The organism is Paenibacillus sp. JMULE4, assembly GCF_013337105.1.
GTDB lineage: Bacteria > Bacillota > Bacilli > Paenibacillales > NBRC-103111 > Paenibacillus_G > Paenibacillus_G naphthalenovorans.
The window spans coordinates 115,343-173,013 of record NZ_SGWF01000011.1 but is presented as its reverse complement, the minus strand read 5'-3'; the positions used below and the strand labels follow the sequence as shown (position 1 = coordinate 173,013).

Annotated in this window: 55 protein-coding genes and 2 pseudogenes (2 of these 57 running past the window's edge); 10 read left to right on the top strand and 47 right to left on the bottom strand. The window is 49.7% G+C overall.

Annotation, left to right across the window (positions count from 1 at the left end; all coding sequences use genetic code 11):
- On the bottom strand, window positions 1–1,099 hold the start of the coding sequence (gene lon, locus EXW96_RS06090; RefSeq protein WP_074727133.1) for an endopeptidase La. The gene continues 1,232 nt to the left of window position 1, outside the view; the window shows 1,099 of its 2,331 coding nt (coding positions 1–1,099); the start codon lies at window positions 1,097–1,099; its stop codon lies beyond the left edge, outside the window.
- 106 nt (window positions 1,100–1,205) lie between these two features.
- Window positions 1,206–2,909, bottom strand: coding sequence for an ATP-dependent protease LonB (lonB, locus tag EXW96_RS06085; RefSeq protein ID WP_074727132.1), 1,704 nt, complete (start codon window positions 2,907–2,909; stop codon window positions 1,206–1,208).
- A gap of 195 nt (window positions 2,910–3,104) precedes the next feature.
- Here lonB and EXW96_RS06080 point away from each other — a divergent pair, with 195 nt between their 5' ends.
- The gene (locus EXW96_RS06080; protein WP_062409270.1) at window positions 3,105–3,863 is read left to right on the top strand and encodes an N-acetylmuramoyl-L-alanine amidase family protein; all 759 of its coding nucleotides are present in this window, start codon (window positions 3,105–3,107) and stop codon (window positions 3,861–3,863) included.
- 127 nt (window positions 3,864–3,990) lie between these two features.
- Here the strand turns inward: EXW96_RS06080 and ispG are convergent, their stop codons facing one another.
- From ispG to clpP, 3 genes are all read right to left on the bottom strand, one after another.
- Window positions 3,991–5,100: a flavodoxin-dependent (E)-4-hydroxy-3-methylbut-2-enyl-diphosphate synthase gene (ispG, locus tag EXW96_RS06075; RefSeq protein WP_054819244.1), complete on the bottom strand. Its 1,110-nt coding sequence runs from the start codon at window positions 5,098–5,100 to the stop codon at window positions 3,991–3,993.
- Between the two features lie 131 nt (window positions 5,101–5,231).
- Entirely contained in the window at window positions 5,232–6,497 is a 1,266-nt protein-coding gene (clpX, locus tag EXW96_RS06070) for an ATP-dependent protease ATP-binding subunit ClpX (protein WP_062409271.1), read from the bottom strand.
- Between the two features lie 15 nt (window positions 6,498–6,512).
- Window positions 6,513–7,103, bottom strand: coding sequence for an ATP-dependent Clp endopeptidase proteolytic subunit ClpP (gene clpP / locus EXW96_RS06065; RefSeq protein WP_054819243.1), 591 nt, complete (start codon window positions 7,101–7,103; stop codon window positions 6,513–6,515).
- Between the two features lie 65 nt (window positions 7,104–7,168).
- Between clpP and EXW96_RS28035 the strand changes: the two genes are divergently transcribed.
- Complete coding sequence (locus EXW96_RS28035) at window positions 7,169–7,291, top strand: hypothetical protein (protein WP_302621108.1); 123 nt, start codon at window positions 7,169–7,171, stop codon at window positions 7,289–7,291.
- 251 nt (window positions 7,292–7,542) lie between these two features.
- Here the strand turns inward: EXW96_RS28035 and tig are convergent, their stop codons facing one another.
- The 3 genes from tig to EXW96_RS06050 all read right to left on the bottom strand — a co-directional run bounded on the left by tig (window position 7,543) and on the right by EXW96_RS06050 (window position 10,415).
- Window positions 7,543–8,832, bottom strand: a complete 1,290-nt coding sequence (tig, locus tag EXW96_RS06060) for a trigger factor (protein ID WP_062409272.1) — start codon at window positions 8,830–8,832, stop codon at window positions 7,543–7,545.
- Between the two features lie 151 nt (window positions 8,833–8,983).
- Entirely contained in the window at window positions 8,984–9,892 is a 909-nt protein-coding gene (locus EXW96_RS06055; RefSeq protein ID WP_174350146.1) for a hypothetical protein, read from the bottom strand.
- 181 nt (window positions 9,893–10,073) lie between these two features.
- The gene (locus EXW96_RS06050; protein WP_054819242.1) at window positions 10,074–10,415 is read right to left on the bottom strand and encodes a hypothetical protein; all 342 of its coding nucleotides are present in this window, start codon (window positions 10,413–10,415) and stop codon (window positions 10,074–10,076) included.
- A gap of 308 nt (window positions 10,416–10,723) precedes the next feature.
- On the opposite strand from EXW96_RS06050, the gene asnB reads away from it, so the two are divergent.
- Window positions 10,724–12,568 (top strand): asparagine synthase (glutamine-hydrolyzing), encoded by a 1,845-nt coding sequence (asnB, locus tag EXW96_RS06045; protein WP_174350145.1) that lies wholly within the window; start codon window positions 10,724–10,726, stop codon window positions 12,566–12,568.
- An 80-nt stretch (window positions 12,569–12,648) separates the two neighbouring features.
- Here asnB and EXW96_RS06040 read toward each other — a convergent pair whose 3' ends face one another.
- From EXW96_RS06040 to EXW96_RS06030, 3 genes are all read right to left on the bottom strand, one after another.
- On the bottom strand, window positions 12,649–13,287 hold the full coding sequence (locus tag EXW96_RS06040) for an XTP/dITP diphosphatase (RefSeq protein ID WP_062409276.1): 639 nt from the start codon (window positions 13,285–13,287) through the stop codon (window positions 12,649–12,651).
- Window positions 13,268–14,029: a ribonuclease PH gene (rph, locus tag EXW96_RS06035; protein WP_174350417.1), complete on the bottom strand. Its 762-nt coding sequence runs from the start codon at window positions 14,027–14,029 to the stop codon at window positions 13,268–13,270. Before rph ends, EXW96_RS06040 begins: the two co-directional genes overlap by 20 nt.
- A gap of 175 nt (window positions 14,030–14,204) precedes the next feature.
- Window positions 14,205–15,239, bottom strand: coding sequence for a GerMN domain-containing protein (locus EXW96_RS06030; RefSeq protein ID WP_174350144.1), 1,035 nt, complete (start codon window positions 15,237–15,239; stop codon window positions 14,205–14,207).
- Between the two features lie 225 nt (window positions 15,240–15,464).
- On the opposite strand from EXW96_RS06030, the gene EXW96_RS06025 reads away from it, so the two are divergent.
- Window positions 15,465–15,980 (top strand): phosphatidylglycerophosphatase A family protein, encoded by a 516-nt coding sequence (locus EXW96_RS06025; protein WP_054818994.1) that lies wholly within the window; start codon window positions 15,465–15,467, stop codon window positions 15,978–15,980.
- 76 nt (window positions 15,981–16,056) lie between these two features.
- On the opposite strand, the gene EXW96_RS06020 is transcribed toward EXW96_RS06025, so the two are convergent.
- From EXW96_RS06020 to EXW96_RS06005, 4 genes are all read right to left on the bottom strand, one after another.
- The gene (locus EXW96_RS06020) at window positions 16,057–16,608 is read right to left on the bottom strand and encodes a hypothetical protein (protein ID WP_174350143.1); all 552 of its coding nucleotides are present in this window, start codon (window positions 16,606–16,608) and stop codon (window positions 16,057–16,059) included.
- Window positions 16,609–16,611: 3 nt separating this feature from the next.
- Complete coding sequence (locus tag EXW96_RS06015; protein ID WP_174350142.1) at window positions 16,612–17,694, bottom strand: Ger(x)C family spore germination C-terminal domain-containing protein; 1,083 nt, start codon at window positions 17,692–17,694, stop codon at window positions 16,612–16,614.
- A 137-nt stretch (window positions 17,695–17,831) separates the two neighbouring features.
- On the bottom strand, window positions 17,832–18,824 hold the full coding sequence (locus EXW96_RS06010; protein WP_137670552.1) for an MBL fold metallo-hydrolase: 993 nt from the start codon (window positions 18,822–18,824) through the stop codon (window positions 17,832–17,834).
- Between the two features lies 1 nt (window position 18,825).
- On the bottom strand, window positions 18,826–19,563 hold the full coding sequence (locus tag EXW96_RS06005) for a class I SAM-dependent methyltransferase (protein WP_054818991.1): 738 nt from the start codon (window positions 19,561–19,563) through the stop codon (window positions 18,826–18,828).
- Window positions 19,564–19,731: 168 nt separating this feature from the next.
- On the opposite strand from EXW96_RS06005, the gene EXW96_RS06000 reads away from it, so the two are divergent.
- On the top strand, window positions 19,732–20,943 hold the full coding sequence (locus EXW96_RS06000) for an ROK family protein (protein ID WP_174350141.1): 1,212 nt from the start codon (window positions 19,732–19,734) through the stop codon (window positions 20,941–20,943).
- 74 nt (window positions 20,944–21,017) lie between these two features.
- Here EXW96_RS06000 and EXW96_RS05995 read toward each other — a convergent pair whose 3' ends face one another.
- From EXW96_RS05995 to EXW96_RS05970, 6 genes are all read right to left on the bottom strand, one after another.
- On the bottom strand, window positions 21,018–22,190 hold the full coding sequence (locus EXW96_RS05995; RefSeq protein WP_074727120.1) for a DNA sulfur modification protein DndB: 1,173 nt from the start codon (window positions 22,188–22,190) through the stop codon (window positions 21,018–21,020).
- Complete coding sequence (locus tag EXW96_RS05990; RefSeq protein ID WP_174350140.1) at window positions 22,190–23,365, bottom strand: DNA sulfur modification protein DndB; 1,176 nt, start codon at window positions 23,363–23,365, stop codon at window positions 22,190–22,192. The genes EXW96_RS05995 and EXW96_RS05990 overlap by 1 nt, the downstream gene beginning before the upstream one ends.
- A 370-nt stretch (window positions 23,366–23,735) precedes the next feature.
- Entirely contained in the window at window positions 23,736–24,605 is an 870-nt protein-coding gene (locus tag EXW96_RS05985; protein WP_174350139.1) for a YitT family protein, read from the bottom strand.
- Window positions 24,602–25,837 (bottom strand): cation:proton antiporter, encoded by a 1,236-nt coding sequence (locus EXW96_RS05980; RefSeq protein WP_062409283.1) that lies wholly within the window; start codon window positions 25,835–25,837, stop codon window positions 24,602–24,604. Before EXW96_RS05980 ends, EXW96_RS05985 begins: the two co-directional genes overlap by 4 nt.
- Before the next feature lie 2 nt (window positions 25,838–25,839).
- Window positions 25,840–26,337 (bottom strand): cation:proton antiporter regulatory subunit, encoded by a 498-nt coding sequence (locus EXW96_RS05975; RefSeq protein ID WP_062409284.1) that lies wholly within the window; start codon window positions 26,335–26,337, stop codon window positions 25,840–25,842.
- A 74-nt stretch (window positions 26,338–26,411) separates the two neighbouring features.
- Entirely contained in the window at window positions 26,412–26,750 is a 339-nt protein-coding gene (locus tag EXW96_RS05970) for a hypothetical protein (RefSeq protein WP_174350138.1), read from the bottom strand.
- 191 nt (window positions 26,751–26,941) lie between these two features.
- Here EXW96_RS05970 and EXW96_RS05965 point away from each other — a divergent pair, with 191 nt between their 5' ends.
- Window positions 26,942–27,571: a C40 family peptidase gene (locus tag EXW96_RS05965; RefSeq protein WP_174350137.1), complete on the top strand. Its 630-nt coding sequence runs from the start codon at window positions 26,942–26,944 to the stop codon at window positions 27,569–27,571.
- A gap of 33 nt (window positions 27,572–27,604) precedes the next feature.
- Here EXW96_RS05965 and EXW96_RS05960 read toward each other — a convergent pair whose 3' ends face one another.
- The 10 genes and pseudogenes from EXW96_RS05960 to EXW96_RS05920 form a co-directional block, all read right to left on the bottom strand.
- Window positions 27,605–28,372, bottom strand: coding sequence for a divergent polysaccharide deacetylase family protein (locus EXW96_RS05960; protein ID WP_235594135.1), 768 nt, complete (start codon window positions 28,370–28,372; stop codon window positions 27,605–27,607).
- 172 nt (window positions 28,373–28,544) lie between these two features.
- Complete coding sequence (locus EXW96_RS05955) at window positions 28,545–30,230, bottom strand: methyl-accepting chemotaxis protein (RefSeq protein ID WP_174350136.1); 1,686 nt, start codon at window positions 30,228–30,230, stop codon at window positions 28,545–28,547.
- 309 nt (window positions 30,231–30,539) lie between these two features.
- Window positions 30,540–30,632, bottom strand: a pseudogene (locus EXW96_RS27325) (LuxR C-terminal-related transcriptional regulator); the annotation flags it as partial.
- Between the two features lie 16 nt (window positions 30,633–30,648).
- Window positions 30,649–32,307: a recombinase family protein gene (locus tag EXW96_RS05950; protein ID WP_054818983.1), complete on the bottom strand. Its 1,659-nt coding sequence runs from the start codon at window positions 32,305–32,307 to the stop codon at window positions 30,649–30,651.
- A gap of 85 nt (window positions 32,308–32,392) precedes the next feature.
- Complete coding sequence (locus EXW96_RS05945; protein ID WP_160327386.1) at window positions 32,393–32,560, bottom strand: hypothetical protein; 168 nt, start codon at window positions 32,558–32,560, stop codon at window positions 32,393–32,395.
- A gap of 168 nt (window positions 32,561–32,728) precedes the next feature.
- Window positions 32,729–33,091 (bottom strand): DUF779 domain-containing protein, encoded by a 363-nt coding sequence (locus tag EXW96_RS05940; protein WP_054818982.1) that lies wholly within the window; start codon window positions 33,089–33,091, stop codon window positions 32,729–32,731.
- Between the two features lie 13 nt (window positions 33,092–33,104).
- A pseudogene (adh, locus tag EXW96_RS05935) lies at window positions 33,105–34,624 on the bottom strand (aldehyde dehydrogenase).
- A gap of 183 nt (window positions 34,625–34,807) precedes the next feature.
- Window positions 34,808–36,238 carry a sigma-54-dependent transcriptional regulator gene (locus EXW96_RS05930; RefSeq protein WP_174350135.1) on the bottom strand — a complete coding sequence of 477 codons (1,431 nt, stop codon included), beginning with the start codon at window positions 36,236–36,238 and terminating at the stop codon, window positions 34,808–34,810.
- Window positions 36,231–37,523 (bottom strand): sensor histidine kinase, encoded by a 1,293-nt coding sequence (locus EXW96_RS05925; protein ID WP_062409290.1) that lies wholly within the window; start codon window positions 37,521–37,523, stop codon window positions 36,231–36,233. Before EXW96_RS05925 ends, EXW96_RS05930 begins: the two co-directional genes overlap by 8 nt.
- Window positions 37,523–38,683, bottom strand: coding sequence for an iron-containing alcohol dehydrogenase (locus EXW96_RS05920; protein ID WP_062409291.1), 1,161 nt, complete (start codon window positions 38,681–38,683; stop codon window positions 37,523–37,525). The genes EXW96_RS05925 and EXW96_RS05920 overlap by 1 nt, the downstream gene beginning before the upstream one ends.
- A 233-nt stretch (window positions 38,684–38,916) precedes the next feature.
- Here EXW96_RS05920 and adhP point away from each other — a divergent pair, with 233 nt between their 5' ends.
- The 3 genes from adhP to EXW96_RS27315 all read left to right on the top strand — a co-directional run bounded on the left by adhP (window position 38,917) and on the right by EXW96_RS27315 (window position 41,957).
- Entirely contained in the window at window positions 38,917–39,930 is a 1,014-nt protein-coding gene (adhP, locus tag EXW96_RS05915; RefSeq protein WP_062409292.1) for an alcohol dehydrogenase AdhP, read from the top strand.
- Between the two features lie 252 nt (window positions 39,931–40,182).
- Window positions 40,183–40,995 (top strand): sigma-54-dependent Fis family transcriptional regulator, encoded by an 813-nt coding sequence (locus EXW96_RS27320; RefSeq protein ID WP_254611262.1) that lies wholly within the window; start codon window positions 40,183–40,185, stop codon window positions 40,993–40,995.
- Window positions 40,996–41,009: 14 nt separating this feature from the next.
- Window positions 41,010–41,957: a sigma-54 interaction domain-containing protein gene (locus EXW96_RS27315; RefSeq protein ID WP_254611261.1), complete on the top strand. Its 948-nt coding sequence runs from the start codon at window positions 41,010–41,012 to the stop codon at window positions 41,955–41,957.
- On the opposite strand, the gene EXW96_RS27310 is transcribed toward EXW96_RS27315, so the two are convergent.
- The 16 genes from EXW96_RS27310 to EXW96_RS05830 form a co-directional block, all read right to left on the bottom strand.
- Window positions 41,932–42,249 (bottom strand): helix-turn-helix domain-containing protein, encoded by a 318-nt coding sequence (locus tag EXW96_RS27310; RefSeq protein WP_235594349.1) that lies wholly within the window; start codon window positions 42,247–42,249, stop codon window positions 41,932–41,934. The genes EXW96_RS27315 and EXW96_RS27310 overlap by 26 nt on opposite strands.
- A gap of 162 nt (window positions 42,250–42,411) precedes the next feature.
- Window positions 42,412–43,260: a sugar phosphate isomerase/epimerase family protein gene (locus EXW96_RS05900; RefSeq protein WP_054818981.1), complete on the bottom strand. Its 849-nt coding sequence runs from the start codon at window positions 43,258–43,260 to the stop codon at window positions 42,412–42,414.
- Between the two features lie 36 nt (window positions 43,261–43,296).
- A complete protein-coding gene (locus EXW96_RS05895) occupies window positions 43,297–44,523 on the bottom strand; it encodes an ROK family transcriptional regulator (protein ID WP_174350134.1) in 1,227 nt (408 codons plus the stop codon).
- Between the two features lie 94 nt (window positions 44,524–44,617).
- The gene (locus tag EXW96_RS05890) at window positions 44,618–45,760 is read right to left on the bottom strand and encodes a Gfo/Idh/MocA family protein (protein ID WP_074727109.1); all 1,143 of its coding nucleotides are present in this window, start codon (window positions 45,758–45,760) and stop codon (window positions 44,618–44,620) included.
- A 49-nt stretch (window positions 45,761–45,809) separates the two neighbouring features.
- Window positions 45,810–46,640, bottom strand: coding sequence for a carbohydrate ABC transporter permease (locus EXW96_RS05885; RefSeq protein ID WP_074727108.1), 831 nt, complete (start codon window positions 46,638–46,640; stop codon window positions 45,810–45,812).
- Window positions 46,637–47,521 carry a carbohydrate ABC transporter permease gene (locus EXW96_RS05880; protein WP_054818997.1) on the bottom strand — a complete coding sequence of 295 codons (885 nt, stop codon included), beginning with the start codon at window positions 47,519–47,521 and terminating at the stop codon, window positions 46,637–46,639. Before EXW96_RS05880 ends, EXW96_RS05885 begins: the two co-directional genes overlap by 4 nt.
- 63 nt (window positions 47,522–47,584) lie before the next feature.
- A complete protein-coding gene (locus EXW96_RS05875; RefSeq protein ID WP_062409296.1) occupies window positions 47,585–48,973 on the bottom strand; it encodes an ABC transporter substrate-binding protein in 1,389 nt (462 codons plus the stop codon).
- 31 nt (window positions 48,974–49,004) lie between these two features.
- A complete protein-coding gene (locus EXW96_RS05870) occupies window positions 49,005–50,042 on the bottom strand; it encodes a zinc-dependent alcohol dehydrogenase family protein (RefSeq protein WP_062409297.1) in 1,038 nt (345 codons plus the stop codon).
- 14 nt (window positions 50,043–50,056) lie between these two features.
- Window positions 50,057–50,887 carry a sugar phosphate isomerase/epimerase family protein gene (locus tag EXW96_RS05865; RefSeq protein WP_062409298.1) on the bottom strand — a complete coding sequence of 277 codons (831 nt, stop codon included), beginning with the start codon at window positions 50,885–50,887 and terminating at the stop codon, window positions 50,057–50,059.
- A 333-nt stretch (window positions 50,888–51,220) separates the two neighbouring features.
- The gene (locus tag EXW96_RS05860) at window positions 51,221–51,847 is read right to left on the bottom strand and encodes a DedA family protein (protein ID WP_074727107.1); all 627 of its coding nucleotides are present in this window, start codon (window positions 51,845–51,847) and stop codon (window positions 51,221–51,223) included.
- Window positions 51,844–52,428 (bottom strand): class I SAM-dependent methyltransferase, encoded by a 585-nt coding sequence (locus tag EXW96_RS05855; protein WP_054818971.1) that lies wholly within the window; start codon window positions 52,426–52,428, stop codon window positions 51,844–51,846. Before EXW96_RS05855 ends, EXW96_RS05860 begins: the two co-directional genes overlap by 4 nt.
- 139 nt (window positions 52,429–52,567) lie before the next feature.
- The gene (gene mscL / locus EXW96_RS05850; protein ID WP_074727211.1) at window positions 52,568–53,035 is read right to left on the bottom strand and encodes a large conductance mechanosensitive channel protein MscL; all 468 of its coding nucleotides are present in this window, start codon (window positions 53,033–53,035) and stop codon (window positions 52,568–52,570) included.
- Between the two features lie 210 nt (window positions 53,036–53,245).
- Window positions 53,246–54,007 (bottom strand): CAP domain-containing protein, encoded by a 762-nt coding sequence (locus tag EXW96_RS05845; RefSeq protein WP_054818970.1) that lies wholly within the window; start codon window positions 54,005–54,007, stop codon window positions 53,246–53,248.
- Between the two features lie 174 nt (window positions 54,008–54,181).
- On the bottom strand, window positions 54,182–54,853 hold the full coding sequence (locus EXW96_RS05840; RefSeq protein WP_074727210.1) for a YcnI family copper-binding membrane protein: 672 nt from the start codon (window positions 54,851–54,853) through the stop codon (window positions 54,182–54,184).
- 86 nt (window positions 54,854–54,939) lie between these two features.
- Window positions 54,940–55,608, bottom strand: coding sequence for a response regulator (locus EXW96_RS05835; RefSeq protein WP_062409301.1), 669 nt, complete (start codon window positions 55,606–55,608; stop codon window positions 54,940–54,942).
- Window positions 55,605–56,432, bottom strand: coding sequence for a sensor histidine kinase (locus EXW96_RS05830; protein ID WP_062410995.1), 828 nt, complete (start codon window positions 56,430–56,432; stop codon window positions 55,605–55,607). The genes EXW96_RS05835 and EXW96_RS05830 overlap by 4 nt, the downstream gene beginning before the upstream one ends.
- Before the next feature lie 306 nt (window positions 56,433–56,738).
- Between EXW96_RS05830 and EXW96_RS05825 the strand changes: the two genes are divergently transcribed.
- Window positions 56,739–57,671: the 5' portion of a ketoacyl-ACP synthase III gene (locus tag EXW96_RS05825; protein ID WP_074727105.1), read on the top strand. 72 nt of this gene lie beyond the right edge of the window; 933 of the gene's 1,005 nt are visible here — the first part of the coding sequence; its start codon is at window positions 56,739–56,741; its stop codon lies off the right edge, out of view.

Genomic DNA, 57,671 nt, shown 5'->3' with positions numbered 1-57,671 from the left:
GGGCAATCGACGTTTTCCCGACGCCCGGAGGCCCTACGAGACACAGAATCGGACCTTTCATTTTTTTGACCAGCTTCTGTACGGCCAAATATTCAAGAACGCGTTCCTTGGGCTTCTCCAAGCCATAATGGTCCTGATTAAGGATTTCCTCCGCTTTGCGGATATCCAGATCGTCTTCTGTCGAATGCGACCAGGGAAGGGCAAGCAGCCAATCGATGTAATTGCGGATCACCGAGCCTTCCGCCGATGTAGCCGGCATTTTCTCAAGCCGATCGATTTCTTTTTCGATCTTCTCTTTTACTTTCTCCGGCACTTCGCTTTGCGCCAGCTGGCTGCGCAGCTCCTCCGCTTCACCAGCACGGCCTTCCTTGTCCCCCAGCTCCTTCTGGATAGCCTTCATCTGTTCGCGCAAGTAATATTCCTTCTGCGTCTTCTCCATTTGTTTTTTGACGCGTTGGCTGATTTTGCGCTCGAGCTCCAGCACTTCCCGTTCGTTGTTCAGAATGTTCAACAGCTTTTCCAGCCGCAAACGCACATCCACGGTTTCCAGGATTTCTTGTTTATCTTTAATTTTTAAAGATAGATGACTGCAAATGACGTCCGCCAGTCTTCCCGCCTCATCAATATCGGAGACGGCGGCCAGCGTCTCCGGGGTCACTTTCTTTGAAAGATTAATATAATGCTCGAATTGATTTAATACGGTACGCATCAATGCATCGATTTCCGGATCGGACACTTCCTGTTCGGGCAGTTCCTTGACGTGAACCTCATAATATTCGTCATTGACCAGAAACTCGGTGATTTCCGCGCGCACGACGCCTTCCACAAGAACCCTGATCGTACCGTTGGGTAGCTTGAGCATTTGACGTACTTTGGCAATGGTACCGATCCGGTAAATGTCTTCGTTCTTCGGTTCTTCAATATTTACTTCGGATTGCGAGCACAGCAGGATCATGCTGTCCTCGACCATCGCTTTCTCGAGCGCACGCACCGACTTCTCTCTGCCTACGTCCAAATGTAGAACCATGCTCGGATAGACGAGCAATCCCCGCAGCGGAAGCAGCGGCAAACGACGCACCTTCTGTTTGCTCGGTCCCATTGGCGAGCACCTCCAGACTTAACATACATGCTGTGATTTACATTTTATCAAAATTGTTTTCAAAACACCAATCAGCGCCTTTATCCAAAAAGAGACGCCAATCGCCCTATTCGAGCGCATCGGCGTGCAGTATTGTTACAGAAGCGGGAGAGGCGGGCTCCTGAACCAAATCCAGAGATTCGGATGAAACGTGGAGTTCCATGCCCAATGCATGATACAGCGCCTCTTCAATGCAATCGACGGGGATGACCTCCAGACCGTTTAAACCTGCAAAAATTTCCTGCCAGTTCTCCTTGGGAATGATGACCCTGTTTGCTCCTGCCTGGAAAGCGGCTTCCACCTTGGCAATAACCCCTCCCACAGGCTTTATTTTCCCGTGAATGCTGATTTCGCCAGTCATGGCGATATGGTTGTCCACCGGAATTTGTTTAATGGCCGATGTGATGGCAACAGCCATCGAAATTCCCGCAGAGGGTCCGTCAATCGGAATGCCTCCCGGAAAATTGATGTGCAGATCGAAATCATGCGGCCTGATGTTGAGTCTTCGAAGAACGGTTAGCACATTCTCTACGGAGCCGCGAGCCATACTCTTGCGCCGCAGCGTCCGCGCGCCCCCTCCCATCTCTTCCTCATCCACGACACCCGTAATCGTAAATTGTCCGCCGCCCGGCTGTGCCGCGGGGATTGCCGTTACCTCGATGTCCATTAGCGTTCCCATATTGGGGCCATAGACGGCCAATCCGTTCACCAAACCGATTTCAGGCTGCGAATGAATTTTTTTCTCCGGACGCGGAGAAAGCTGAGAACTGTTGACCACCCATTCAATATCGGCCGCCGACACTTCGCGGCGCTGTTCCGTCAATGCCATGCCCGCCGCCAACTGAATCACATTAACGGCTTCCCGTCCGTTGGTCGCATACTTTTTCACCACATCGATCGCTGCGCTGTTCTCGGGAAACCCGATTTTTTTGAGCGCTTTGGCGGCAATCATGCCAATCTCATCGGGCAGCAGCGGGCGAAAATAAATTTCCATGCAGCGGGAACGGATGGCGGGAGGAAGCTCCTGCGGATTGCGCGTCGTAGCACCGACAAGCCGAAAATCGGCCGGCAGCCCGTTCTGAAACACGTCATGAATGTAGCTCGGCACATTCGTGTCTTCCGAATTATAATATGCGCTCTCAAGAAATACTTTACGATCTTCAAGTACCTTTAATAATTTATTCATCTGATGTGGATGCAATTCCCCGATTTCATCTATGAACAATATTCCTCCGTGCGCCTTGGTCACCGCACCCGGCTTGGGCTGGGGAATACCGGCAACCCCCATGGCTCCGGCTCCCTGATAAATCGGATCATGAACGGAACCGATCAAAGGATCGGCAATGCCGCGTTCGTCAAATCTTGCCGTGGTCGCATCGATTTCCGTAAATTTGGCGTCGGGACGAAACGGGGATTCCGGATTCTTCTTCGCTTCTTCCAGCACTACACGGGCAGCTGCCGTCTTTCCTACTCCCGGCGGCCCGTAAATGATGACATGCTGCGGGTTAGCCCCGCATAAAGCGGCCTTCAGCGCGCGCAGACCTTCTTTTTGTCCAACGATATCTTCCATCGACGACGGGCGTGTTTTCTCTACAAGGGGCTTATTGAGCGAGATGGAACGAAGCTTGCGCAGCTTCTCCAGTTCCTTCTTGGATTCTTTGTCTACGGCCGTACGGTTCGTTTGCTGATTGCGCAGCAAATTCCAAAAGTACATCCCGATTACAATGGCAAAAAACAACTGGATCACCATTAAAACTACACTGATGTTCATAGCGTTTTGACCTCCATATGATTTCAGCTGACCGGGCTTTGTTTGCGGATATTTCCGGGGTCAGTTGCAGTTTCATTGATAACATATATGGTATTATTGCCCAGTCGTGGTAGCATTAATCGCTAAAGCTCGAGAAACTTTTTGGGGGATGCTAAAGAAGGCAGCACATTTCATTGGACGACAGGGGTGAGTTTTATGGCCACACGAATCATCATTAAACGTATGGCATCACTCGGATTAGCGCTATCGATCTTACTTATGCCCAAGTTGCCAGGACTTTTGGTGCAGGTGCAGCAGGTGCAGGCATCAGCTCCCGATTCCATTTTGCAGCCTAATGCAATAAGCGAACATCCGGCTATATCGAATGTGGATGTCATTATCGATGCAGGCCATGGAGGAATCGACGGCGGAACTTCGTATGGTGAGCTGTTGGAGAAGGACATTAATTTGGCCATTGCCGAAAAAACCTACGAGGCTTTACGGAAAAAAGGCTATATTGTTCTTCTCAACCGTTCGGGAGACTATGCGCTCAGCGGCGAAAATCTGTGGTTGAGAAGCAGATCGAGACATTTGAAGGATTTGGCGCAGCGGAGTCATTTGGCCAATGAAATCAAACCTAAGGCGATGATCAGCTTACACGTCAATTCGGCCAGAAATTCGTCCAAAAGAGGAGCCATTCTTCTTCATCAAAAAAATGAGCAGAGCAAACAGCTGGCCCGGCATCTTCAGCATTCGCTGAATCATTTGTACGGCATTCACGAAAAACCCTTTTATGGAAAGACTTACTATCTGCTTAAGCACTGCCGGATACCTACCGTTATTGTGGAGATGGGTTTTATTACGAATCATCAAGACCGCGAAATGCTGGTCCGGCCGGATTGGCAGCAAGCCATTGCCGATCATATTGCCATAGGGCTGGAACAATATTTAAAGACGTCATCCAATCCCTCCTAGACTTTGGTTTATTTTGTTATTGGTCTTTATCCCCGTTTTTATACGTTTTATGTAAGCAGGGTGCAAAAAAAGCCTCGTATCCGTCTCGCAAAAGACAGATCCAAGGCATTCTCGTTTAAAGCCGTTGTTATGCATTGGCATGATGCTTTCTGCCGGGAATTTCACCGGTTTTATTAAAATGATCGACAATATGATCGATTTCCTTCTTCAGTTCGGAAAGGAGTTCGGCTTCAGGGACTTTACGTATCATTTCGCCGTAGCGGAACAGCAAGCCTTCTCCACGGGCTCCGGCAATTCCGATATCGGCTTCCCGAGCTTCGCCGGGGCCATTGACGGCGCAACCCAGTACGGAAACTTTAATCGGTACCTTCAGTTTGGAAATATATTCTTCAACTTCATTGGCAATGGAGAAAAGATCAATGTCAAGACGTCCGCAAGTCGGACAAGAAACAAGCGTGGCCGCATTCGTGATCAAACCGAATGATTTGAGAAGCTCGCGGCATACTTTGACTTCTTCCACCGGATCCGCGCTAAGCGAGATACGGATGGTGGAACCGATCCCCATACTGAGCAGCGCCCCTAGACCCGCGGCACTTTTTACCGTTCCGGAGAATAATGTTCCTGCTTCCGTGATACCCAGATGCAGCGGGTAGCGGAATGCAGCCGCCGCTTTCGTGTAAGCGGCTATGGCCATAGGTACATCGGAGGCTTTAAGAGATACGATGATATCATGGAAATCAAGCTCTTCCAAAATTTGAATATGGTACAAGGCACTCTCAACCATGGCTTCAGGAGTCGGGTAGCCATATTTTTCTAAAAGATGATTCTCCAGGGATCCGGCATTCACACCGATGCGAATCGGAATTCCCCGCTCCTTGCAAGCCCTGACCACGGCTTCCACTTTCTCGCGGCGGCCAATGTTCCCCGGGTTGATTCTCACCTTATCAATACCGTTTTCAATCGCCAGGAGCGCCAGACGATAGTCGAAATGGATATCGGCTACAAGCGGAATAGAGATTTGCTTTTTGATCTCTTTAATGGCTTCCGCCGCTTCTTTATTGTTTACTGTCACGCGCACGATCTGGCAGCCGGCTTCCTCGAGCCGATGAATCTCCGCTACCGTCGCCTTCACATCCGCCGTCTTGGTCGTGCACATGCTTTGGATGATCACGTCGTTGCTGCCGCCAATGGTCAGATTTCCAACTTTGACCGGAATTGTTTCCGTTCTATGAAACATCTGTTTTCTTCTCTCCCATGATACCAAACATCCTCCGCTCCGAAGCGCGTGTTCCTTGGCCCCTGAACGGGTGAAACAAGGAATTTTCGGCAGCGGATTGGAGGTGTTTGATTTTATTGTATATCCTGCGCTTACGCGCTTTCTTCTTTTTTCTTCACCGTTTGGCCGTCGAGGGCTGTAATCTGCGGAGCGATCTTGGCTTGGACCACTTCCTTCGTTACAACGCATTTGGACGATTCGGTACGGGAAGGCGCTTCATACATCACGTCGAGCATAATGCCTTCAATGATGGCTCTTAAGCCCCGTGCCCCGGTGTTGCGCTTGATCGCCTCTTTGGCAATCTCTTCCAACGCCTCGTCCTCGAACTCGAGCGTAACATTATCCATCTCAAGCAGCTTTTGATATTGTTTGACGAGCGCATTCTTCGGTTCAGTCAAGATCCGGATCAACGCCGCTTCATCGAGCGGCTCCAGTGTGGAGATAACCGGAATACGGCCTACAAATTCTGGAATTAAACCGAACTTCAGCAAATCCTCAGGCAGCACAAGCGACAAATACTCGCCCGGCTTCAGATCGACTTTGTGTCCATCCGTACCAAACCCGATGACTTTTTTGCCGATCCGGCGTTTAATAATCTGTTCCAAACCATCAAACGCTCCTCCGCAAATGAACAGGATATTCGTTGTGTCGATTTGGATGAATTCCTGATGCGGATGCTTGCGCCCGCCCTGCGGCGGAACGGAAGCGACCGTACCCTCAAGAATTTTGAGGAGCGCCTGCTGCACACCCTCGCCCGATACATCGCGTGTGATGGACGGGTTTTCGGATTTGCGCGCCACTTTGTCGATCTCGTCGATATAGATAATGCCGCGTTCGGCTTTTTCGACGTCGTAATCCGCAGCCTGGATCAGCTTCAAAAGAATGTTTTCCACATCTTCCCCTACATACCCGGCTTCGGTGAGTGAAGTGGCATCTGCAATCGCAAACGGCACATTCAATATTTTGGCCAGCGTTTGCGCCAGCAGCGTTTTTCCGCTCCCGGTCGGACCCACTAGCGCAATATTGGATTTTTGCAGCTCCACATCATCCAGCTTGCCCTGCTGCGTATTGATCCGTTTGTAATGGTTGTAAACCGCAACGGAGAGCGATTTTTTGGCCTGCTCCTGTCCGATAACATAGGAATCCAAAATAGCCCGGATTTCCATCGGCTTGGGTACATCCTTCAGATCGAGCTCTTCTTCATGGCCCAATTCTTCCTCAACGATTTCCGTACAAAGCTCAATACATTCATCGCATATATAAACGCCCGGTCCGGCAACCAGCTTGCGCACCTGCTCTTGCGATTTGCCGCAAAAGGAGCATTTCAGCTGGCCTTTTTCGTCGTTAAATTTAAACATGGGATCACTCCTTTTCTATGTCAAATCACTGCGAGTGATAACCGCATCAATGAGCCCGTATGCTTTAGCTTCCTCCGCACTCATGAAATTATCACGGTCTGTGTCGCGTTCGATTTTTTCGTATGGCTGTCCTGTACGTTCCACATAGATTTGATTCAGCTTCTGCTTGGTCTTGATAATCCAGTCGGCATGAATTTTAATGTCCGATGCCTGACCGCGAACTCCTCCAAGCGGTTGATGAATCATAACCTCGCTGTTCGGCAAAGCAAAGCGTTTGCCCGGCGCCCCGGCGGTTAACAATAACGAGCCCATACTTGCAGCCATCCCGACGCAAATGGTCGAAACGTCCGGCTTGATATATTGCATTGTATCATATATACCCATTCCTGCGGTAACGGAACCGCCAGGGGAGTTAATGTACAAGTGGATATCCTTCTCGGAATCCGTTGCAGCCAAAAATAACAATTGGGCTATAACCAGGTTGGCGACATCGTCATCGATCGCACTGCCCAAGAAAATAATGCGATCCTTTAACAAACGCGAGTAAATATCGTAAGAGCGTTCGCCGCGGCCTTCCTGTTCTACAACCATAGGTACCAGAGTCATCGTCTCAACCCCTCTACTTCGTTAATGCAATTCAAAGAACTTACAAAATCATTGTAGCACGTTTAATGGCTAAAGTCATTCTCATGCAAATGACCCGCCCTGATCTCACGCCTGCAACCATCACGGCCGCTTCCATCGCCATGCTGAACGACGGCAACCGCCTACTGCTCATTATGCGCTCTCCGTGAGCTTACTATGTACTAAAAGCAAAGCCGTTCTTTTGTCGGTTTAAACGTTTGCGGCTTAATACCGCTATGTACGCAACTACGCAACGTTCATATGTACGGCGTAGGCAAAGCTATGTACTTCTTATTGTACTGCTATGTCATTCTTATGTGCATTCATCAGCCGGCAGAAACGCAATTTTTGGGTAAAACAAAGGCACGCATGGAAGTACACGTGCCTTTGAATGTATGTGACGCGGTATGAGCGTTACTCGTTACGCCGTTTTGCTGTTGTCGAGCAGGAATTTAACCGTTTTACGGTTCACAATGTCCTGAACCAGGGAAGGCATGTTTCCGTTGGACGTGAAGATGCTGCGGATCTCGTCTGCGGAACGGCCGTACAATTTGGACAAATTCTCCAGCTCGGCATTGATTTCCTCTTCTGTTGCTTCCAGGTTCTCAGCCTTGGCAATGGCTTCGAGCACCAGGTTATTCCGTACGCGCTTCTCGGCGTCGGCGCGCATTTGACCTTTCAGGTCCTCGACGCTTTGTCCGGTAAACTGGTAGTACATCTCGATGTTCATGCCTTGCGTACGCAGACGGGCTTCAAATTCTTTAACCATTTGCTCGGCCTCGTCATTGATCATGACTTCAGGAATTTCAACTTCAGCCGCTGCAGCAGCTTTCTCCACCACTTGAGCTTCTCTCTTTGCGTTGATCTCGTTTTGCTTGCGCTCTTTCAGCTTACTTTCTAGATCAGCCTTGAACTCTTCAAGCGTTTCGAACTCGCTGACGTCTTTAGCGAATTCGTCGTCAAGCTCCGGCAGGTTTTTGCGCTTGATGTCGTGCAGCTTGATTTTGAATACGGCTTCTTTGCCCTGCAGCTCTTCCGCCTGGTAGTTTTCGGGGAAGGTAACCGTAATGTCCTTCTCGCCGCCTTTCTCCAAACCGACCAGCTGCTCTTCAAAACCAGGAATAAAGCTGTTCGATCCGAGCTCCAGGGAATATCTTTCGGCTTTGCCGCCTTCAAATGCAGCGCCGTCTACAAAGCCCTCGAAATCGATCACGACAATGTCGCCGTTTTGCGCAGCGCCTTCTTCCACCGGAATCAGCTCCGCATGACGCTTTTGCAGTCTTTCCAGCTCTTCGTTGACTTCTTCCGCCGTTACGGAAGCTTCTTCCGCTTCGAGCTCGATGCCCTTGTATTCGCCAAGCTCCACTTCCGGCTTTACGGCAACCTTGGCTTTGAACTTCAAACTTTGTCCTTTGCCGAACTGCTCGACGTCTACTTCAGGACGGTCTATGGGCTCGATGCCTGTTTCTTGCACGGCTGCAACATAGGCGTCCGGCAAAATAATATCAAGCGCGTCCTGGTACAAGCTCTCCACACCGAATTTGGATTCAAAAATGGCGCGGGGCACTTTGCCCTTGCGGAAACCCGGGACATTCACCTTTTGTACGACTTTCTTGAATGCCTTGTCCAGGGCGGCGGCCACCTGTTCCGCTTCGACTTCAATATCAAGAACGGCTACGTTCTTCTCTATTTTTTCCCAGCTTGCTTTCATTTTATGCTTTCCCCTTCCAAAAATGTTCCATCCATGATTTGTTACCGCAACGAACTGAGGACAAGCCTCTCGATATAACCATTATATTATAACTAGAATGAGTGACGTTTTCAAGGTATAAATGAATGTTGCAAAACGATAGAGACGCCGATCAAACCCTTCGGGTAAATACATTCGAGGCAAACTGCTGCATCAACCGGTACGCCTGCTCCCATTGAAACGCCAAATCGGACGTAATGCCGTACTGCTCCAGAATTTCCGCTTTGTCTCCGCCCTCAAACAGATGCTCCAACAGCGTCAAGTGCAGCGCTGCGGCCCAAACATCCACGCAATCGGTTTCCTGCTTCAGCATTTGGTCATAAAACGAGGTGCCGTAAATAAACGCGAGGAATTCGTTCCAGGTTTCTCCTGCAAAATAGGATAAAGCCGGGTGCTGCGTTTCGCTGATTTCCTGCACCCGATGGATAATATCTTGAATTTGCGAAGGGAACTGGTCGAAACCCGCAGGCGTATCCTCGATATCGACCTCCGCCGTTTCCCCGTTCTTATGGAGCGCCACAACACCGGTGACACCGCGCTTTTTTAACGTTTGGAGCGTTTTGAATTGAACAATGGGATGAAGCGGCATCTGCGTAAGCCAATCGAGCAGGGCTTGATCAATATCCGGATGATCCAAAAAAGCGAGCTGATCCAGCGCCAGCATCAGCTTGTCCACGTCCTTGTGTTCCTTCAGGCTTTCCAGCAGCTTTTGGGCATACTCCATGCTCTGTTCACCTTTTGCGCTCAGATGCTGGCGCAGCAAATCCGTCTCGTTCAGATCCTGCTCCAAGTCGCTTTCGGGTTTGAATATGAGATCGGGAAACATCATATACAGCCAATCCAGAAGCGATTGCCATTCTTCCCTCGCCCTTGCGTCGCCGGACTGGCAGGCAAGGAGGAAACGCAGCAGCCTGATCGCTTCGCCGTATTGTTCCGACTCCAGAAGACGGGTCAGTTCATATTGATAGTACTCGACGGTTTTGGGAAATAGAATTACATTATCGTTCGATTGTCCGTTCATGTGACACCGCCTTTCCTTAAGCGACTTTCTTATGAATGCCAGTGTACCCGAAAAAGAAGCCGAAAGCAAAATTTGCCTGCTGCGGCTGCTGATCACAAAAAAGCCCCTGATGGCATCCATCCGGGCTGCATGTAATTTCAACTGGTACGTTGGTATGGGGTTTGACATTCGTCCGCAGATCTTAGTCCATTTTCATGGCGGCTTGGATCAATTGAGCCTTGATGTGCGGATTTTTGTCGATGAAGGCGTACATTCTGTCGACAGCTTCCTTGTTTTGCAAGTAGTCGCGTTCATTTTGAATCATCTGGTGAGACCAGTTCAAAAGCGCAGCTTCCGCCGCTCCGAGACGGTTCAGGGCCGTGTGCAATCCGGTATCTTCAACAAGCCGCTCCATGACTTCCTGGTTTACGGTACCCAGCTTCTTCGTGGTAGCCAGCTTTTGCTCGAACTCTTTGTTGACTTTCTCAAAATGCTCCTTGGCTTCTTTATATTCCTTTTGCTGCTCCGATAAAGTCTTTTTCATACTTATGACCACCTTTCATGTTGATTCTCTGCCTTCCTGTCCTGCGCCGTGATGAAAAAAGGGAACCAAAACTCCGCTTTTTTGTTTCATAGGCCGCGCAAGGCAGAACTTACCCAATGGTTTTATACGCTTTAGTGTAACTTTTATTCGATCGTTTGTCCAATTGTTCGTCAAGTTTATGAGCCGTCCGCCCGCTACGGACAGACATGAATCGCGTTTTTCCCGCATAACCTTTAACATCTTGCTGTCGCTCCTTGGATAAGCTTGTTAGCCTGGAGGAATTCCAGAGATCAGAAAGGATGAAGACTATGTGTGGAATTACGGGATGGATTGATTGGCACAAAGACTTGACGCAGTATCCGTCCATTATTGAAAATATGACGGATACGCTGGCCCCCCGCGGTCCGGACGCTTCCGGCACCTGGATCACGCCCCGCTGCGCCCTCGGCCACCGCCGTCTGAGCGTCATGGACCCGGAGAACGGCGTACAGCCGATGACGCGGAGAGCAGGCGACAATACGTACAGCCTTGTATACAACGGTGAGCTGTATAATGCCCCCGAGCTGAAAAAGGAACTGGAGCTGTGCGGTCACCGTTTTCTAACCGCATGCGACACCGAGGTGCTCCTCGTGGCGTTTATCGAATGGGGCCGGGCCTGCGTGGATCGGTTTAACGGCATTTTTGCTTTCGCCGTTTGGGATGATGAAGAGCAAACTCTGTTCGCGGCCCGCGACCGGCTCGGCGTCAAGCCGTTTTTTTATTCCTACACGGACGGACGGCTTCTGTTCGGTTCGGAGCCTAAAGCCATTCTCGCACATCCCGATTTTCCCGCCCAAATCAGCGGGGAGGGGCTGGCCGAGATCTTCGCTTTAGGACCGGCGCGTACCCCCGGGCACGGCGTATACAAAAATATGCACGAGCTGAAGCCCGGCCACTGCATGGTCCTGGATACGAACGGCATTCGCATCCGCGCTTACTGGAAGCTGGAAAGCAAGCCTCACGAGGATACCGTCGAAGCCACTGCCGGGAAGGTGCGTGAGCTTCTGGAGGATACGGTTCAACGCCAGCTTGCTTCCGACGTGCCGGTCTGCACACTGCTCTCGGGCGGACTGGATTCCAGCGCGCTTACGTCTTTTGCTTCCCGTCATTATCATGCGCAAGGGCTCGGCACACTGCATACCTACTCGATCGATTACGTGGATAATGACAAGCATTTCAAAACGAGCGCCTTCCAGCCGAACGCCGATGCGCCCTGGATCCAACGGATGACGGATTACTTGGGCACCGTTCATCACGCGCTGGAATTTGATACGCCGGAGCTTGTAGACTCCCTGAAAAATGTAGTGTACGCCCGTGATTTGCCGGGGATGGCCGATGTCGACGGCTCGCTGTACTTGTTCTGCCGGGAAATCAAAAAGGGCGCTACGGTGGCGATTTCCGGCGAGGCCGCGGATGAAATATTCGGCGGCTATCCCTGGTTTCATCGTGACGATGCCCTGAACGCGCAAACCTTCCCCTGGTCGCTCGCCACTCCGGAGCGCATCGCTTTGCTGTCGCCTGATTTTGTCGATTGGGTGAAGCCGGAGCAGTATGTTCAGGAACGGTACCGCCAGGCGTTATCCGAAGTTCCGCGGCTTGCCGGCGAGAACCGGCAGCAAAACCGGATGCGCGAGATGTCGTATCTCAATATCACCCGGTTCATGCCGACCCTGCTCGACCGGAAGGACCGGATGAGCATGGCGGTGGGACTTGAGGTTCGCGTACCTTTTTGCGATCACCGGCTCGTTGAATACGTCTGGAACATTCCCTGGGAAGTCAAGACAGCGGGCGACCGTGAAAAAGGCATTTTGCGGAAAGCGCTCAAGGGCTCCTTGCCCGACGACGTGCTGACCCGTAAAAAAAGCCCGTATCCGAAAACACACAATCCAAATTACTTGTCGGCCGTCCGTTCCTGGGTTCTGGACATTTTACACGATTCCTCCTCGCCGCTGCTGCAATTTATCGATGTTGCCAAAATCCGCGCGTTAGCCGAGGACGACGGCAGCCGGTTCGACCTTCCCTGGTTCGGACAGCTGATGACAGGACCCCAGCTCTTGGCCTACCTTGCCCAAGTGGACACCTGGCTTCGCGCCTACAAAGTGGGCATTCGCTGACGGCGTACGGAAATCGGCCTCTAAATAAAATGACGGGACGAACTGCCGGAATGTTTCACCGTGCAGGCTTGTCCCGTCATTTATTTGCGGTCAAGCATGTCCCACAGCTTTCGCAGCGCACGGCCGCGGTGGCTCAAGGCGTTTTTCTCCTCCATCGTAAGCTCGGCAAGCGTACGGCCAAGCTCCGGCACATAGAAGAGGGGGTCGTATCCGAAGCCCCGTTCTCCCCTCGGCGAATCGATGATGACTCCTTCGCATTCCCCTTCAACCTCGGCTACAGGCTCGCCATGCTTGTCCACAAGCGCTATGGCGCACACGAACCGGGCCGGGCTGAGATATACAGGCCCGCCCGGCGCGGGGCCTTGAGCAGGCGCTGCGCGCTTACCCAGTTCATCCAGCAGCTTGCGGTTGTTCGCCGCATCATCCGGCGGCTCTCCGGCGTAACGCGCGGAATACACTCCGGGAGCGCCGTCCAGCCGATCTACGCATAATCCGGAATCGTCGGCAGCGACCGCGACTCCGAACCGCAGGGCGATCGCCCTCGCTTTAATCAGCGCGTTGGCCGCGAAAGTTTCCCCATCCTCCGGGATGTCCGGAATGTCCGGGTAATCCCGCAGGCTGCGAACCGTCAAGCCTTTGTCCCGAAAGAGGGATTCGAACTCTTTTACCTTTCCCGCGTTCTTCGTTGCAATAAGGATTTCAGACCCGGGAAGCAGCATGGGCAGCCCCCCTGATCCGTTCAGAGATCACTCCGAGCACTTTTTCCTGTTCACTGATCATGGATTGGATGCCAAGCTCAGCTAACAACAGCAGCTCATCGAGCTCTTTGCGGGAGAACGGCGATTCCTCTCCTGTCCCTTGAACCTCTACAAATTTGCCGCTGCCGGTCATTACCACATTCATATCCACCTTGGCCTTGGAATCTTCGTCGTAATTCAAATCAAGAAGCGCTTGTTCCTGGATAACGCCCACACTGACCGAGCCAAGAAAATCAATGATCGGAAAACGGCTTAATTTTTTGTCGGTTGCCAGTTTATCGATCGCAATGGCCATCGCTACGAACGCCCCCGTGATCGACGTCGTACGGGTTCCGCCATCCGCTTGAATCACGTCGCAGTCGAGTGTGACGGACCGTTCTCCAAGCGCATCCAGTTGAACGACAGAACGCAGCGCACGGCCAATCAACCGCTGAATTTCCATGGTTCGGCCGCCCAGCTTGCCTCTGGCCGATTCCCTCTGGTTTCGGACCGAGGTCGCGCGGGGCAGCATCGAATATTCCGCCGTTACCCAGCCCTTGCCCTGCCCTTTCATAAACGGGGGCACCCGCTCTTCTATCGTAGCGGTACAGATCACCTTGGTATCGCCCACTTCGATGAGCACGGAGCCTTCCGCATGTTTATTATAATTCGCCGTGATTTTTACCGGCCTGATTTCATCGGCTCTTCGGCCGTCGCTTCTCATCAAGTGCTTCTTCCTCCTTTTGCTCTGACGCTCCTTATTGTACCAGAGCAAATCCGGAAAACCAACCGGCACCGATTTCCGTTAAGGACGCCCTTGTTCATCAATAGAATTGGTTAAAATTCCCCCTTTATCGGACACCGCCGCATAAAGGGGGAAATATTCGTGAGTATAAGACTTACAATTTGATCTGATTGACCGCCTGCGGTCTGGACACCGGCTTCGCGTAGCTTTGGTTGTCCGTCGTGCTCACACCCGCTTTCCCGTTGACCAAAATTTGCACTTTGGTGGCCGCTCCCGCATTCTCCGTCAAGGAAAGCACAACGGCTCTCAACGCTTCGGCCGGAGCTTTATGATCCGGTCCGAGCATCTTGTCGGAGAAATTGACCGTGATGATATCCTCCGCTTTGCTAACCTTGAGCAGCTCCGCGCCGGGCGTCATCACGGCGCTCAAGCCTGTCTTCTCATTCGGACCGGCTATAAGCTGCTGCACAACCGCTTCAGCGACCTCGTCGGTCCGCTTGATCAATCGGGTCACCGGCACATAGTAGCTGTATTCTTCCTGATTTTGATTCAGGAAATAAAGGGTCACAGGAGTCGTCTGCCCGTATTCCACGTGTTCCGATTTCTCCAGGTTGATGCCCATCTCCCGAGTCAGCGCTTCGTCCAACGGCGTTTCGCCGACGGGCATTTCTTTCAGCGCCTTACCCTCTACGCGAATTTGCACTTTGTCCACGGTCGGAAAGCTCGTAAGCGTCCAAGTAATGCCCTCCAATATTTTCCTTTCGTCCTGCAGGTTATAATCTGTGAAGGAATTGGAGAAATCTACGATAGCGAGCTTATCTTTAATATTGATGCCTTTAATTTCGGTTCCTTTGGGCAGCAGACTCGTGAATCCCGCCGGAAGCCGGCCTTGTGACGGCCCGCCTTCCACCATATATTCCAGAGCTCTCTTGGCTGTGCCTTCTGTCTTCTCGACCTGTAAGGCAATAGGTGCGACAAAACCTTTCTCATCCTTTGCATATACCGTAATCTGCATCGGATTGGCAATGGCAGCCAAGACGGCTTTGGCCCCCGCGGCCCCGGCATCCGTCCCGGTCTGTGGAGGATCGATCGGCTGGGATTGTTCCTTTGTCGCTTCCGAGCAGCCGGAAGCCAGCAGCACCACAATGCCGGTAACGGCGGCCCACCGTGTCCATTTGTACTGTTTCATTGCTTTTCCTCCTTGATTGTCGGGGTGTTGTCCTTTTTTTACTCTATGTATACGAGACAGAGACAAGTTTATGACAATAATTTATCTGCCTCATTCGGATCTGCCTTTCTAGCTCTTAGAGCGGAAGAATCCTTGATTTTCCTGTCCTTGGAAGCCTATAATAAAAAATGTGTTTCCCCCAAAAAAAGCGAATCGCCAGATCGAAAATACGAAGGAGGCGTCCTCATGAAATACACTTTGAACAGCAAGGAAGTGGCTGAAGCCTCCCGTGAATGGCTTATGAAACGCGGGGTCCGGACTGAGGATATTGCAGAACTGACGTATTTTCTGCAAAAAGATTATTATGATAACCTGACGATGGAAGAATGCCTGTCCAGCGTGGAACAGGTGTTGTCCAAGCGGGAAGTGCAAAATGCCATTCTGACAGGCATTCAGCTGGATATCTTGTCGGAGCAGGGCAAACTGATGTCCCCTCTGCAGGAAATGATCGAGAACGATGAAGGGCTTTACGGCTGCGATGAAATCCTGGCGCTCTCCATCGTTAACGTATACGGCAGCATCGGTCTGACGAATTTCGGCTATATCGACAAGCTCAAACCGGGTATTGTAAAAGAACTTAACGATAAAAACGGCGAGCGCAAGCATACGTTTTTGGACGATATCGTCGGAGCCATCGCCGCATCGGCCAGCAGTCGGATTGCACACCGCAAACAGGAAGAAAAAGAGAAAGGAATGCGGTAATACCGCTCCGTAAAAACAAGGGCGATGCCTCTCATGGATGAGAAGCATCGCCCTCTTTGTTTACAGGTCAGGCTGTTTATTCGAGCGGCGCCAGCGTTTCGGCAATGGCTTCTATGGCTTCCGGAGCAGTGCCTTGGAGGGGCTGGATGGCGATAAACGTGTCCCCCTGCTTCAGATAGAGCGCGCGCTGTCCGTTTACCGTTAACCAGTCGGCTGTACCAATGCTTAGCTTCACTTCTTTCTCGGACTCCTGCCCCGGCGGCCTGAGCTCTTCAGGCGACTCCAGGACAGCCATATGTTTATATTTCACCGTCATCACCTTCCCGTTGCCCTGCACTTGGTCGATCTTGTCATCGGGAACCGCTTTTTGCGGTACATAAACGGAAGCGACGCCGGTAAACTTGGCAGTATTTCGAATATTCTCCTTGTCCGCCTCCGTGTAGCTGATCGGCACAAGCTCCACCTGAGCCGCCGGCGGGTTGGCAGCCTGGTCTCCTTGATTTTGATTTTGCCCCTGCGGGGGCGTAGTCTGATCCTTCTGGCAGGCCGTTAAGGCAAACAGAGATGACGCGAGGAGCAGTGCAAAGAACCATACCGTTCCCCGTTTCCACGGATATCGTGCATTCATTGTTTACGTACCTCCATGTAAATTGACGTCAACGTCCAATTTGATTTCCGCCCGAGACAGCGCTTCTCTCCATCGTTCTTGCGTCCATAAGCCGCTGTACTGCTTACGGACGGCTTCCCCCAGACGCAGCGGGTCGGTCCGAAGCTCCTGCAGAGAACGGATAAGCTCCGCCCCCTGCTGCTTCAGCCTTTCTTTCCACTGCCCGGCGGTTGACCGTCCGTCCGAAAGCGCCGATACCGTCAAAACCACCCTCAGCTTCGGCTGCTTTAAATCGCCATTGGCGGCTATATCCGCCCTGCAGGAAACCTGCCGAAGCGTTGTGGATCTGCCGGCGGCGGATTCTGCCTGATCCGTCCCCGGCCAAACAAGCCGAGGCAGATCGCTGCCCCGCAAGCAGGAAAGCAGTTCGCTTTGACCGGCGGAAAGCACGGTGACAAGCTTTTGATTTTTAAACAGCAGGGCCTGAGGAGTTGTCTTCCGGCTGCCCTCGCCCGACCGGGATAACGCCTCCGCAGGCAGATAAGGCAGGACAAGGTCGTCGCCATACCGGGAATCATAGGCGCCCAGCGTGTCTAAGGCCCAGCCGCTTTGGCCGAGCAGCGCCATACCGCCTTCCGCTCCGCCGGGGCTGCGCACCCATCGCTCGGCCGAGCCTTCCACAACGGCAAGCAAGGGCTTGCGTCCTTGCCTCACACCAAGCCGCTGCAGCTGCTTGGCCCAGGATGCCGGGAAGCCGTGAGTACGCACCCAGGCTTCACCGACGGCAATAAATTGCGGAGACGCTTTTTGCTCCCACTGCCAAGCTGCGTCCGCGAAGGTGGCAAAGGATTGCGAGCGCGGCTCCGCCGCCGCATAAGTCTGCAGCTTCCCGCCCGCCAAGCGGGTGAAGTGCTCCGAAGTCGTTACGCGCAGTCCTCCCGAACCATCGTCAACTCCGGCCATCGTCAGCCGCGCCCCTTCGTACGGAAGCGGCCTCATCGATTCGTTATCAGATGCCCTGCAGCCGGTTGCCGCAACAAGGCATGCGATGACCGGAAGCAGCAGCCGGAGCGGTGCGCCTTTCGGCGGCATGCCGTCTTTTGTCATTGAGCCTTCCCCTTCCTTTGCGCATGGCAGAGAGCAAGAGCTCTGCATTTCTTACTGGTCTCATATTTCCCATTTTGCAGTAAAATATGCAGAAAGCACCGGATCTCGCTTATCGCGCCGGAACAGGCACGCTCGGCTTATTGCTGCTCATAGCGGATGATGCCGTCCCGCTCTGTACACCGCGCCGCCCCTTGTTCGCGCAGCCAGATCAGGTGCGCCACCGTCTCCGACAGAGCGAACCGGAGCTGGTGCGTGCTCAGCTTCTCTCCGAAGGCGGCGCGGCATACGTCATAAGCCGTACGCGGCTGCGTCAGGAGAACACGCATTGATTCAAGCCTCTGACGGTGATGAGCGATCAGTTCCTTCGCCCGCTGCTGCAAATGAGCGAACGGCTCCCGGTGGCCCGGAAACGCCAGGCGCACCTCGTAGCGGCTGATCAACTCCAAGCTCGCCATATAGCTTGCAAGCGGGTTCTCGTCGATACCGGGCAAATAGCTGACATTAGGCGAAATTTGCGGCAGCACATGGTCGCCGCAAAACATCGTTGCCGTCTCCGCACGATAAAAGATCAGGTGCCCGGAAGCATGCCCCGGCGTATGTATAGGCTCGTAGTCGTCCTTGCCCAGCCTTACTTTTTGCGCTTCATCAATAATGGTGACTTGCGGCTGCGGCAATACGGCCTGTACGAAGCTGTCCATATTCTCCCGCACCGCCTTCTCCAGCTCCGCGGGCAGCCCGTTGGTTCGAAACAGCGCCATCAGCTTTTCCGTCATAGGCTGATCCTCGCCCCACAGGAGACGGGTTTGCTCCCAGGCCGTCTGCGACATCAAGACGGGAGCGCCTCCCGAGCGTTCCTGAAACCATCCTGCCAGGCCATAATGGTCGGGATGATGATGAGTGAGCACGATTCGCTCGATGTGGTCAAAACGAATCCCCCGTTCGGCGAGCACCGACTCCCACAGCAATTCGGCCGCTTCCGTCCGGAGGCCCGGATCGATCAATGTCCAGCCGCCGGGCCCGGGCAGCAGATAGCTGTTGACAAAGCGCAAAGGAAACGGAAGCGGAACTTTCACCTGCAGAACATCGCCGTGCTCCGTAACCGTAGTGGATAACGACAATCGACTTGACATCCTACGCTTCCCTCCTGCCTACAAAAATCATCCGTTGGGAGTCATCGGGCTCATATGGAGAAGCATCGTAGCCGCCGTACACGGCATCTGCAGCCAATCCCGCCCTGCTCAGCATCTGAAGAAAGGTTTCCCGATCAATTAGCCTCACCTGCTCATCATAAACCCGTTCTTCCCGGTTCTTTTCATCCTGCAGCACAATCGTTTTCCGGACGAACCCATCCTCGATCCGACGCCGTTCGTCGATGGTAATCCCGCCTTCCGTACGCACCGAATGCGGGACGAGGTGAGCGGCCACATAAGACGGATTCAAATAGTCGATAATGAAACGTCCTTCCGGTTTAAGCAGTCTTTGAATTTCCCTTAATACCCTTTCATTGTCAGAAGGCTCGGTAAAATAACCGAAGGACGTAAACAAATTAACAACCGCATCAAACTGCTCCGTCAAAGGCACGCTGCGCATATCTCCTTGAATCCATCGCACTTCACCCTTCCTGTCCAGCTTCTTCGCCTCTGCCAAAAGCACCTCAGAAAGGTCGACTCCCGTGACCTGAAAGCCAAAGTCATGAAGCGCCATCGAATGGCGGCCCATTCCACAGCATAAATCAAGCACTCTCGCTCCTTCCGGCAGCTCCAGCCAGTCCATCATCCGATGAACCTCTTCATAAGCCCCTTGTAAATCACGATGTTTATATACCAACAAATAATCTTGTCCAAAGCTCTTTTCAAACCACTCCGCCATCTCTCCATCGTCCCTTCCCGCATATCTCATACAGCCGATTGAATATTACAAACTACACCCTATTTTACCAGAACACGGCCGCAAAAATCACGTTATTGTTTCCGACCCGTCACGAGTATAGTATAATTATATTTTAATCAGCAATGATTCTGGCATCGGAGGAAGATCATGGAACATGATAGCCTGGAACGAAGAATTTCCGGCCGGAAAGCAAAAGATATTTTTGAACAAATACGAAAAGTGGGAACCGTATCCAAAATCGACCTCCTCGATAAGAGCGGCCTGACCGGCAGCACCCTGACCCGAACCCTTGAAGAGCTAACGGCGCAAGGGCTGATCCTGGAGGCGGGCTTTGGAGAATCGTCAGGCGGCAGAAGGCCGATTCTATACACCATTAATCCCAACTATGCCTATGTGTTCGGACTGGATATATCCAGAATGTACTCCAAGCTGATGCTCTTCGACCTGCAAATGAACAAGCTGGAGTCGAAAACCTGGGTGATGACCGAGAGCCTTAGTCCGGATGTACTGTTTGATGAGATTGTCTTGACGGCGCAGAAGATGATGTCCGGGCGCGGCATTTCCTCAAATAAAGTGCTTGGCATGGGTGTCGGGGCGGTAGGACCGGTCGATCGAGCCTCGGGCACCATCCTGGAACCCTTATATTTCCCTTCTGAGGGCTGGAACCAGGTGCACGTGACCGACGTTCTGGGGCAGAGGCTCGGGTTTCCCGTTCTCCTCGACAACGGGGCCAATACCGCCCTGATCGGAGAGTCCTGGTCCGACCGCGGGCGGGATTATCGGCATCTGCTGTATATTCATGTCGGCGTCGGCCTGCGCTCGGCCATGATGACGAACGGGCAGGTCGTTTACGGGGCAGTGGACATGGAAGGAGCCGTCGGGCAGATGATTATTCAAACCGACGGGACCCGGCTGTGGGATGAAGGCAATTTCGGCGCCTGGGAATCGTACGCCTCCATTCATGCGCTGGAGCGGCAGGCTCAGCGCCGGCTTAAGCAGGGGCGTGACAGCCTATTGCTCCGTATGGAGCCGGATCCGGAGAAAATCACGTTTGCTCATCTGGGACAGGCTTTGCGCGAGAATGATCCTCTAACCGTCGAATTGTTCACTCAGGCCGCCACTTATTTTGGCATCGGATTATCCAATTTGCTCAATATTCTGCATCCCGAGAAAGTCATTCTCGGCGGTGCTTTGATCGGCAGCCATCCCGGTTTTTTCCATACCGCCACTCGCGTCGCCATCCAAAGAACCTACTACTATCCGAAGTACCAGGTCGTGTTCAGCCAGGGCTCCTTGGGGGAAGATGCGCTTGCCACCGGTGCGGCAATTATGGTCATCAACAAACTGACCGGCGTTTAAGTTTACATCGCTCCGGAAACCAAAAAAGCTCCACAGAAACCTATGGGTCGCCGTGGAGCTTTTCTCATTTTCGATTATGCTGATGCTTCATCTTCATTGACCGGGTCGCCATGCATCTCCTGGAACAATTCAACCAGTTTGGCGTGTTTGCGCAGCGATTTCTCATGAATGAGGTTCAGCTTCCCATTGTCAAGCAGCCCGAAACGTTCGATCAGCTGCTCGTTTTCATGGGTCCAGTCGAAGCCTTCAAAAATGTTCAAACAGGTCGTCCAGTTTTTCACATATTTGCCGTCCGCAAACAAATAACGGTTCGCATAAAGCGCGATACTCTCCTGCATGGCACGCGAAGACGAACTGTACTGAGGCAGACCAGGCTGTTCCGGCATCAACGGAATGAGCGTGGTAAAGAACTGGTGCAAAATCTCGATATACGTGGAAGGATCCTGCTTGATCTTACGCGCCAGCTCATAAGACGGCTGCATCTTCCCGGTAAACAACATGGTGGCCGTAGAATACAACCAGCTGAACGAAGTGAAATTTTTGTTGTATGCGGTCAGGTTGGCCCTGCGTTCCACGCCCGCGCCCTTCAAGAACACGTTATGATCCACTACCTGCTGAATAACAACGTTGAGCGGGTCGATGGAGTCGAACGAATGGCCGAGCTCCTTGCTTACCAGCTGCACCTTGGAGTTAATGTCTCCAAACAGCTGCTTTTCTTCTTCTTCGCTAAGGCCGATATAAATCTGAACCGCCAGCTCGCTTTCCATAAGCTCCAGACGGCGGCGCTCCAACTGCTCTACCTGCCCTTCAAGCTGTTCCAGCTCGGCGGCAATTTCCGCATTGTCCGGCGTCTTGCGATGCTTGATCTTCAAAGCGGCAACCTTCTTTTCCAGGCTGCGGGCTTCTTTGAGCATTTGCTCGCCTACATACCCCAGCGCAAGAATACGGTGCTGTCCGTCGAGTATGCTCAGCTTGGAACCCGGGCGCAGAAACAAACCGTTATCCGCCTTAGCCAAGCTGCTGACATCCCGCAGGCTGAGCGTAACCGGGCCAAAAAACACGCGGTCAAGATCGCGTTCTTGCAAATAGTTCGCAATTTTGCGGCGCTGACCGGCGCTCAGCTTCCTCTGCACCATCGGGTCGATCGTTGTATAGTTCAACAAATCCTGTACTTGAATGGCTACCGTTGCAAGTCCAAAACGATCGCAAAACGGATGGATCGTCATTTGTAGGTTTAAGCCGTCCATTAGCCAACGTCCTCCTTAGTGTTATCCGTTTGGAAAACTTGTTCAGCAAGCGAGTCTTCACGAATCAGGAACATATGGTGCTCCTGATAAAAATCTTTAATATATTGGTATGCTTTCATAATGCGGGAGCGTCTGGGCAAACGGTCTTTCTCATCCCCAGTGTAAATGGCATCCCAATCGATGTGAGGCAAAATTTTAAGCGCATAGTCAAGCGCATATTTGTTAAACGTGCCGGTTTTGGTCACTTCATCATGGAAGAACATGGACAGAGCGATTTGCAGGTTCTCCGACCAGCACAATTCGCCTTTTTCCGGCGCAGGCAAATACTTCAGCAGGCTCTCAAAGTAATGGACGGCCAGCTTCATGTGCTCCTCCACCTGTTGATCCTCGAAGTAATACCCGTTGTTCCGGGCGGCTGACTTCAAACGCCCTTCAAACAAACCAATCATTATCTCGATCAGCAGGTGATAAGAGAACAGGTACTCCGGCCCTTTGCCCCGCTCGGTAAACATATCGACCGGAATTTGTTTCATCACCTCTGTTTCCAGTGCCAGACGGGAAGCAAGGACATGATAAAATCTGCGCTGCTCTCTCAAAACCGCCAAATTCCCGCCGATCTTGCGCGGGAGCTTATTGATATCCGAGAACAGCTGGCGCTCTTGACGCGCATTGATATCAAGATAAATCATCGTGGACATCGGGAACGTGTACAGCTTGCTCAGCTTCGCCGAAATCTCCTCCATACGATCGTACTCTCTGCGGTCTTTGGCCCGCGCCATAGCGCTTTGCAGCGTTTCCATCAAACGCCGGAATGCCGCCAAGCGATGCTGCCCGTCGACCACGTACAGTTTCTCGATGGCTTGAAGTCTGTATAAGCGTGAATCCGGATCATATTCACCGGCACCGCGGGCAGACAAAATAATCCCCGGAAAATAAATCCCTTGTCCGTGATCCAGATAGAGCATGATATAGTCCATCATTTTGGACAAGTTTTGCGGGACGATGGAGCGCTGAACCTCCAAATCCACTTCATAGATGGCGAAAAGCTTGCTCATGGGCAATGTTGTAGAAAGCGTCGTTTGGCCGAATGTTCTGGAGATGACCCCTGGAATTTCTATATACGACGACGCCTTCTGCTCTGCCAGCAATTCCGACAGAGATGTGATGTTATCCATATCCGTTTCCTCCTTGGATACCTTGCAGTCAGGCATATAAGTATATTTTACTATAATAGGTTGATATAATTCCATTATACACCGAAAAGGCCCAAAACATTCAGGTTTCCGGCAGATTACGCAGGTTTTTCACAAAAAAAACCATTTGACAACAGAAAACCCTTGGAAAAAGCGCGATCCGCGCCTTTCAACGGTCTCAGCCCGGTACTGCAAAGTTATAGTTAGGCATATAAAATTAATCGTATATTCTTTTCAAAGGGTTGTCAATTCATACGGCCTGAAAGTCATGGCTGCTTTTTGATAAAAATATGAACGTTTTCAAAAAGAAATAAATGACAAAGAGGCATCCCATGAGGGTGCCTCTTTGTCGCTATCGCCGCGTATATTCCGCCGCTTCCGATGGTTTGATCGGAGTGAAAATCACGGAGACCTCAGGGTCCGCGCTCGACAGAACCGGCTGGATCCGGGTCATAAGTTCACGCGGTATGATGAGAAACAGTTCATTCGGGGATGTGTTGGAATAAGCCGGTGAAGATACCCATACCGCTTGATCGCCGTATGCCTCGGACACCTTTTCTTTCACGGCGGATGCATGATTGGTCCTGATCCACACCATCATCAGATCAAAATGGTTCCTTAGCATGAACTGCAGCGAGCAGTAAGCCAGGAAATAAGAAATAATGGAGTACAAAGCTTGTTCCCAACCAAAGAGGAACCCGGCCAAAGCCAGAATGCCGATATGAATCAGAGTCACGAGCTCAGCGGTGGAAAGCCTCGTTTTTTTCCTTAACCATACTGCCGTTTCCCTTACTCCGTCCGTGTGCGCACCATATTTGACCATCATTCCGGTACCGATCCCGAGCATCAGTCCTCCGGCAACCGATGCAGCGAGCGGATGCTCGGTCACCGGCGGTACGGGGTGCAGCAGCATCGTAACGAAAGTAAGCAGCAGCAGGCCGATCCAAGCCATCCAGGCGGAAATGTCCTTTCGCCTCACTCCCGTGAGAAGAACAAACGGAAGGTGAAGCAGAAAAAGAAACAACCCCATATGCATTTCGGTGATATACGCCAGCATGATCGAGAGGCCTTGAACACCGCCAGGCACGATCCAATTGGGTCTCAGAAACAGCTCCAATCCTACGGATACGAGAACGATACCGGCTGCGAACAAGCCATACCGGAGCAGCATGTGCAGGTACGGATGCCTGCCTTTATCTTTCATCTGCATTTTTATTTTCAAGATTCATCGATCTGCCGAGCAGGAGTCTTCTGCTCTTTTTTTGTATTCTCAAGCGGAATAATGCGGTTCAGCATGGTGTAGACCCACTTGGATTCTTTAGTCAGCAGCGGTCCCAGGATCGCCAGAATCAAAACATAGAGCGCAGCAAACGGCTGCAGAATCGCAAGCAATCCGCCCGCTTTGCCGATGTTCGCCATAATGATGGAAAACTCGCCACGTGACACAATCGTAAGCCCGATGTTCGCCGACGCTTTGGATGACAAGCCGGCGTATTTCCCCGCGAGCATGCCTGCAATGAAGTTTCCGATCAATGTAACGACGACGGCCGCCAGAGAGTACCACACGGCTCCGCCTAAAGTAAGCGGATCAATCGACAAGCCGAAACTGAAGAAGAACACGGCTCCGAAGAAATCCCGAAAAGGAAGGATGAGGTGCTCGATCCGCTTCATATGCTCTGTCTCCGCCAGAACCAGCCCGGTCAGCAGCGCGCCGATGGCCTCGGCAACGTGAATTGTTTCACCAATGCCTGCAATCAAAAACAAAGTGCCAAAAATCACAAGCGCGAAGAGTTCATTGGATCGAATATTTAATGCACGGTTTAAGAATGGTACGGCCTTTCGGCCAAGGATGATAAAGAAGAGCATGAATCCCAAAGCCATTAAAGCGGAAAGCAATACGCCGCCAAGCGAGGAAGCGCCGCTTAGGACAAGTCCGGAGAGGATCGAGATATAGACAGCCAGAAATACGTCTTCGAACATGATAATGCCAAGAATCATCTCGGTTTCGGGGTTAGCTGTTCTTTTTAAATCTACCAAAACCTTAGCGACAATGGCACTTGAAGAAATCGTGGTTATCCCTGCAACGACTAATATTTCCTTTACAGGAAGGGCCAGCATCCAGCCGAGCAGAAGGCCCAAAGTAAAGTTAATCGCGATGTATATCGTGCCGCCGACGGCGATGGATTTGCCTGATTTAATCAAACGGCCGACAGAGAATTCCAGTCCCAGATAAAAGAGGAGGAAAAGAACTCCGAGACGGCCCATGAATTCGATCAATGGCGCGCTCTCAATGAAGCGGAAATCGAAAAATCCGATTTTGGGGGCGTGAGGACCTACCGCCATACCGACCAAAATGTAAAACGGGATAACGGAAAAGCGCAGTTTAGCGGATAACAAGCCCGCGATAGCAATGAGTGAAATAGCAAGACCTACCTCCAGAACGATATGATCCATGCTTATTCACTCCCGCTAACCAAAATCTGTTTGAGGAGTTTTAAATGTTTCCGTTCTCCGGCAACAATCAGCATGGAATCGGCTTTAAACACGTAATCCGGACCCGGATTGATTTTCTTGCTGTGATCTTTCTCAACCACCGCAATAATGCTGGTGCCCGTCTTTTGCCTGATTTCCAACTGCCCGATGGACAGGCCGACACATTTGTAGTTCGGCTCGACCTTGTACCATTCAATGGTCAAATCATCCAGTTCCACTTCAATGGTCTCCAGCGCTTTGGGCTTATAATTCATTCCGCCGATGATGCTGCCTATGATGCGTGCTTCGTCGTCGTCGAGAGTTACCATAGAAATGCTGTCATCCGGATCTTCATGTTCAAAATGATAAAGTTCTCTTCTTCCGTCGTCGTGGATAATGATGACCAGTTTGTCTCCTCCACGGGTAATAAGTTGAAATTTGCGGCCGATGCCGGGCAAATCGATTTCTCTGATATTTGGCATAATTCAATGACCTCCTGAAAGCTCACTTTGTATCCGAATCGGTTATTGTAATGTATCGATCAAACATGCAGGCTTCAAAACGCCACAAAATGTGAAGTAAACTTGATCGGGTACAGCAGAACCTTCCTCATCCGCTTAGGAACCGTACAATCAAAACGATTGATCGGCATTCGGAACAACAAGAATTTCAGCAGGTCCCGACAGCAAGCCATAGAAAAAGCTGCGATCAGGTATGTCATCATGACCTGCTGGAAAACCATCGTACCTGAGGAATACGTTGAATGTCCCAAGGATGACGACAACCCTCTGGATATAGGATCGATAGTAATGAAGGGACTGACCGAAGCCACTGCCAGCGCAAGCAGAATGAACAGCAAAAAAAACAACCGTATGCCTTTATTCTTGATACGCATGGTTATCCCTCCCTTAACCCTTATCCATTCATTATATAGAATTTTGCTAATGAAATCCATTATCTCATCCAAACCGTGTGAAAACGCTCATTTGTTTCCTTTTTCCGATTCCAGAATTTACCCCTTTATTCGATTTCTTCATCCTTGATAGAATGGTTAGTGCAACTAGAATAACATACAGGAGGTAACAAATGAAAAAAATGATCGTTTCATCCGTATTGGCCGGAACCTTTTTATTTAGCGGTGTCGCTGCTGCAAACGCTCCCAATCAATACATAGCCACGGACTCTGATACGCTCTGGACCGTTTCGCAAAAGCTGAATATTAAACTGTCCGATCTGATAGCGGCCAACCCTAACCTGGACCCGCAAAACATTTATGCAGGCGTGGTGATCCATCTTCCCCGCTCCACCGCTCAAAAACAGAGCTGGGAAGCCAAAGCCGATGCCGTCATTGCAACGGGGTTGAAACAGCTTGGAACACCGTATGTATTTGGCGGAGATACGCCGTATGTTGCTTTTGACTGTTCGGGATTTGTCCAATATGCCTTTAATCAAAACGGATTCAACCTTCCTCATTCTGCAGCATTGATCAGCCAAATGGGGACGCCTGTAAATAAATCCGATCTTCGCAAAGGCGATCTGGTATTTCTGTACGGAACCTATACCAGCGGAGTTTCTCACGTGGCCATCTATCTTGGGAACAATAAAATACTCCATGCAAGCACCTACGGAGGGACCAAAGAAGTCAAAATCACTCCCCTTTTCGGTACGCCTTATTATGATGCGCATTATTGGGGTGCTCGCCGTTTGATCCACTAGCAGACAACAAGCGGATGACCCTCGGCTTGCTGCTTATAAGGGCGGCTGTTTTTTGACCAGTGCGGATACAGGCAAAAATTGAATTTCCTTCTTTAATTTAGGGATGACATCTCCCAAAACCGCTGCCGTTTTCTTTCGGGTTCCAACATGCCCTATCGCTACGCATTGGTCATGGTCCTTCAAATGCTCCTGAAGCAATGTAATTTGCTTGTAAATATGCTCCCTCGTGTTGATATCATCCAGGAAAATATGGTTTTCAATACAAGGGACTCCGACTTTTGACGCCGTTTTGGAAACAATGCTCCGGTAATTCGTATGGCTGTCCAGAAAATACATCCCTCTTTTTTGGCATTCTTCCAGTATGATGCGAATGATGCGAGCATCGGCCGTCACTTTTGAACCCATGTGATTATTGATGCCGACAGCATGGGGAACATCATCAATCGCGGCGTTAATACGCCGCCTGATTTCCTCTTCGGCGAGGTCGGTCGTAATCGCCCCGGGTCCAAGCCATTTGTCTTTGTTCCCTGACTTGGGCTCCATCGGCATATGGACTATCACTTCATGACCGGCTTGGTGCGCCCATTCCGCATCCCTTTTGGTCGTTGGCAAAAATGGCATAACCGCAACGGTAATCGGAAAAGGCAGGTTCATCATCTCTTTGGTTCCGAACATGTTGTTACCAAAATCGTCAATAACAATAGCAGCCTGTTTGGTCGGAATTGCAATTTCTTGCGCTTCAGCAACCAAGACGGAACCAAGAATCAGCATCACCGCTATACATCCAGTCCAAAATTTCATAACAAACTTCCTTCCCAAGAACATTCATTTACCAAATAATATGTTGATTTTCGGTTTGCAATATGCATGGGAAATGACTTTTTAAGGCAACGCTTAACAAAAAAAGCCCCCGTCTTACGATCCCTCCACTTAGAGGCAGCGTAAAAAGAAAGCTTTTGAGGATTCATAGATATTACACTTTGAATTTGCTTATCATTTCCTGCAGATCTTGAGCCATCTTGCTTAAGGATTCCGCAGAGGCTGATATTTCTTCCATGGAGGCATTTTGTTCTTCTGCTGAAGCAGCCACGTTCTGTGTATTTCCTGCCGATTGTTCAGCGATATGTGCCACGCCTTCCATCATTTCCGCCATACTTTGTGAGCTTGAATTCACTTGTTCTATGATAGCAGATACCTCTTGAGATTCGGCAGCAACTTGTTCGATCGCCTTGACGATGTCTCTGAAAGCTTCACCGCTTTGATGAACCATTTGAATACCCTCAAGTATAACAGTAGCCCCTTCGTCCATCGATTGAACAGCCTTGTCCGCTTCCGCTTGAACCTCGCCGATCAGTTGACGAATTTGACCCGCCGCGTCTCCGGATTGTTCTGCTAATTTTCGTACTTCATCGGCAACTACAGCAAAACCTCTTCCATGTTCCCCGGCCCGCGCAGCTTCTATCGCAGCATTAAGAGCTAACAGGTTGGTTTGATTGGATATTTCGGTAATCAACTGAACAATATGACCGATTTCTTTTGACTTTTCGCCAAGCGCATTCATCACCTCTGCGGTGTGTCCCACTGAGCGCTGCATAACATTCATTTGTTCCATAGCCTGCGTCACCACTTTATTTCCAGCGGAGGCTTTTTCGTTGGCTGTTGTAGTCAGATCAGCAACAGATTGAATGGACAAGGCCGCCTGATTCATCCCTCTTAAAATTTCAGCGGCCGCCTGATTCGCTTCCGCGGCGCTGTGAACCTGTTTTTCAGAGCCAAATGCCACCTCTTGAATGGCAATCGATATTTGCTCCGTAGCTTTGCTGGTCTGTTCAGCACTTTCAAATAAATCGTGTGAAGTGGCACTAACCTGCTTGGCATTATTACTTACCTGACCAATCAATTGCCGGAGGTTCATCTTCATTTGATTGAAGGAGTTTGCCAGATCCGCAATTTCATCGCGGTTTTTCACCTTAATATCGTCCCCGGTAAGAATCCCTGATGAAATTTCCTTTGCACTGGCGGCTATAGTTAAAATAGGTTTTTTGATGATTCGAGTAATATATACCCCTATCAATACGGCCAAAATACAAGCAAAAACACTCAGAAAAAGAACGGTAGTCACAACCGAGTCTACTAACTGACGGTTAGCCGCACTTGCTTCTTCCATCAATTTTGCTTGTTCATTGGCGATTTGGTCTGACATGTCCCTTATTTCTCTAGCTAATGGAAATAAAACTTGGTTTGATTGACGTACAGCTTGTTCGGGATTGCTTCTCACCGAAGCGATTATCGCATCGGATTGCGATTTGAAATCGGCATTCAATATTTGCAGCTTTTGTAATTTAGCCTTGAGTTCTTCACGTTGGACTATTTGGATGGTAGCATTGATCTTCTCGCTCAGATCATTAATAGCGGTTGCTACTATCTCCGATGAACCTTCTTCTTGCATCAACACCCCTCGCATACCGGAAATTTGCCGCGAAGCACTGATTTGCATATCCTTGGCATTGGATAAAATGATGACCCGGCGCTCAACCAAATCGGAATAGGATTCGTCTACCTTCTTGATGTTGTAATACGATATAAAACTAATGATTCCAAAAAGTAAAGAAACACTAAGAAATCCACCCAACATTTTTTTGCCAATCGTAAGCTTCATTCATTACACCTCATGATACATTTGTTTTATTATCTCATGCTTAATAGGTATTTCTTACTATAAATATCTATATAAAGGGTTCTCAAAAATAGTCCTAAATGCGGTTCCTCCTTACTTTCGTCAGGTTTTTCTGCTGGCATATTTTAGAACTTTAGTCCTGTACTAATATATCACATAATGGGTAAGATGTTGAAGGAAAATTTTAAAATTTATATCAAATTTTCTCCCCAAACCAAAAAGCCCTCGTCTCACGATCCTCTATGCAGAGGAACCGCAAAAAGAAGGCTTTGTTAGGGTCAATGAAATTTTTCAGATCTGCAACTCCCCAAGCTTGATCAGCTCGACAACCGCCTGCGAACGTCCCTTTACGTTGAGTTTTTGCATTACATTCGTGATGTGGTTTGAAAGTGGCATCATTTTAGTATGAGTGCTTCCCACCGGCAGCTTCATCCTCCTGAGCAGCAAGATCTTTCCATTGGGGTCCGAATGTTGTCTTAACAGAAATGTTTCCTTTGCGGTCAACGGTAATCCGCTCAATTAATTTCAAAATAATCAACCGGAGTTCTTCAAATTCATCTTCGTCATCGAAATTCAATGTCACCAAATCGTCCAATGAATCCATGACTTCCTCATATAACTCATTCAAGTTGTTTTTCTTTTCATGGTTATTCCTGAGTTCTTCCAGCCTTTTTTCCAATGCAAAGATATCGGCTTCGTATTGCTGTTTCTCAAATTCATATTGCTTTTCGTCCAAAGTCCCCTGCATTTTTTCTTTTCGAAGTTTAAATAATAGCTTGCGTTGATTTTCAAGCTGCTTTTCAGCATATTGGATTTGTTTACCGCTATCGTCATTATTGATGTTCAATAAGTCTTTATATTTTTCAAATAAATCTTCTGCCAAGCTGCTTTGCGCAACATGATCGGAGATGATGTCAAGCAAATCCTTTTTAAACGGATAATAAGGAAGCCAATAATCATTATGGCATCCTGCAGCTCCTTGCCTCCTCCGTTTGGAACAAATCAAGTATCGATATTCTTTGCCTTCGCGATGGGTTTGCCGGCCTTTTGACCGCAGGGTGACCATGGCCGCCCCGCAGTGGGAGCATTGTATGATACCTGCAAACAAATTTTTATTGTTTCGTATTCCGCCACGTTTCCCGCCACCGCGCTGCAGCCGGATCTCTTGAGCCAGTTTGAACAGCTCTGTATCGATGATCGCTTCATGAGTCACAGGATGAATTGCCCGTTCCCATTTTTCTTGATCCCGTTTGACCAGTTTCTTTGTTCTGTCCGAGAGATCCTCCGTATTATTATAAATCAGTTTGGACTCATACTTGCCGAATACGTTAACTCCTGTATAGGCTTCATTTTGTAATATCCGCTGCACGGAAGAAAGCCCCCAAACACCCCCTTTGGGTGAAGCAATTTTCTTCTCCTCGTTCAGATATTTAACGATTTGTTTCTCTCCCATTTTGTGAGCAGTGTATAGTTGAAATATTAATTGGACAATTCCTTTGGTCTGATCGTCCGGTATTAATGTCTTCTTATTATCTATCATCACTTTTTTATATCCATAAGGAGCCACGCTTCCGATAAAATTTCCTTTCAGAGCGGACTGTCTTATTCCCCGACGGGAGCTGAAGCTGATTTGTTCGCTTAATTTCTGATTGACTGCGGATAGGATCTGAAATTTTAACTCGTCCAAGTCGATAAGAGAATCGAATCCTTCATCCAGTGAAATCAATCTGATCCCAAGCGTATCGACCAATATTCGTTTAAGCGATAAGGAATCCAGGGAATCTCTTGAAAAACGCGATAATGAGGCAAAAATGACATTTCGAAATTCCCCTCTTTTCGCATCCAGGATCAGTTGTTGTATGGCAGGGCGATGAACAATAGTCGTACCCGTATCCCTGTCTTCATAGATGAATTGTTCCAAAACTTCCAATTCCATTTGACGCGCTTTTTCCCGGCAAACGGCTTCTTGATGCTCGGGACTGTCTTTTTGGCTTTCCTTCGTCGTACTGACCCTCACGTAAATGGCCGTCTTATTTCCTGTCTCATTCGCAACCCTCATTGCGGAACCTCCAGAATATATCAAACGGATCTCTCGGAGCGAACCGGAAAAGGCCGGTGAATGATACTCCTCTTCCCGTCATCCGCTACACAGCTCGTCTAAACGTCCGGCTTTTTTTTACTCCCCGGCAGACAAAATCTCCCGCGTTTTTCCGGACCGTTTGTTTGGCCAAATCATCAATGATCCGATTCAAATCCGATTCGCCATAAAAAATATTCAAGCGATATGTTTTGGCATCCTGTCGGTTGATCATTTGGAATCTCTCCCTTCGCGCATGACATCATAATGTATTCGTTTCTTAACTTGTACTATGCATGTAAAATAGCGACGAAAAGGGCAGGAGGAAAATCCCCCTGCCCCTTGCGTACCCTATTCATTGCCTCAAATGGCCATTAGACTATAGTATTGTATTTACCCCTGCTTATAATTGAAGCGCCTTTAATTCTTCGTCCGTGAAAACGCGGGAGCGTGTCAGGAACCGGCGTCCTTCCGGTCCCTCCAGCGAGAACATGCCTCCCCTGCCGGGAACGACATCAATGATTAACTGCGTAAACTTCCAGTATTCATATTGGGCCCGGCTCATATAAAAGCGAGCTCCGCCGATTTCCCCCAATAACACGTCATATTCGCCGATCAGAAATTCGCCTTCGCGGTAGCACATCGGAGAGCTGCCGTCGCAGCACCCTCCCGATTGATGAAACATGACAGGACCGTATTTGGCTTTCAAAAACTCGATCAGTTCCAGGGCGGCGTCAGTGGCCAGAACTTTTCGGACTTCTTCCATGACGATGACCTTCTTAGAAGAATCCTAAAGCGTCAGGGCTGTAGCTGACAAGCAGGTTTTTCGTCTGCTGGTAATGGGAAAGCATCATTTTGTGCGTTTCACGGCCAATCCCGGAAACCTTGTAGCCCCCGAATGCCGCGTGCGCCGGATAAGCGTGGTAGCAGTTGGTCCATACGCGGCCGGCCTGTATGCCTCTTCCGAAACGGTAAGCTGTATTGATATCGCGGGTCCATACCCCTGCCCCCAGCCCGTACAGGGTGTCATTGGCGATGGATAACGCTTCCTCCTGATCTTTGAACGTCGTTACGGAAACGACCGGCCCGAAAATCTCTTCTTGGAAAATACGCATTTTGTTGTGCCCTTTGAACACGGTCGGCTCAATATAATACCCGCCTTCCAGGTCGCCTTTCAACGACGATCTGTTTCCGCCGATCAGACATTCCGCACCTTCCTGTTTGCCAATGCTGATATAGGACAAAATTTTCTCCACCTGTTCCGAAGATGCCTGAGCTCCGATCATCGTTTCGGTATCGAGCGGATTGCCCTGCTTGATCGCAGCCACGCGCTTTAATGCCCGTTCGATGAACGGTTCGTAAATCGATTCCTGAATCAGGGCGCGGGACGGGCAGGTGCAAATCTCGCCTTGGTTCAGAGCGAACAGCACAAACCCTTCGATAGCCTTATTCAAGAACGCGTCGTCTTTGGCGAAAACGTCTTCAAAAAGAGATTGGGAGACTTGCCGCCCAATTCCAGCGTAACCGGAATAATGTTTTGTGATGCGTATTGCATAATTAAGCGGCCTGTCGTCGTTTCTCCTGTAAAAGCGATCTTGGCGATGCGGTTGTTTGAAGCAAGAGGCTTGCCTGCTTCCAGCCCGAAGCCGTTGACGATATTCAATACTCCTGGAGGCAGCAAATCGCCGATCAGCTCCGCCAGGACCAGGATGGAAGCTGGCGTTTGCTCCGCTGGCTTCAGCACGATGCAGTTGCCCGCAGCGAGCGCCGGCGCAATCTTCCATGTAGCCATCAACAGCGGGAAATTCCATGGGATGATTTGCCCGACGACGCCTAACGGTTCATGGAAATGATAGGCAACCGTATCGCCGTCCACTTCTCCGAGCGTTCCCTCCTGGGCGCGAATGCAGCCCGCAAAATACCGGAAATGGTCGATTGCCAAAGGAAGGTCGGCAGCCAGCGTTTCCCGGACGGGCTTTCCGTTATCCCAGGTTTCGGCTACGGCAAGCTGCTCCAGATTGGCTTCCATGCGGTCGGCGATTTTTTGCAGAATCAAGGCACGCTGGGCCGCCGATGTGCGCCCCCAGGCGTCCTTGGCGGCATGGGCAGCATCCAGCGCCAATTCGATATCTTCCGCTGTCGAACGGGCCACTTCGCAAAAAATCTGGCCTGTTACCGGCGTGATGTTCTCAAAATATTCCCCTTTGACAGGCGCAACCCATTTTCCCCCGATATAATTGTCGTAGCGCTTTTTAAAAGTAACTTTGGAGCCGGCTTGCCCCGGTTGTGCATAAATCATTTGTACAGCCTCCTTTATATCCATTGATTTTTTGACAATAAAAACTAGAGCAAAAGTCGTGCCAATGGAAAATAAACGGCTGTGCCAGCTTTTTTTGTAAGCGCTTATATCGCTTTGCATAGAAATGGAACAGATCGGGTGTTTCATCTTGTTCAAAATAGAACAATCGCATTGAGACTTTCGTTACTTCTCATTTAGAATATATCGGAGCGTCCTCATGGAGATATTTAATTTTTTGCTTAACAACTGCCTGTCTCTATTGGTCTCGGACAATTTTCTTTCAATCACTTTTCTCCCGATTTCCCCTTCCATCTTTCTGATCCTGTCCAATACTTTTTTTAAATGGAGCTGCTCGGCTTGGCTCAGGCCATTGACCAGACTTTGCACAAATTGCTTGGCTTCCCGTTCAATAAAATCTTCGATTTGCCGGTCAATCGGCATGGGGTTGTCGGGATGCTCCGCTCTTTGCAGCAAATATGGCGGAAGATGGTCTGGCTTTAAACACTTGCATTCGTGAATGGCATGCGTCTGATTGAGCACATTGAGGAGCTGTCTCACGTTCCCGGGCCAATCGTACATTTTTAACATCTCCGCTGCATCCGGATCAAGCCGGCACTCGCCTCCATATTTTTTGTCCAGATAGGACTGCGCTATCAACGGAATATCCCCGGGTCTTTCCCGCAACGGAGGAATCGACAATTTCACTCCCTCCAGCCGGTATAAGAGGTCAGCGCGAAATTGTTTGTTTTGGACCTCGGTTTCCAAATTTCGATTGGTGGCCGAGATGAACCGCACATTGCTCTTTTGGATCTCCTCACTGCCCACCCTCATGAACTCTCCCGTCTCTAGCACACGCAGCAATTTTACCTGAATCGAAGTCGGCGCCTCTCCAATCTCATCCAGGAAGAGCGTTCCGTTATTAGCAAGCTCGAAATACCCCTTTCTGGTCCTGATCGCTCCGGAAAACGCCCCTTTTTCATGACCGAACAATTCACTCTCCAGCAGACTTTCCGGCACGGCCCCGCAATTGATGCCGACAAACGGATAAGGGGCTCTCAGACTGGAGCCGTGAATGAATCGGGCCAACAATTCCTTGCCGGTCCCCGTCTCTCCCTCGATCAAAATGTTGATGGCTTTCTTGGCCAGCTTTTCCGCTACGGCTATGACCTTCTGCAGCGGACTTGAATTTGAAAAAATAATTCCGTATTGCGCAGCTTCCATGTTCAGTTTTTCCGTATTGCCGACCGGGTTCAGCAATACGGAATTGATGATGTTTTCCAGGCTTTCCAGGTCATCAAACGGCTTTTCCAAATAGTCTTTGGCCCCCACTTGTAAGGCCAGTACAGCTGATTTGACGGTGCTGTAACCGGTCATGATCATGACTTCGCAGTCGGGGTACCTGGTTTTAATTTTGGCCAACAAATCCAATCCATTGGCATCGGGCAGCTTCAGATCCACAAGAGCCAGATGAAACGGAGACGGATGCCGGTGAAGCAGCTCATCGACCTCCCTTCCTGAATTCGCAATCGTCACGTCACAGCCTTTATCTTCCAGAAAATATCGAAAAAAAGAGGTCACTTCCATTTCATCATCAATGACGAGCACCCTACTCATAGGATTCCCCTCCTTCATTTTCTTGAATCGGCAGCAGAAGGGAAAACTGGGTGTATTCGTTGACCCTGCTGTCTACCAGAAGCTTTCCTCCATGGGACTCGGCAATGCCCAGACTTACGGAAAGTCCCAGACCGGTACCCTTCATGCTTTCCTTCGTTGTGAAAAAAGGATTGAATATTTGAGAGACGTTATCTTCTTCAATGCCGACTCCGTTGTCGCGCACATAGATCGAAACGAATTGCCGGTCCTCCAAATCGACGAGGCATGTTCCAATGATCACTTCCGGATTGCTTTTTCCTTGCACCGCGTCTCTCGCATTCAGAAAAAGGTTAATCAGCACTTGTTCGATTTGATTGCGGCTCCCTCTGACGGCCGGGAGTGTCGGATCGATTTCCTTCTGTATGGAAATACCGGAAACAGCCAGCTGATATCCCACCAGCCCTAATACGTCATCGATCAAGCCGGAGAGGTGCATGGTTTCCAGCTGATATTCTTCCTGTCTTGAGAATGTCAATAAATTTTGTATGATTTTTTTGCTGCGCAGGCCGCACTGGTAAATATCCTCCAGCATTTTGCCCGGACGCCCGTCTTTCATGTCGCGCATCAGCAGCTGGACATTCCCGAGAATGGCGGTTAACGGACTGTTCAATTCATGGGCGATTCCCGCAGCCATCTCTCCCAAAGCGGCCATTTTTGCAGACTGGATCAGCTGCGCTTCAATGTGGACTTTCTCGCTCACGTCTTTAAACAGGAGGATGTTTTCAATGGAGATCCGCACATGCTCTCCCATACGCCTGTAAAGCTCAAGCTCTTCCCGGGGATACTCCACTTTCTCCCGATTCAAAAGAGTAAGAAATCCGTAGATGTTTCCGGCTTGATATTGCAAACAAACGGACGTGCCATGATGATCCGGTATTTCCTTTTTAAGCAGCTTTTTGAATTCTTCAATCGACATGGCCGTCTTCGTCACCATTCGCCTTTTGACAAAACGGCAGGACCAGCCCGCCGCTTCCGGCTCCGAAATATAAAACAGCAGATCGGAATGGTCGAGAAGCGTCAGGACAAACCGGTCGAAAGAAAGAATTTGTGATAATTGGGCGGCCAGATAGCTGCTGACTTCCTCCCATGATTTGTCCACATGGATCTGTGTTAACCGGTTAATGACTTCCAGCTGCTTGTTCTTTTTCTTCATTTCTTCAACGATAGCGTTTAGTTCGCTGTAATAACTTTTTCTTGAAGATTTAATCCCTGTTAACTTGTCGATCAACTCTTGTTTGCCCGACATCAGATGTCACTCCCCAAAGCATGGCGGAACAGCATTTTCACATCCGACACCTTCATATCCCGCGGGTTCGTCGTCATGCAGGCATCATGAACCGCATTATGGCTCATAAAATCGATCTGTTCTTCCTTCAGGTTCAAACCGGACAAAGAATCGGAGATGCCGAGATCGCCGGCCAATTCCTTAACGGCTCCAATCGCCTTTCTGGCGGCCGCAGTCAGGCTGAGGCCTTCGACGTTTTCACCGAAAGCCTCGGAAATGTTTTTGAATTTCTCGGGACAAGAGATCAAATTATACTCCAATACATAAGGCAGCAAAATCGAATTGACCTCCCCGTGCGGCAGATCCAGCAAACCGCCTAATTGATGTGACATGGCATGAACCGCTCCCAAAATCGAGTTGGAAAAAGCGATCCCTGCCTGAAGGCTGGCCATGGCCATCGCTTCTTTCGCTTCGCGATTGTGCTGGCTTGCCACGGAAGGCCGAAGGTAATTGGCAACCAAGCGAATCGCTTGCAATGAATACCCTTCCGTCATCGGGGTAGCCGCCAGAGAGATATAAGATTCAATGGCATGCGATAAAACGTCCATACCCGTATGTGCCGTTAATCGCGCATCTTTCGTCATCAGGGTCTGCGGGTCAATGATAGCAATATCGGGAATCAGCGATTTGGAAATAATGGTCATTTTCACCTTATGTTTGGAATTGCGGATAATGGAGAACTGGGAAACTTCCGATCCCGACCCTGCCGTCGTCGGCACCATGACCATTGGCGGAAGCGGCCTGGTTACCAGATCGACTCCTTCATATTGTTGGATCGTTCCGCTGTTGGTTGCAAGTAAGGCAACGGATTTGGCAGCGTCAATTGCACTTCCTCCCCCGATCCCGACAACCGAATTGCAACCGCTCTCAACATAGGTTCGAACACCTTTTTCCACTTCATAATCCTTGGGGTTGGAGGTGAGTTCCGTCCATAAGCAGTAGTCCAGTTTGCAATCTTTCAAATAGCGGACGGCAAGTTCCACCCAACCGGAATTCAGAACGCCTTTATCGGAGACAACAAAAACCTTTTTCGCTCCCAGTCGAAGTAGGCTTTCCCCGATTTGACTCAGAGCATTCGTACCGAAAATAATTTCCGGTGTCATGAATTTGAAAATACCCATGGCTATTCCTCCTTCATTGCTATTGTACTGTGTAATTTACTTTTTGGTAAACATTTTATAAAAAGCCGAAAAATTGATAGGATAGCCGTTTTTTCGGCTTGACGGCCGAATTTTCGTCATTTCAATGCAAAAAAACATAACGTTTCTGCGTTTTTTAGGATTGGCACGGGTTTTGCGTTTGTATGAAAGTGTTGCATGCAACCCTATAACGTTCATCTTAAAGGAGGATACAAATGAAAGCTGCTATTGTAAATCAATTTCATCAAAAGCTGGAAATCAAGGAAGTGCCGACACCGGAGGTCGGACAAGGGGAAGTACTGGTAAGAATCACGGCTTGCGGAGTTTGCCATACCGACCTGCATGCCGCTCATGGGGATTGGCCCGTGAAACCTAAGCTGCCTTTGATCCCCGGTCATGAAGGCGTTGGCTATGTGGAAAAAGTCGGTCCGGGAGTAAGCTCCCTCAACATCGGGGACAGGGTTGGAATTCCGTGGCTGTTCTCCGCCTGCGGCGAATGTGAGTACTGCTTGACCGGTTGGGAAACGCTATGCAAAAGCCAGTTAAACGGCGGCTATTCGGCCGATGGAGGATACGCGGAATATTGCGTCGCACCCGCCGCCTATGTCGCGAGAATCCCGGACGGCGTATCGGATGAAGAAATTGCCCCGATCCTATGCGCAGGCGTAACCACATATAAAGCCCTGAAGGTTACCGATGCAAAACCGGGAGAATGGGTGGCGATCTATGGCATTGGAGGTCTCGGACATATTGCGCTCCAATATGCGAAGGCGATGGGATTTAACGTCATTGCCGTCGATATCAGCGACGATAAATTGGAACTTGCCAAGCAGTTGGGAGCCGATCTTACCATTAACGGCAAGTCTGTAAATCCTGTAGAAGAAATCGAGAACAAAGTCGGAGGCGCTCATGCCGCCGTGAGCGTGGCCGTCACTCCAAAAGCGTTTGAGCAAGCATACCGTTCCGTAAGACGCGGCGGTACACTGGTGGTCGTCGGTCTTCCGAGCGGCGAGCTGCCGATCCCGATTTTCGATACGGTTCTCAATGGCGTTACAGTAAAAGGTTCGATTGTCGGCACAAGAAAAGACATGCAGGAAGCTTTGGATTTCGCCGCCCGCGGCAAAGTGAAAGCGATCATCGAAACACAGCCTCTGGAAAAGATCAATGAAATTTTTGAACGTATGGAAAAAGGAAACATTAATGGACGGATCGTCTTGACATTCAAATAATGTAAGCGCTTGCCGACGAGTCCATGGTGCCAGAGCCACACAAACACCGTTACGTTATTGGCTTTAGCGGAATCACCATTCCGCTCGGATCCAATGCGTAATGGTGTTTTTTTCCGACGACGGATTCAATTATATCTCTTTTGCGTTAAGCTGTAACATTTTGAAACATTCTTGTTCAAAAGAGCACATCTGAATTTCAAGTATGTTATACTACAATCAATATCTCACAAGTGGTTTGTGGAGGTGTTTACGTTGCCGTCTCTGAAAGCAAGGAAACATTCTGAAGTTGTAGCAACATCTTGGAAGCGCTGTCAGCAATATGGATTGAAACGGACGGATCTTGTGGACGACCAGTTGATGACAGGCAGGCAAATTCATGAAATCCTTCATCAGAATGAAGTTCTGCTCAAGCACGTCTCGCATATATTCGGGAAAATGGAGCTCTTCATCAAACAAGCGAAACAGGCGGCCCTTCTAATCGATGCTCAAGGCAATATCATTTATTCGGTCGGCGACCCCGATTTCTCCAAACGCGCGGCAGCGGTTCAACTCCAGGTAGGGGCCAATTGGGCGGAAAACAGAAAGGGAACCAATGCCATCGGGGTAGCCATTACGGAACGGCTCCCTGTCCGTATCCATGCCGATGAGCATTACTATCAGTTGAATCATTTCCTCACCTGCGCATCGTCGCCTGTGTTCAGTCCGACCGGGGAATTGTTGGGCGTCATCAATTTCAGCAGCAAACAGGAAAATTACAATGCCCACAGCCTGGCTCTCGCCACGATGGCCGCGGATTCGCTGCAGAACCGGCTTCTCATCGAAGATTCCAAGAAGGAGCATCTCATCACTTTAAAGGAACTGGAATTCTCGATGAAAAATAATCCGCTTCCGCTTCTGTCGCTGGATAACGACAACAGAATTATTCGTGCCAACCAAGCCGCTCTCCAGATTATAGGCAAGGATGCCATCGGCAAGGAATTCTCGGGCATCGAGGGCTTTTCCATCGAAACAATCCACGATCATCATCAAAAGGTTTGGCGTTCCATAGCGATTCAAAAAAAGTGATCGGTGTAACTCGCTTGTATACATTCTCCGATATCGCCGGATCGTGCCCCAGCATCATACAGAAAAAAGAACTGGCCTACAAAGCGGCTCTCACCGACTTTCCGGTTCTGCTGCTGGGAGAAAGCGGCACTGGGAAAGAATTGTTTGCGCAATCCATTCATACGGCCAGCTTACGTTCGAATCAACCCTTCATAGCCGTGAATTGCAGCGCAATACCCGACAACCTGGTGGAAAGCGAATTGTTCGGTTATGAGCGGGGCGCTTTTACGGGGGCCAATCGGGAAGGAAATACGGGGAAATTCGAGGCGGCTCATAAGGGAACGATTTTTTTGGATGAAATCGGCGACATGTCTCTGCGCGCACAGGCGGCTCTGCTCAGGGTTTTGCAGGAACGGACCATCACCCCCGTCGGAAGCGCCAGAAGCAAGTCCATCGATATAAGAATCATCGCGGCAACCCATCGAAACTTACAAAATGAAATCAAGGAAGGACGGTTTCGCGCCGATCTTTATTACCGCTTGAAAGGCATTCAAATTACATTGCCTTCCCTTCGTGAAAGAAGCGATATCGTCGAGCTTGCCAAACATTTGCTGCAAAGCCATAACTATCCGAACGCTTATTTGTCGGAAGCAGCGGAAAACTTGCTCCTGCGGCATGCCTGGCCCGGAAACATCCGCGAATTAAACAGCGCCCTTATGCAAGCCGCTTTTCTGGCCGAGGGAGGGCCCATACTTCCCGAACATCTGCAGATTGCAGACGATTGTCAAAGCGGACCGGAGGCTCAGGCTGCCGATGATGCCGTCCCGTCGCTTCAAGAGGCGGAAATCGAGGCCATCAAAAAGGCGCTGCATGCAACGGGCTGGAATTTAAGCAAGGCTGCGGCCCTTTTGAAAATAGGAAGAACGACCTTGTACAGAAAAATTGAAGAATACAATATTACATGCCTGAGAAGCTCCCGGTGATCCGATCCCGGCTATGCACGGTTGTCCCAGCATGCGGTCGGAGGGGCTTGAACCCTCGCCGCCGTCCCCCTCCAGAAAGCGGCTTTGTATGAATTTCAAACCACATCACATTCGAGATATGGTTGCGCACGGTCTTCTCACTGATAAACAGTTGCTGCGCGATATCTTTCGTCGTTTTATCCTGCACCAGTAGTTCAAACACTTCTCGTTCGCGATTGGTTAGCAAAAATTTACTTTTATTATTGTCGTTGCCCTTCAATGTCACCCCTCCTTGCCCGGGTTTTGGTATCATTACAAGGTCTAGGGATACAGTCAAATTCAGTTTATGTAGGACAGCATAGCGTGGTGATTGGCTGGGGAAAAATGGGCTCTTAACGGCTTTCGCTGCGCCGAGGCAAAAAAAATCCATGGCGGCGATCCATGGATTTTGGGGCTGATGATCCGATACGGCCGATTATGCAGACGCCGTTCCCGTAATTTTTTGGACTATACGTTTCATCTCTTGAATGGAACGTTCGGTATACAAATCGAACACTTCGCTGGAACCGGTCTTCGATGCCGCTAAATACGGATTAGCGACCGGCGGCAAAAATTCCATTGTAATCGGTCCTTGGTAGTTCAGCTCAATCAATGTTCTTATCACAGGCTCGAAATCGGTCTGTCCCATGCCTGCGGCTTCACGGGTATTATCGGCGATATGAACATGAACGAGGTACGGAGCGATGGTCTTCAAGGCTTGAACATGGCTGCGTTCCTCAATATTCATATGGAACAAATCGGCCATGATCTTCACGCTGTCCACGTTAACTTCCTTGGCTAAGGCTAACGCTGTTTCCAGGTTATTCACAAGATAGGTTTCAAACCGGTTCAATGCTTCAATCGCCAGATTGATTTGTTTGGAGGCAGCATACTCGCCCGCTTCTTTCAGGCTGTTTACCGCATTGGCCCATTCCTCGCTGCTCGTCGTCTCCGGACGGCTCTTGCCTACCGGGGACGGTACGACGATGACATGGGCAGCTCCCAGGCTGCTGGCCATGTCTACGCAATCCTTCACATATTGAACCGCTTTTTGGCGGACTTCCGGTCTGGAAGACGAAAGGTCGCGCTCCGCCGTATAAATGCCGCAAATGGAAGTACAGATCAGACCGTACTGCTTCAGCAGCCGTTTGGTATGCTCGATATCGATGGAATAAGGTTCTCCGGCAAGTTCTACACCATCGTATCCGTATTTTTGCAGCCTTTTCAGGCTGGCTTCTATTCCTTCATCTCCAAAAATCCATTGCGTAGCGCTATAACGAAACATACGCTTTCCTCCCGAACAGCATAAATTTAGTAGTCACTACCAGCTTTTCATCCTCAAATCAAGAAGGGTATCCGATTTTTCAATGCTGTTGATGATCAGCTGATCGATCGTCATAAATGCGCCGCCTACGAGTCCTGCGGCCTTTCCCAAATTAGACTTGTTAATTAACAAATTGCGCGTAGACAGAGGCAGGGATCGCTGATAAACTCCTTGTCTGATCGCGGCCAGCAAAATATCGCCGATCTCCGCAACTCCCCCGCCAATCGAAATCAGGGAAGGGTTCGCAAAGTTAACCAGTGAAGAGATCACTTGGCCTATCAGGGCGCCGCTCTCGCGAATCAATTCAACAGACGCGGAGTCAAAGCTGTGAATTCCCATGCGTACATCCTTGATGGTGATCTCGCCATTGGATTTCAATCTTTCCAACAAAAACTCGCTTTTGCCGGCCAAAGCCATATCCTTGGCTTTGGCGGCAATGGCTTTACCGCCCGCCAGGGCCTCCAGACAGCCGCGGTTGCCGCACCAGCAGACGACATCTTTGCCGACATCGATATGGCCGATATCGCCCGCACTGCCGCTTACACCACGATAAAGCTTGCCGTCATAAATGATTCCGGCGCCGATCCCTGTCCCTATTTTAATGTAAATCAAATTGTCTACTTCAAACTGCAAGCCTTTGGCATATTCCCCAACGGCCATGATGTTCACATCATTGTCAACATAGCAAGGGCAATCAAAATGCCGGGACCAGAAATCTCTGATCGGGTATCGATCCCATCCCGGCATAATCGGCGGAGAGACAGGAAGACCGGAGGCAAACTCGACCGGTCCCGGTATTCCGATGCCGATGCCTTTGATTTCGCTTTTTCCGATTTGAGCCTTGTCCAGAATCTCGCTGACGATGCTGTGAATATAGGATAGAACTTTCTCCGGACCCTCGCCGATATCTACCGGGGCGCCATGAGAGACGAGAATATTGCAGTCAAAATCAGTAATCCCCACACGTACGGCACTTGTGCCTAGTTCAATGGATATGATATATCCGGCATGTTGATTGATAGAGTACAGCTTGGGCTTTCTGCCGCCGCTGGAATTGCCAATATTGGAAATTTGAATTAATTTTTCATTCATCAACCGTTCGACATGTTCAGATACTGCGGAAACGGATAAACCGGTAGCCGCCGCAATATCCGTTTTGGACAAAGGCTGCTTAGCTCTTCTTATGATTTGCAGTACATGGGCGGTCATCGAGAGCAATTTCATGGATTACACCACTTTCTCTAAAATAAATAACCTTATCTAGTCCATAATATAACACCCCCGGGACGATGAGAAGGCATGACTTCAATCTTTTTGACTATTCCGCCAAACTTACCCATCTTTTTTCTCTATGACTTTTCAATATGGCATCGATTAATCTCATGATCCGGTGTCCATCGGAGAAGGTGGCAAATGAACTTTCATGATCCCGGTTTCGCACTTTTTGATAAAAATCGATGCACAGATTTTTCAAACCGTCGGGCCAGCCTTCTTGATGGCCTCCCGGATAATGGGCTAATGATACGGATTTGGGTGATAATAAATCCGGATCCCTGAGCCATTCTTCGTTGGAATGGTCGCGTTTTCCTACCCACAGCCGGTTGGGGTTCTCCTGATCCCATGCAAACGAAGACCGTTCCGCGGAAATTTCAAAATACAATCGGTTTTTTCTTCCTGCCGTCACCTGGGATACCGTAAATACGCCCTGAACGCCATCTTCAAAGTGAACCAGCACGCTTCCGTAATCCTCTGTCGTGATTTTCACTTCTTCTCTTTCCACATCATTGGACGATTCGAATGTATTAACTTTCCCTTTCGGTTTTTTCCGGATCGGATGCACGATCTTCAGGTCGGCAAAGACTTCGGTAATTTTTTTGTTTAATACATATTGAACGGTGTCGCACCAATGGGAACCGATATCCGCGATCGCACGGGAAGGACCGTTTTTATCTTCCTCAAGCCTCCAGCTGTAATCCGTATCGTTGCTTAACCAATCTTGAATATAGCCGCCGTAAACGAGATTCGGTTTTCCGTTGCTTCCGGATTCCAGCATCTCTTTGACTTGAGAAACCATAGGATAATGTCTGTAATTGAACGAAACCCCGCTAACCACTCCGCTTTCCCCGGCAAGCCTCAGCAATTCTCCAGATTGTTCGCTGTTTACGGCCAGCGGCTTTTCCGATAAGAGATGTTTGCCGGCAAGGAGCACCTTTTTATTGATTTCAAAATGCAAGGAATTGGGGGTGCAATTATGAACGGCTTGTACCTCCGGATCCCGAATCAACTCGTCCGCATCTCCATATGCCTTGGGTATGCACATTTTTTTGGAGAACTCTATACTTTTTTCCTTTGAACTGGAAGATATGGCGATAACCTCCACAAAAGGAATTCTTCTTAATGCTTCGATATGAGCCATCGCAGAAAAGCCCGTCCCTATGATTCCTACTTTTATTCTCTCCATCTTACCCTCCAAAACGCGCTTAATATCTATCTGCTTATTGTCGTAACCATTACCCTTTTACAGCTCCCATAGTAAGTCCGCTGACCATTTTACGCTGCAAGACTAACGTGATGATGGCGATAGGGACAATAATCATCGTTCCCGCTGCCGCAATTTGTCCCCATAATACACTTACCGGCGTTGCATATTCATTGAGTCCTACAGGGGCCGTACGAACATTCGGGCCTGACAAAATATTGGCGAACAAAAACTCGTTCCAGGCAAAGATAAACGACAACAATCCAGCTGATACAAGCCCAGGGCCGATAATAGGGAAAATGACTCTGAAAAATGCAGTAAATCGGTTACAGCCATCCACCAGCGCAGATTCTTCGATTTCTCCCGGCACGTCCTTGAAAAAGCCGTACAGCAGCCAAGTCACGAGCGGAAGATTCATAAATGTATACATTAAGATCAATGCCGTATACGTATCTAGCATATTCATGTTGGAAAACAACAAATAGATAGGCAGTACCGATACAATCGGGGGAACGATTCTTAAAGTCAAAATCCACGTTAAGATGTCTTTGGCTCCCTTGATGTTATACCTTGCGAACGGGTAGGCAATGCCGCTTCCCAGGATGACCGCCAACACGGTGGAGAAAACCGAAACATACAAACTGTTCCAAAGGTACTTTTGAAAATCCCTTTCAAATAAAACAGTTTGGTAATTATCATAAGTAACGGTAAAAATCCATTTCGGAATCGCCGTAAATGCATCGTTTTGGCTTTTTAAAGAAGTGAGAAACATCCAAGCGATAGGAAATATAAAAACAATCGTAGCAATAATGACTATGAGATATAGCAGTAACGTAAACGATTTACTTTTGGATTCGCTCATGACTTGCCCTCCACATTAAACAAATCAACCTTCCGCAAGAACAACATCAGCAGGGTCACGACCAGGATCAGCATGACCACGGATAGTGCCGCGCCATAACCAAAATCGAGGAATTTAAAGCCCTTGTCGTACACAATCCAGCTTAAGGTTGAAGTTACATTGATCGGTCCGCCTTTGGTCATCATATAAATGGTATCGTAAATCCGGAATGCATCAATCGTTCTTAACAACAGTGCTATATATATAATCTTGGACAACAGCGGAATGGTGACATAGAAGAAGGTTTGCGATGCCGTTGCCCCGTCTATTTTAGCCGCTTCATAAGGATCACTCGGTATACCTTTAAGTCCGGCAAGCAGGATAATCATCATAAATGGCGTCCACTGCCAGACATCCGTCAAGATCAAAGCCGGTAAAGCCAGCTGGGGATCGGAAAGCCAGGATATCCTTGAAAAACCAAGACTTTCAGCAAAATAATTAAATACGCCATACTGATCGTTCATCATAAAACGGAACATGAGCCCTACAATCGTAGGCGCCATAGCGATGGGAAGCAAGATCAGCGATTGAAATATCTTCTGCCCTTTGCCAAGCTGGTGCAAAACGATGGACAAAAACAAACCAATAAAAAACTCCAGTGAAACCGTACTAAGAACAAAAATAATTGTAATTTTCAGAGAATTCCAGAAACTTTGATCCTGAAACACTTGGATATAATTACTCAGCCCGACGAATGGTTTCTCTATACTGATCGGACTATATTCCTGAAAACTGATCTTAAACAGGAAAATTGTAGGATATATAGCAAATAACAGCAGGAGTATCATTCCGGGGGCCATGACCAAATAAGGACCGCTCCGGCTTAACTTAAATTTGTTCATCTCCAACTCTCCCGATTGCATAATTGAGGGGGAGAGTCCCCCTCCTTCATCTAGATCAAGCGACTATTTTTTCAGCATTTTGTTAACGGCTTCATCAGCCTTTTTCAATGCATCTTCTACAGACATGGTTTTCAATTGTGCGGCGCTCAAATATTCGGAAACAAAACTCTCCCACTTTTCTTCCTGCGGGAAGAACGGACGGGCCTTGGCCGTTTTCATCGCTTCTTGAAGCGCTTCATAACGGCGGTACTTCTTCACATCGGTACCTTCGATCAGTTCGTTGGTTAACGCCGGGTCGGAATAAGATTCTTCTCGAACCGGGTCTCCTCCACCCATGGTCGCCTGACGCACATCATTCTGCTTATTCTCGAGCCAAATCATAAATTTAACCGCTTCATCCGGATTTTTCGTTGATTTCGGAGCTACGATCGACCATCCGCCGATATGCGGCGTAGAGCTTTTCATAGCCGGCACTTGCACGAAATCCCATTTGCCGACCGTTTTGGACGTTTGGGGATTGTCTACTTCAAAAGCGCTCCAGGACCAGTGAATCGCCATAGCCAATTTCCCTTGAGCCGCATCCGTCGCTACTTCGGCAAAGGTATAGTCGTTAATTCCCGGAGGCGAGTACTGCAGTAAATCTACCCACGTTTTGGTTGCTTCAATCGCCTGAGGAGTGGATAAGGACGAAGTCATCGTATTCCAATCAATCACGTCCGCACCGTTCGAGTACATAAAGGTCAGCCAGGTATGCACATTCCCGAATCCTTTACTTGCCTGGGCGGCCCATCCGTACAATTTTTGCCCGTTATATTCTTTACCGTTAAAGAATTCAGCCGCATCCCTGAACTGCTTCATATCCTTTGGAGGTACCAGGTCGTAACCGTATTTCGCTTTAAATTCCTCTTTTATTTGCGGGTCATTGAATAAATCGGAACGATACCACAGCAATTGAGGATGGATCGATTGCGGCAGTCCATAGATCGTTCCTCCTTCGCCAAAGGATCCGTTTTTGTCATTCCACTGCGATAAAGCCAAAGCTCTCGGCAGGTATTTCGAAGTGTCCACGTTATTCTTTTTCAGATAGTCATCCAAAGGCAGCAGGCTTCCTGTCGAAGCAAATTCCGGAATCCAGTTATAATCGACGTTAAACAAATCATAATTGGCTTGACCGGCGATGGACAGCGCCAGCTTCTGATAAATGACATCCCGGCCTACCAATTCGACGTTGACTTTAACACCCGTTTCTTTTTCGTATTCTTTAGCCAATTCTTGAGTGGCTTGTCCCCAGGAAGAGCCGAGAAATACCGTATTTAATGTGACTTGCTTGCCGTCACTGCCATTGCTGCCGGAAGCCTGTCCGGCTTGATCGCCGGAATTGGAAGAGCATGCGGAAAGCAGCAGAGCACCGGAAAGCATCGCAAGCGCCAGTGGCTTAGACTTCAATTTCATATCCTCATTCTCCTGTCTATGATATGGAATATTATTTCGAGATTTCGACGATAATTTTAATGGTGTCTTTATTGTTTGCCGCTTCCTGGATGCCGTCGACGACTTGCTCCAGAGGAATCGTTTTGGAAATAATATCGTTCGGGTTGAAGCGTTTGCTGGAGATCATGTTGATCGCTTTGGTCCATGTGTTGTATGTTCCCGCATAGGATGCTACAATCGTAAGCTCCTTGCTGTAAATTTCAAACGGTTTAATTTCCATCGTCGCATGTGCAGGAGCTGCACCGTACACAACCAGTACGCCGCCACGGCGAACCATTTGAAACGCTTGCTGATAGGTCGGAATAGCACCTACGGCTTCAATAACAAAATCCGCTCCCCGGCCTTCCGTCAAATCAAACACCGCTTGAACCGGGTCCTGCTTGGAAGCGTCGATGACATGATCGGCACCCAGCTGCTTCGCTTTTTCGATCCGGGTCGGGTTCATTTCACTGATGATGACCTTCGTTGCTCCGTTCAATTTGGCCAGCTGCGAGTGTACCAATCCCATCGGCCCCGCACCGATAATCGCCACCGTGCTGCCCATTGTAATTTTCGCCTGTTCCTGGCCCCGGATGGCGCACGCCAACGGCTCGATGTATGCGGCTTCTTCCCAGGTCATGCTGTCAGGAATGAGATAGACGTTGGATGCAGGCGCCTTCACATATTCGGCGAAAGCACCGTTGGTATGCACGCCAAGCTGCACAATTTCATTGCAAAATAGTTTTTGGCCGGCCCTGCAGAAAAAGCAGGTTCCGCAGCTGATGTTAATATCCGCTGTCACGCGATCGCCAACCTTGACGTTTTTTACGGCGGAGCCTACTTGTACTACTTCACCCGAAAATTCATGTCCCTGGATCAGCGGGGTCGGCACCGGGAAGTGACCACGGAAAATATGAGGGTCCGTACCACAAATCCCGCAGCGCTTTGTCGCAATCAATACTTCGTGGTCTGCAATCTCAGGTACAGGCACTTCTTCAATTCTCATGTCTTGCGGCTGATGGAGCACAGCAGCCTGCATTGTCTTTTTCATGTTCTAGTCCTCCTTTAATCAATCGAGCTAAACAGTTTTTTCAAATAATCAATCGATTCTTTGGTATATTGATCGTAAAATTCCTCGCAGCGGATGCCGCTGAACGGATCGGCAAAAGGCGGAAGCAGCTCCATCGAAATGTAGCCTTCATATCCGATGTCTACCAGAGCTTGCGCAATCGGCTTGAAATCGATGTGTCCTCTGCCCGGGGCCGCCCTGTTGCTGTCGGCAAAATGAACATAGAATAATTTATCGCCAACTTGACGGAAGGCATCAGCGATATTCACTTCCTCGATGTTCATGTGATACGTATCGCCCATGCAGCCTACGTTAGGCAGGTTCACTTCGTTCACCAAAGCCAGGGATTGCTCCAAACGGTTAATCAGATAAGTTTCATAACGGTTCCAAGGCTCGACCGTCAGACGAATTCCATGCTCGCCGGCATACAGTCCCGCTTCTCTGATGCTTTCAGCCGCCCATTTCAGCTCGGTTTCGATATCCGCTTCAGCGTGGATTTTCATATTGGCCGTCGGGGTAACAGAAATACCTTTAGCCCCGATCAATTTGGCATAGTCAACACACTCTTTTACATAATTCACCGCGTTTTTCCTGATTGATTCGTTGCTTGAAACCAAATCTCTCTCCGGTGTATAAATGGCGCAAATAGAGGAAGCCTCGACATTGTACTTCTCAAGCAAGCTTTTAATCTCTGAACCGTTTACATTTTCCGGCTCTCCGACGAACTCAACCGCGTCATACCCAAAACCCGCGATTCTTTTTATGCTCTGTTCGATTTCTTCTCCTGCATAGACCAGTACGTTATAGGCATACTTTATTTTAGGCATCTGGTTTACCCTCCCCTTAATGATTCAGAAGTGATCAGGTCGTTTCCCATGGTTTACTTCCCCATGTCATCCCTCCTTGATAAGGTATCGCTTACATGCAACGCTTTCATATAGCGTTTACATGAAACCTCTCGCATCCTGATGGTGTTGAATGCACTTTCATAGAACTTTCTTAGCACTTTCATCGTACCAATTGGAGAAATATCGTATTTATTCGACATGTTTCAACACGACTTTTAATCCATTTTTTATAATCAAAACAAAAAAATCCCTTTTCATGGACAGTTTGGTCTATCCATAAAAAGGGATGGGTTCTCCGTGCGTTTCCATTTTTTATTCTTTCTCTACCATCGTGCTGCCACTCTCTCGTTTTTTGCGAAGGAACAGCCGGAAGACGACATAGATAAAACAGGCCGCAAAAGGCACCCACAACAGATTCAATCCGTACCGGTAAATCGTCATTCCCACTTCAGCGGCATGGTCGACCGTTAAACGTCCCGCCGTGAAAAAAATCAAGGTCCACAAAAGCCCTGTCGTATAAGAAAACAGAGCATACCTGCTAAACGGCATTTTGTTCAGTCCTACAATGTAAGGCATCACGTGCCGGATGACAGGAAAAAAATAGCTGATCACAAGCGCCAGACTACCATACTTGCTGCTCCACCGTTGAGACATTTCGATATATTGATTCATGTTTTTCTTTCGTCTGAGTTTATCCAGTACGGGTGTCCCGATATAGCGCCCCAGAACATAGCCCAAGGTAAGACCGGAAACGACTCCGAGATAAGTCAGGACGAAGGCTGGAATGGTGTGCAGCAGGCCTCCCGCCGTTACCGCACCGCCGGTCATCACAATGACCTCATCGGGAATCGGCATTCCCACAATTCCCAGCCATAAGGCAAAGAATAAGGCTGCATATCCGTATTGTCCGATCAAATCAAGCAATGTATCGTATGTCATGAAGTCGGATCCGCTTTCTTTCGGCACACATATACGAATGCAGGCGGAAGGTTGAAAGGTACGAACCGGATGGTTTCGATATCAAAATAGCGCCTTAATTGCGGCTTCATTTGCAGTGAATATTGAAAAGCAATGAAGCTTCCGCCCGGTTTCAAGGACGAGATAATTTGTTTGATCAATCGATCGCGTACTTCTCGCGGGAAATTAAAGAACGGCAGCCCGCTGATGACAACGTCCAAACCGTCCAGTTTTTCGCGGCGCACCGCCTTTTGAATGCCGCAGGCATCCGCATAGCAAGCGAACGCAGGGTATTTTTGCGCCAGCTTATAGCGCAGCACCGGCTCTTTCTCGAACAGCAGCACTTTGACCCGGCCTGAGGCAGCCTGCTCAATATATTTGGTCAGCGCTCCCGTCCCCGCCCCCAGTTCCGCCACGCTTTCGATTTTGTCCCAAGCCACCGGCCTGGTCATCGCCTTAGCCAGAAACCCGGAGCTCGGGGTCACGCTCCCTACCTCTTTGGGAGATTGAATAAACTTGTTTAGAAATAAGAATTTTTCCAGAACGATCGAACCGAGATTCATTTGCACGAAACCCTCCCTGCACAGATAACACTAGGCTAACGAAAACACCTTTAGAACATGTGAAGGATTTTCTGAATAATTTCTTAAGATGCAAATTACTCCTTGCCCCCACCTCATGGAAATCCTTAGACTGCCATTCTTAGTTGGACGGTTTCAATTCATTTTCCCCTTCAAGGATTGCAGTACAATATTTGCAGCGAACTGCTTTCAAGGGAATGTCGGAGAGGCATTCCGGACATTCCTTGGTGTTTGCTTCAGGTTCCGGCTTGCTCTCTTCCTTTCTGCGCAAACGATTGAGCTGCTTCACGGCTATAAAGATCACAAAAGCAACAATCAAAAAGTCAAGCAGATTGTTGATAAATAGTCCGTAATTCAGCGTAGGCGCGCCTGCTTCTTGAGCCTGCTTGAGCGATGTATACGACACTCTGTCCAGACTGATGAATAAATCTGAAAAATTGACCCGGCCAAGCAGCAATCCGATCGGAGGCATGATCACGTCATTGACGATCGATGTGACGACCTTGCCAAAAGCCGCGCCGATAATGACCCCGATGGCCAGCTCGATCATATTTCCTTTGATGGCGAATTCCTTGAATTCCTTCAGCAGCCTTGATGCCAAAACAGAACAACCTCTCTTCTCCAAATTCGGTTTATCATCCTATTTTACACTAATCAACCTCTTTATGGAAATGCCTCCATGCAAAATTCATCACCTCTTGCATTACAGAATAATTCGAACCGAATGATGCGGCTTGTGTCAGTCTAACAAAACCGTCCTGAAGCATTGCACGCTTCAGGACGGTTGGGCTTGCCGGCGTTATTTGGCTGTAAACTGCTGAGTAAACATCTTGCCGCAAGGGCCTCCCTCCACGATACCGATGCCGATATGAGTGAAGTCCCTGCTTAGTATATTGGCACGGTGTCCTTCGGAATTCATCAGCGCTTGATGGGCTGACTCCGCATTTTGATTGCAGGCAATATTCTCCCCCGCCGTCCGGTACCGGATTCCGAATCGTTTCATCATGTCGAAAGGCGAGCCATACGTAGGAGAATCGTGGGAAAAATAATCTTTGTCCGTCATATCCTGACTTTTCAGCCGTGCCACTTTGGACAGCTCCAAATCGACGGCAAGCGGAGACAACCCGGCTTCGGACCGGGCCTTGTTGATCAGGTCGATCATCTGCTGCTCCTCAGGCATAAGCCCGGGCGGCTTCTCCTGAGGCGGCGGACCCGGCTTGGGCGGCATCGGACCCGGGGCGGGAGCGGGTTTCTTCGGAATTTTCAGGTTTCCGTATGCCCAGAGGATTGCTTGCAAGGTTTGGTCATCCACCGCCCCTGTAGGGGGAAGTCCGTTAGCCTTCTGAAACACCCTGACGCCGTTGGCTGTATCGGGTCCGTAATAACCGTTGATCTGACCCTGAAAATAGCCAAGCGATTTTAACATCCCTTGAACCGCATAAACGTCCGGACCTTGTGCACCTTCGCCGAACGCAAGAACCTTGCCTGCGATGGTCAGGCTCATGAACAGGCAGACGAGCCATATCAAAGCGTTTTTCTTGTTGCGCCAACGCTGCAGCATCTTCGCAAATCCCCCCTGAACTGGTTAAATAATCAAGTCTACAACCAGCATCCCCTTCCGGCCGCATTTTTATGATTTGGTTTGCAGATAAGAATTCCTCTATATGTAAAAGACCTGCGCTACAACACAAAAAAGCCCGTTTCCCATGCTGGAAACGGACCGGTTCATACGATATCAGCGTTTTCTTCGCGACAAGGACACGACGAAAGATAACGCACCAAGAATGAGGGCGGCAATGGATAAGTACAGCGGCGCTCCGGAGGCTGCCGGTGCTCCGGCCGCCGGTTCCCCGGACGCTGAAGGCGCTGCGGCAGAATCGGCTTTGCCGGCATCTGCGGCAGGAGCGGTATGGCCGTGGCTGTCTGTGGCTGCCCCTGCCGGTTTGGCATTGACCTTGGTTACGGAAGCCGGCTTGTCCGAGCCTTCCGCGCCTACCCACTCGACGACACTGCCGTCCTTGTAGGTTTGATAAGCCTTCCATTGGATCGCTGTAGCGTTGTCGGCTACTTTACCCTGCATATAAAATTCTCCGAACTCTGTAGGACCGAGACCTTCTCCCGTTGCGGTCCAAATCACACCGGTAATTTTTCCGTTGTCGTCTTTGGTCAGTTCATAGCTCCAACCCGGCTTCGGCTCGAAACGGGAGATGGAGACGGCATCCAGCGGAAATTTCACTTCCACCTTCACTGTCGGCACATCTTTCTCCGTCGGGACCCGGACGGCAAATTTCTCGTAAGATCCTTGCGTCGTTTCTTTTGGCAGCACGGTGACGTGCGCGCTGGCCAGTCCTCCGGTCATAAGCGATAAGAACAGGCTCAATACCAGCGTAATATGCCATTTTTTCATCATATGGAATCCCTTCTTTCTTAGCGATCAGTATATCCATGTGTAATGTATAACAAACCGCCGCTTGAAAGAATGACTCGATTGGGCTATTTTCGCCCGTTTTTTTGTCCGATCTGTGTCAAACCGTGCCGTACGGCATACGCTGTCAGCTGCACCCGGTTGTCAAGGGACAGCTTGGCCAAAATGTTCTTGATATGATTTTTCACCGTATTTTCCGTGATGACGAGCGTTTCTGCAATTTGCCGGTTGCTTTGGCCGCTGGCCACGCAGCTTAAAATTTCACACTCCCGCTGAGACAGCACACCGGGCTGTACATCGCTCACATTCGCGTCCGCTGAACGAAACGAATGGAACAGCCGATCCGCCATACCGCGGGAGATTTCGCTGTCATCATCAAGCAGCCCGTGCAGGTAGGCGATCCAATCGTCCGGATCCATATTTTTGAGCAGATATCCTTGTGCGCCATAGCGGATGGCGGTGAACAAATCCGCCACGTCATCGGATACCGTAAGCATGACCACGCGGATATGGGGATAGAGCTGTTTAATCCGTTTGGTTGCTTCCAGCCCCCCCATCACCGGCATTTGAATATCCATCAGTACGAGATCCGGCAGCAGCTCGCCGCAAAGCTCGACGGCTTCCTGCCCGTTGCGCGCTTCACCGATCCACTCGAAGCCGCTCTCGCCCTCGATCAGGGTACGGACGGCCTTCCGCGCAAGCGGATGGTCGTCCGCGATCAGTACGCGGTAATTCATGACGTTCTCCCTCCCAGTTCCTCACGCAGCGGCCCGGTAACCAGCAGTTCCATTCCTTGACCCGGCGCTGTTCTGATTTCCAGCTTTGCCCCCAGTTCCTTCGCCCGCTTTCGCATGATGGAAATCCCGTAACGTTGAGGCTGCTCCGGCGCTTCACGATCCGTTCCTTTACCGTTATCTCCAATCCTCAAGCTCCAGTTTGCCCCGTCCTCCTGCAGGACAAACTCAATGTAAGCATGGTCTGCCCGGGAATGCTTGCGGATGTTCGTAAACGCCTCGCGGATGATCGAGAACAGAGGCACCTCCGCAGACGGCGGAATGCGATCCTCAGGCACGCTGATATGCTGATCGACGGCAATGCCGCTCATGCCGCTCCACTCCTCCAGCCATGTCTGCAGTCTGGCAGTAAAGCTCGCCCCTTCTTCCGGCGCCGTTCTCAAATTAAAGATCGCTTGCCGCAAATGATGATCGATCTCCGATATGGCGGAGCGGGCCTCATCCAGCTGCCCTTTTTTTAACTGCACGTTCATAAAAAACAGAATCTGCGCAATGTTGTCGTGCAGCTCCTGCGCCAGCCTTTCCCGCTCCTCATATACCGCCCGTTTGGCCTGTTCTTCCGCCAGCTTCACGTTCATGCTTTGAATGCGTCCGAACATCCATGTTCCGAACAAATAAGAAAGCAAAAGCGTGAGCAGGGTCATATAGAAGTTGCCTGCTTCCATAGAAAGCACATCTAACAAAAAATCATGCCGGATGTACTCAAAGCCTCCAATGATAAGCGGCGGCAGTAAAATCGTCAATATTTTATAGCTTCTCATGGACATATTCATCTGCTTCACCTCACAGCTCGCGCATGGATTGGATTCCATTCTATACGGATATACGAACCTGCATAGAAATCGGGCGTCCCTTCTCTAAGACACAGCCGTATGGCCCTCTGAATTTTGCCGGTATGATATCGACGAACGAATGATACCCCTATTCTAACATAATAAAACAAGCTGTAACTCCTTATCGTATTAAACGCATTGACAGAATGCAAAAGCCCATGTATCATTTTTGGTACCAAGTACTAATATCAGGTTATAATTTTTTTGAGCGTGAATATAATAAACTGAGGTGATGTGATCATGAATCAATTCGTTCCAAGAATAACGGCGGTTGGCAGCTACACGCCCGAACGCCGGCTGACGAATGCGGATCTGGAGCGTATGGTGGAAACCGACGACGAATGGATCGTTCAGCGAACGGGCATCCGCGAAAGACGCATATCGGCGCCCGAAGAGTATACCAGCCACTTGTGCATTGAAGCGGTCAAGGATCTCGTGAACCGGTACGGAGCCGCATTGGATGACGTGGATCTGCTCATCGTTTCGACCAGCACCCCGGACTTCACTTTCCCTTCGACCGCCAGCCTGGTCCAAGCCCACTTCGGCATTCCGCAGACACTCGCGTTCGATCTCAGCGCCGCGTGCGCCGGGTTCATCTACAGCCTGCATACGGCAAGAAGCATGCTCGCGTCAGGGCTGCACCGCAAGGCGCTCGTGATCGGCGCCGACGCCTTATCCAAAATAACGGATTACACGGACCGCACGACATGCATTTTGTTCGGCGACGGAGCAGGAGCCGTGCTGCTGGAACGGGATGCCGAAGGGGCGGAAGCGAGTTGGCTCGCGTCTACCTTCGGCTCCGACGGCACCGGGGGCGTGCACCTGTACCGGACCGGCATCGCCTCCTCCTTGAACGGGGTACCCGTAAACGCCGGCGGCAAGCTGGTGCAGAACGGCCGGGAGGTATATAAGTTCGCCGTACAGACTGTGCCCAAAGGTGTAGCCGAACTGCTTAAACAAGCCGGTCTGTCCAGCGGCAGTGTGGATTGGTTTATCCCTCACAGCGCCAATCTCCGGATCATCGAGTCCGTATGCGAGAGAACGGGGATTCCGTTGGAAAAAACTCTGCATACCATCGAGTATTTTGGCAACACCTCGGCCGCGACCATCCCTCTCGCTTTACATCAGGGGATCAAGCAGGGCTTGCTGAAAGAAGGCGACAAGGTGCTTATG

Coding starts and splice junctions, on each gene's coding strand:
- lonB (WP_074727132.1), bottom strand. CDS start 2,909: ATGAACATCAGTGTAGTTTTAATGGTGATCCAGTTGTTTTTTGCCATT.
- EXW96_RS06080 (WP_062409270.1), top strand. CDS start 3,105: ATGGCCACACGAATCATCATTAAACGTATGGCATCACTCGGATTAGCG.
- ispG (WP_054819244.1), bottom strand. CDS start 5,100: ATGTTTCATAGAACGGAAACAATTCCGGTCAAAGTTGGAAATCTGACC.
- clpX (WP_062409271.1), bottom strand. CDS start 6,497: ATGTTTAAATTTAACGACGAAAAAGGCCAGCTGAAATGCTCCTTTTGC.
- clpP (WP_054819243.1), bottom strand. CDS start 7,103: ATGACTCTGGTACCTATGGTTGTAGAACAGGAAGGCCGCGGCGAACGC.
- EXW96_RS28035 (WP_302621108.1), top strand. CDS start 7,169: ATGGCTAAAGTCATTCTCATGCAAATGACCCGCCCTGATCTCACGCCT.
- tig (WP_062409272.1), bottom strand. CDS start 8,832: ATGAAAGCAAGCTGGGAAAAAATAGAGAAGAACGTAGCCGTTCTTGAT.
- EXW96_RS06055 (WP_174350146.1), bottom strand. CDS start 9,892: ATGAACGGACAATCGAACGATAATGTAATTCTATTTCCCAAAACCGTC.
- EXW96_RS06050 (WP_054819242.1), bottom strand. CDS start 10,415: ATGAAAAAGACTTTATCGGAGCAGCAAAAGGAATATAAAGAAGCCAAG.
- asnB (WP_174350145.1), top strand. CDS start 10,724: ATGTGTGGAATTACGGGATGGATTGATTGGCACAAAGACTTGACGCAG.
- EXW96_RS06040 (WP_062409276.1), bottom strand. CDS start 13,287: ATGCTGCTTCCCGGGTCTGAAATCCTTATTGCAACGAAGAACGCGGGA.
- rph (WP_174350417.1), bottom strand. CDS start 14,029: ATGAGAAGCGACGGCCGAAGAGCCGATGAAATCAGGCCGGTAAAAATC.
- EXW96_RS06030 (WP_174350144.1), bottom strand. CDS start 15,239: ATGAAACAGTACAAATGGACACGGTGGGCCGCCGTTACCGGCATTGTG.
- EXW96_RS06025 (WP_054818994.1), top strand. CDS start 15,465: ATGAAATACACTTTGAACAGCAAGGAAGTGGCTGAAGCCTCCCGTGAA.
- EXW96_RS06020 (WP_174350143.1), bottom strand. CDS start 16,608: ATGAATGCACGATATCCGTGGAAACGGGGAACGGTATGGTTCTTTGCA.
- EXW96_RS06015 (WP_174350142.1), bottom strand. CDS start 17,694: ATGACAAAAGACGGCATGCCGCCGAAAGGCGCACCGCTCCGGCTGCTG.
- EXW96_RS06010 (WP_137670552.1), bottom strand. CDS start 18,824: ATGTCAAGTCGATTGTCGTTATCCACTACGGTTACGGAGCACGGCGAT.
- EXW96_RS06005 (WP_054818991.1), bottom strand. CDS start 19,563: ATGGCGGAGTGGTTTGAAAAGAGCTTTGGACAAGATTATTTGTTGGTA.
- EXW96_RS06000 (WP_174350141.1), top strand. CDS start 19,732: ATGGAACATGATAGCCTGGAACGAAGAATTTCCGGCCGGAAAGCAAAA.
- EXW96_RS05995 (WP_074727120.1), bottom strand. CDS start 22,190: ATGGACGGCTTAAACCTACAAATGACGATCCATCCGTTTTGCGATCGT.
- EXW96_RS05990 (WP_174350140.1), bottom strand. CDS start 23,365: ATGGATAACATCACATCTCTGTCGGAATTGCTGGCAGAGCAGAAGGCG.
- EXW96_RS05980 (WP_062409283.1), bottom strand. CDS start 25,837: ATGGATCATATCGTTCTGGAGGTAGGTCTTGCTATTTCACTCATTGCT.
- EXW96_RS05975 (WP_062409284.1), bottom strand. CDS start 26,337: ATGCCAAATATCAGAGAAATCGATTTGCCCGGCATCGGCCGCAAATTT.
- EXW96_RS05970 (WP_174350138.1), bottom strand. CDS start 26,750: ATGCGTATCAAGAATAAAGGCATACGGTTGTTTTTTTTGCTGTTCATT.
- EXW96_RS05965 (WP_174350137.1), top strand. CDS start 26,942: ATGAAAAAAATGATCGTTTCATCCGTATTGGCCGGAACCTTTTTATTT.
- EXW96_RS05960 (WP_235594135.1), bottom strand. CDS start 28,372: ATGAAATTTTGGACTGGATGTATAGCGGTGATGCTGATTCTTGGTTCC.
- EXW96_RS05955 (WP_174350136.1), bottom strand. CDS start 30,230: ATGAAGCTTACGATTGGCAAAAAAATGTTGGGTGGATTTCTTAGTGTT.
- EXW96_RS05950 (WP_054818983.1), bottom strand. CDS start 32,307: ATGAGGGTTGCGAATGAGACAGGAAATAAGACGGCCATTTACGTGAGG.
- EXW96_RS05945 (WP_160327386.1), bottom strand. CDS start 32,560: ATGATCAACCGACAGGATGCCAAAACATATCGCTTGAATATTTTTTAT.
- EXW96_RS05940 (WP_054818982.1), bottom strand. CDS start 33,091: ATGGAAGAAGTCCGAAAAGTTCTGGCCACTGACGCCGCCCTGGAACTG.
- EXW96_RS05930 (WP_174350135.1), bottom strand. CDS start 36,238: ATGAGTAGGGTGCTCGTCATTGATGATGAAATGGAAGTGACCTCTTTT.
- EXW96_RS05925 (WP_062409290.1), bottom strand. CDS start 37,523: ATGTCGGGCAAACAAGAGTTGATCGACAAGTTAACAGGGATTAAATCT.
- EXW96_RS05920 (WP_062409291.1), bottom strand. CDS start 38,683: ATGGGTATTTTCAAATTCATGACACCGGAAATTATTTTCGGTACGAAT.
- adhP (WP_062409292.1), top strand. CDS start 38,917: ATGAAAGCTGCTATTGTAAATCAATTTCATCAAAAGCTGGAAATCAAG.
- EXW96_RS27310 (WP_235594349.1), bottom strand. CDS start 42,249: ATGATACCAAAACCCGGGCAAGGAGGGGTGACATTGAAGGGCAACGAC.
- EXW96_RS05900 (WP_054818981.1), bottom strand. CDS start 43,260: ATGTTTCGTTATAGCGCTACGCAATGGATTTTTGGAGATGAAGGAATA.
- EXW96_RS05895 (WP_174350134.1), bottom strand. CDS start 44,523: ATGAAATTGCTCTCGATGACCGCCCATGTACTGCAAATCATAAGAAGA.
- EXW96_RS05890 (WP_074727109.1), bottom strand. CDS start 45,760: ATGGAGAGAATAAAAGTAGGAATCATAGGGACGGGCTTTTCTGCGATG.
- EXW96_RS05885 (WP_074727108.1), bottom strand. CDS start 46,640: ATGAGCGAATCCAAAAGTAAATCGTTTACGTTACTGCTATATCTCATA.
- EXW96_RS05880 (WP_054818997.1), bottom strand. CDS start 47,521: ATGAACAAATTTAAGTTAAGCCGGAGCGGTCCTTATTTGGTCATGGCC.
- EXW96_RS05875 (WP_062409296.1), bottom strand. CDS start 48,973: ATGAAATTGAAGTCTAAGCCACTGGCGCTTGCGATGCTTTCCGGTGCT.
- EXW96_RS05870 (WP_062409297.1), bottom strand. CDS start 50,042: ATGAAAAAGACAATGCAGGCTGCTGTGCTCCATCAGCCGCAAGACATG.
- EXW96_RS05865 (WP_062409298.1), bottom strand. CDS start 50,887: ATGCCTAAAATAAAGTATGCCTATAACGTACTGGTCTATGCAGGAGAA.
- EXW96_RS05860 (WP_074727107.1), bottom strand. CDS start 51,847: ATGACATACGATACATTGCTTGATTTGATCGGACAATACGGATATGCA.
- EXW96_RS05855 (WP_054818971.1), bottom strand. CDS start 52,428: ATGAATCTCGGTTCGATCGTTCTGGAAAAATTCTTATTTCTAAACAAG.
- EXW96_RS05845 (WP_054818970.1), bottom strand. CDS start 54,007: ATGCTGCAGCGTTGGCGCAACAAGAAAAACGCTTTGATATGGCTCGTC.
- EXW96_RS05840 (WP_074727210.1), bottom strand. CDS start 54,853: ATGAAAAAATGGCATATTACGCTGGTATTGAGCCTGTTCTTATCGCTT.
- EXW96_RS05835 (WP_062409301.1), bottom strand. CDS start 55,608: ATGAATTACCGCGTACTGATCGCGGACGACCATCCGCTTGCGCGGAAG.
- EXW96_RS05830 (WP_062410995.1), bottom strand. CDS start 56,432: ATGTCCATGAGAAGCTATAAAATATTGACGATTTTACTGCCGCCGCTT.